General features: G+C 43.6%; 50 protein-coding genes, 3 tRNA genes and 1 other RNA gene (2 of these 54 cut by a window edge). 24 read left to right on the top strand and 30 right to left on the bottom strand.

Going from position 1 to position 57,671, the window contains the following annotated elements:
- From ACZ45G_RS10170 to hisB, 11 genes are all read right to left on the bottom strand, one after another.
- Nucleotides 1–137: the 5' portion of a YlcI/YnfO family protein gene (locus tag ACZ45G_RS10170; RefSeq protein WP_464177663.1), read on the bottom strand. 127 nt of this gene lie to the left of the window's left edge; 137 of the gene's 264 nt are visible here — the first part of the coding sequence; the start codon lies at nucleotides 135–137; the stop codon falls past the left edge of the window.
- Between the two features lie 150 nt (nucleotides 138–287).
- Nucleotides 288–1,226, bottom strand: a complete 939-nt coding sequence (locus ACZ45G_RS10165) for an ABC transporter substrate-binding protein (RefSeq protein ID WP_464177661.1) — start codon at nucleotides 1,224–1,226, stop codon at nucleotides 288–290.
- A gap of 194 nt (nucleotides 1,227–1,420) precedes the next feature.
- Nucleotides 1,421–2,131, bottom strand: coding sequence for a 2-C-methyl-D-erythritol 4-phosphate cytidylyltransferase (ispD, locus tag ACZ45G_RS10160; protein WP_464177659.1), 711 nt, complete (start codon nucleotides 2,129–2,131; stop codon nucleotides 1,421–1,423).
- Nucleotides 2,132–2,161: 30 nt separating this feature from the next.
- Nucleotides 2,162–3,472: an HPr family phosphocarrier protein gene (locus ACZ45G_RS10155; RefSeq protein ID WP_464177657.1), complete on the bottom strand. Its 1,311-nt coding sequence runs from the start codon at nucleotides 3,470–3,472 to the stop codon at nucleotides 2,162–2,164.
- Between the two features lie 138 nt (nucleotides 3,473–3,610).
- An RNA gene (rnpB, locus tag ACZ45G_RS10150) (RNase P RNA component class A) lies at nucleotides 3,611–3,999 on the bottom strand.
- 9 nt (nucleotides 4,000–4,008) lie between these two features.
- A complete protein-coding gene (locus ACZ45G_RS10145) occupies nucleotides 4,009–4,731 on the bottom strand; it encodes a zinc ribbon domain-containing protein (RefSeq protein ID WP_464177655.1) in 723 nt (240 codons plus the stop codon).
- 9 nt (nucleotides 4,732–4,740) lie between these two features.
- Entirely contained in the window at nucleotides 4,741–5,604 is an 864-nt protein-coding gene (locus ACZ45G_RS10140) for a Nif3-like dinuclear metal center hexameric protein (protein WP_464177653.1), read from the bottom strand.
- A 151-nt stretch (nucleotides 5,605–5,755) separates the two neighbouring features.
- A tRNA-Ile gene (locus ACZ45G_RS10135) sits at nucleotides 5,756–5,832 on the bottom strand.
- A gap of 56 nt (nucleotides 5,833–5,888) precedes the next feature.
- Complete coding sequence (gene rpoD / locus ACZ45G_RS10130; protein WP_464177651.1) at nucleotides 5,889–7,718, bottom strand: RNA polymerase sigma factor RpoD; 1,830 nt, start codon at nucleotides 7,716–7,718, stop codon at nucleotides 5,889–5,891.
- An 18-nt stretch (nucleotides 7,719–7,736) separates the two neighbouring features.
- Complete coding sequence (gene dnaG / locus ACZ45G_RS10125; RefSeq protein ID WP_464177649.1) at nucleotides 7,737–9,518, bottom strand: DNA primase; 1,782 nt, start codon at nucleotides 9,516–9,518, stop codon at nucleotides 7,737–7,739.
- A gap of 131 nt (nucleotides 9,519–9,649) precedes the next feature.
- On the bottom strand, nucleotides 9,650–10,237 hold the full coding sequence (hisB, locus tag ACZ45G_RS10120; RefSeq protein ID WP_464177647.1) for an imidazoleglycerol-phosphate dehydratase HisB: 588 nt from the start codon (nucleotides 10,235–10,237) through the stop codon (nucleotides 9,650–9,652).
- A 313-nt stretch (nucleotides 10,238–10,550) separates the two neighbouring features.
- On the opposite strand from hisB, the gene ACZ45G_RS10115 reads away from it, so the two are divergent.
- Entirely contained in the window at nucleotides 10,551–11,288 is a 738-nt protein-coding gene (locus ACZ45G_RS10115; RefSeq protein ID WP_464177645.1) for a putative metalloprotease CJM1_0395 family protein, read from the top strand.
- An 18-nt stretch (nucleotides 11,289–11,306) separates the two neighbouring features.
- Here the strand turns inward: ACZ45G_RS10115 and ACZ45G_RS10110 are convergent, their stop codons facing one another.
- A complete protein-coding gene (locus tag ACZ45G_RS10110) occupies nucleotides 11,307–11,846 on the bottom strand; it encodes a hydrolase (protein WP_464177643.1) in 540 nt (179 codons plus the stop codon).
- 330 nt (nucleotides 11,847–12,176) lie between these two features.
- On the opposite strand from ACZ45G_RS10110, the gene ACZ45G_RS10105 reads away from it, so the two are divergent.
- From ACZ45G_RS10105 to ACZ45G_RS10085, 5 genes are all read left to right on the top strand, one after another.
- Nucleotides 12,177–12,530, top strand: coding sequence for a flagellar basal body rod C-terminal domain-containing protein (locus ACZ45G_RS10105; protein WP_464177641.1), 354 nt, complete (start codon nucleotides 12,177–12,179; stop codon nucleotides 12,528–12,530).
- Nucleotides 12,531–12,536: 6 nt separating this feature from the next.
- The gene (locus tag ACZ45G_RS10100; RefSeq protein WP_464177639.1) at nucleotides 12,537–12,995 is read left to right on the top strand and encodes an LEA/WHy family protein; all 459 of its coding nucleotides are present in this window, start codon (nucleotides 12,537–12,539) and stop codon (nucleotides 12,993–12,995) included.
- A gap of 87 nt (nucleotides 12,996–13,082) precedes the next feature.
- Nucleotides 13,083–13,637: a hypothetical protein gene (locus tag ACZ45G_RS10095; protein WP_464177637.1), complete on the top strand. Its 555-nt coding sequence runs from the start codon at nucleotides 13,083–13,085 to the stop codon at nucleotides 13,635–13,637.
- Between the two features lie 45 nt (nucleotides 13,638–13,682).
- Nucleotides 13,683–15,050 (top strand): DEAD/DEAH box helicase, encoded by a 1,368-nt coding sequence (locus ACZ45G_RS10090; protein WP_464177635.1) that lies wholly within the window; start codon nucleotides 13,683–13,685, stop codon nucleotides 15,048–15,050.
- Between the two features lie 119 nt (nucleotides 15,051–15,169).
- Nucleotides 15,170–17,524, top strand: coding sequence for an HDOD domain-containing protein (locus tag ACZ45G_RS10085; RefSeq protein ID WP_464177633.1), 2,355 nt, complete (start codon nucleotides 15,170–15,172; stop codon nucleotides 17,522–17,524).
- Nucleotides 17,525–17,624: 100 nt separating this feature from the next.
- Here the strand turns inward: ACZ45G_RS10085 and ACZ45G_RS10080 are convergent.
- Nucleotides 17,625–17,709, bottom strand: a tRNA-Leu gene (locus ACZ45G_RS10080).
- Nucleotides 17,710–18,035: 326 nt separating this feature from the next.
- On the opposite strand from ACZ45G_RS10080, the gene ACZ45G_RS10075 reads away from it, so the two are divergent.
- Both ACZ45G_RS10075 and ACZ45G_RS10070 read left to right on the top strand, forming a co-directional pair.
- Nucleotides 18,036–19,019, top strand: a complete 984-nt coding sequence (locus tag ACZ45G_RS10075) for a KpsF/GutQ family sugar-phosphate isomerase (RefSeq protein WP_464177631.1) — start codon at nucleotides 18,036–18,038, stop codon at nucleotides 19,017–19,019.
- Nucleotides 19,016–20,344, top strand: coding sequence for an ATP-dependent 6-phosphofructokinase (locus ACZ45G_RS10070; protein WP_464177629.1), 1,329 nt, complete (start codon nucleotides 19,016–19,018; stop codon nucleotides 20,342–20,344). The genes ACZ45G_RS10075 and ACZ45G_RS10070 overlap by 4 nt, the downstream gene beginning before the upstream one ends.
- Here ACZ45G_RS10070 and ACZ45G_RS10065 read toward each other — a convergent pair.
- Nucleotides 20,334–22,019, bottom strand: a complete 1,686-nt coding sequence (locus ACZ45G_RS10065; protein ID WP_464177627.1) for a penicillin-binding protein activator — start codon at nucleotides 22,017–22,019, stop codon at nucleotides 20,334–20,336. The genes ACZ45G_RS10070 and ACZ45G_RS10065 overlap by 11 nt on opposite strands.
- 93 nt (nucleotides 22,020–22,112) lie before the next feature.
- Nucleotides 22,113–23,024, bottom strand: a complete 912-nt coding sequence (miaA, locus tag ACZ45G_RS10060) for a tRNA (adenosine(37)-N6)-dimethylallyltransferase MiaA (protein WP_464177625.1) — start codon at nucleotides 23,022–23,024, stop codon at nucleotides 22,113–22,115.
- Between the two features lie 181 nt (nucleotides 23,025–23,205).
- Between miaA and ACZ45G_RS10055 the strand changes: the two genes are divergently transcribed.
- The 8 genes from ACZ45G_RS10055 to ACZ45G_RS10020 all read left to right on the top strand — a co-directional run bounded on the left by ACZ45G_RS10055 (nucleotide 23,206) and on the right by ACZ45G_RS10020 (nucleotide 32,827).
- Nucleotides 23,206–27,654, top strand: a complete 4,449-nt coding sequence (locus tag ACZ45G_RS10055; protein ID WP_464177623.1) for an FAD-dependent oxidoreductase — start codon at nucleotides 23,206–23,208, stop codon at nucleotides 27,652–27,654.
- A 13-nt stretch (nucleotides 27,655–27,667) separates the two neighbouring features.
- Nucleotides 27,668–28,093 (top strand): hydrogenase iron-sulfur subunit, encoded by a 426-nt coding sequence (locus ACZ45G_RS10050; RefSeq protein WP_464177621.1) that lies wholly within the window; start codon nucleotides 27,668–27,670, stop codon nucleotides 28,091–28,093.
- A 14-nt stretch (nucleotides 28,094–28,107) separates the two neighbouring features.
- On the top strand, nucleotides 28,108–29,055 hold the full coding sequence (locus ACZ45G_RS10045; protein WP_464177619.1) for a 4Fe-4S dicluster domain-containing protein: 948 nt from the start codon (nucleotides 28,108–28,110) through the stop codon (nucleotides 29,053–29,055).
- 16 nt (nucleotides 29,056–29,071) lie between these two features.
- Complete coding sequence (locus ACZ45G_RS10040; protein ID WP_464177617.1) at nucleotides 29,072–30,124, top strand: 4Fe-4S dicluster domain-containing protein; 1,053 nt, start codon at nucleotides 29,072–29,074, stop codon at nucleotides 30,122–30,124.
- A 21-nt stretch (nucleotides 30,125–30,145) separates the two neighbouring features.
- On the top strand, nucleotides 30,146–30,991 hold the full coding sequence (locus ACZ45G_RS10035) for an FAD/NAD(P)-binding protein (RefSeq protein WP_464177615.1): 846 nt from the start codon (nucleotides 30,146–30,148) through the stop codon (nucleotides 30,989–30,991).
- 169 nt (nucleotides 30,992–31,160) lie between these two features.
- Nucleotides 31,161–31,478 (top strand): TusE/DsrC/DsvC family sulfur relay protein, encoded by a 318-nt coding sequence (locus ACZ45G_RS10030; RefSeq protein WP_464177613.1) that lies wholly within the window; start codon nucleotides 31,161–31,163, stop codon nucleotides 31,476–31,478.
- A gap of 87 nt (nucleotides 31,479–31,565) precedes the next feature.
- Nucleotides 31,566–32,024: a siroheme decarboxylase subunit alpha gene (gene ahbA / locus ACZ45G_RS10025; RefSeq protein ID WP_464177611.1), complete on the top strand. Its 459-nt coding sequence runs from the start codon at nucleotides 31,566–31,568 to the stop codon at nucleotides 32,022–32,024.
- A complete protein-coding gene (locus ACZ45G_RS10020; RefSeq protein ID WP_464177609.1) occupies nucleotides 32,021–32,827 on the top strand; it encodes a nitrilase-related carbon-nitrogen hydrolase in 807 nt (268 codons plus the stop codon). Before ahbA ends, ACZ45G_RS10020 begins: the two co-directional genes overlap by 4 nt.
- A 73-nt stretch (nucleotides 32,828–32,900) precedes the next feature.
- On the opposite strand, the gene ACZ45G_RS10015 is transcribed toward ACZ45G_RS10020, so the two are convergent.
- From ACZ45G_RS10015 to ACZ45G_RS09995, 5 genes are read right to left on the bottom strand one after another with little or no spacing between them, the layout of a single operon-like run.
- On the bottom strand, nucleotides 32,901–33,848 hold the full coding sequence (locus tag ACZ45G_RS10015; protein WP_464177607.1) for an MlaA family lipoprotein: 948 nt from the start codon (nucleotides 33,846–33,848) through the stop codon (nucleotides 32,901–32,903).
- Nucleotides 33,845–34,483, bottom strand: a complete 639-nt coding sequence (locus tag ACZ45G_RS10010; RefSeq protein ID WP_464177605.1) for an MlaC/ttg2D family ABC transporter substrate-binding protein — start codon at nucleotides 34,481–34,483, stop codon at nucleotides 33,845–33,847. The genes ACZ45G_RS10015 and ACZ45G_RS10010 overlap by 4 nt, the downstream gene beginning before the upstream one ends.
- A 41-nt stretch (nucleotides 34,484–34,524) precedes the next feature.
- On the bottom strand, nucleotides 34,525–34,977 hold the full coding sequence (gene mlaD, locus ACZ45G_RS10005) for an outer membrane lipid asymmetry maintenance protein MlaD (protein WP_464177603.1): 453 nt from the start codon (nucleotides 34,975–34,977) through the stop codon (nucleotides 34,525–34,527).
- Between the two features lie 30 nt (nucleotides 34,978–35,007).
- Nucleotides 35,008–35,766, bottom strand: a complete 759-nt coding sequence (locus ACZ45G_RS10000) for an ABC transporter ATP-binding protein (protein ID WP_464177601.1) — start codon at nucleotides 35,764–35,766, stop codon at nucleotides 35,008–35,010.
- 5 nt (nucleotides 35,767–35,771) lie between these two features.
- The gene (locus ACZ45G_RS09995; RefSeq protein ID WP_464177598.1) at nucleotides 35,772–36,563 is read right to left on the bottom strand and encodes an MlaE family ABC transporter permease; all 792 of its coding nucleotides are present in this window, start codon (nucleotides 36,561–36,563) and stop codon (nucleotides 35,772–35,774) included.
- Nucleotides 36,564–36,744: 181 nt separating this feature from the next.
- Here ACZ45G_RS09995 and ACZ45G_RS09990 point away from each other — a divergent pair, with 181 nt between their 5' ends.
- Nucleotides 36,745–37,218, top strand: a complete 474-nt coding sequence (locus ACZ45G_RS09990) for a hypothetical protein (RefSeq protein ID WP_464177595.1) — start codon at nucleotides 36,745–36,747, stop codon at nucleotides 37,216–37,218.
- Between the two features lies 1 nt (nucleotide 37,219).
- A complete protein-coding gene (locus ACZ45G_RS09985; protein WP_464177593.1) occupies nucleotides 37,220–41,488 on the top strand; it encodes an acyl-CoA dehydratase activase in 4,269 nt (1,422 codons plus the stop codon).
- Here ACZ45G_RS09985 and ACZ45G_RS09980 read toward each other — a convergent pair.
- The 4 genes from ACZ45G_RS09980 to ACZ45G_RS09965 all read right to left on the bottom strand — a co-directional run bounded on the left by ACZ45G_RS09980 (nucleotide 41,458) and on the right by ACZ45G_RS09965 (nucleotide 46,415).
- On the bottom strand, nucleotides 41,458–42,114 hold the full coding sequence (locus tag ACZ45G_RS09980; protein WP_464177591.1) for a hypothetical protein: 657 nt from the start codon (nucleotides 42,112–42,114) through the stop codon (nucleotides 41,458–41,460). The genes ACZ45G_RS09985 and ACZ45G_RS09980 overlap by 31 nt on opposite strands.
- Before the next feature lie 173 nt (nucleotides 42,115–42,287).
- The gene (locus tag ACZ45G_RS09975) at nucleotides 42,288–44,681 is read right to left on the bottom strand and encodes a DNA internalization-related competence protein ComEC/Rec2 (RefSeq protein WP_464179917.1); all 2,394 of its coding nucleotides are present in this window, start codon (nucleotides 44,679–44,681) and stop codon (nucleotides 42,288–42,290) included.
- A 96-nt stretch (nucleotides 44,682–44,777) separates the two neighbouring features.
- Nucleotides 44,778–46,031, bottom strand: a complete 1,254-nt coding sequence (murA, locus tag ACZ45G_RS09970; RefSeq protein ID WP_464177588.1) for a UDP-N-acetylglucosamine 1-carboxyvinyltransferase — start codon at nucleotides 46,029–46,031, stop codon at nucleotides 44,778–44,780.
- Nucleotides 46,032–46,327: 296 nt separating this feature from the next.
- Nucleotides 46,328–46,415: transfer RNA gene (locus ACZ45G_RS09965), tRNA-Leu, on the bottom strand.
- A gap of 144 nt (nucleotides 46,416–46,559) precedes the next feature.
- On the opposite strand from ACZ45G_RS09965, the gene ACZ45G_RS09960 reads away from it, so the two are divergent.
- The 3 genes from ACZ45G_RS09960 to ACZ45G_RS09950 are packed head-to-tail and all read left to right on the top strand — an operon-like array spanning nucleotide 46,560 to nucleotide 48,405.
- Nucleotides 46,560–47,159 (top strand): Maf family protein, encoded by a 600-nt coding sequence (locus ACZ45G_RS09960; protein ID WP_464177586.1) that lies wholly within the window; start codon nucleotides 46,560–46,562, stop codon nucleotides 47,157–47,159.
- 11 nt (nucleotides 47,160–47,170) lie between these two features.
- Nucleotides 47,171–47,857 (top strand): YggS family pyridoxal phosphate-dependent enzyme, encoded by a 687-nt coding sequence (locus tag ACZ45G_RS09955; protein WP_464177583.1) that lies wholly within the window; start codon nucleotides 47,171–47,173, stop codon nucleotides 47,855–47,857.
- Complete coding sequence (locus ACZ45G_RS09950; protein WP_464177581.1) at nucleotides 47,854–48,405, top strand: epoxyqueuosine reductase QueH; 552 nt, start codon at nucleotides 47,854–47,856, stop codon at nucleotides 48,403–48,405. The genes ACZ45G_RS09955 and ACZ45G_RS09950 overlap by 4 nt, the downstream gene beginning before the upstream one ends.
- Before the next feature lie 101 nt (nucleotides 48,406–48,506).
- On the opposite strand, the gene ACZ45G_RS09945 is transcribed toward ACZ45G_RS09950, so the two are convergent.
- Complete coding sequence (locus ACZ45G_RS09945; protein ID WP_464177579.1) at nucleotides 48,507–48,710, bottom strand: hypothetical protein; 204 nt, start codon at nucleotides 48,708–48,710, stop codon at nucleotides 48,507–48,509.
- Nucleotides 48,711–49,010: 300 nt separating this feature from the next.
- On the opposite strand from ACZ45G_RS09945, the gene ACZ45G_RS09940 reads away from it, so the two are divergent.
- Both ACZ45G_RS09940 and ACZ45G_RS09935 read left to right on the top strand, forming a co-directional pair.
- Nucleotides 49,011–49,220 carry a hypothetical protein gene (locus tag ACZ45G_RS09940; protein WP_464177577.1) on the top strand — a complete coding sequence of 70 codons (210 nt, stop codon included), beginning with the start codon at nucleotides 49,011–49,013 and terminating at the stop codon, nucleotides 49,218–49,220.
- A gap of 41 nt (nucleotides 49,221–49,261) precedes the next feature.
- Nucleotides 49,262–49,675 carry a phosphate-starvation-inducible PsiE family protein gene (locus tag ACZ45G_RS09935; RefSeq protein ID WP_464177575.1) on the top strand — a complete coding sequence of 138 codons (414 nt, stop codon included), beginning with the start codon at nucleotides 49,262–49,264 and terminating at the stop codon, nucleotides 49,673–49,675.
- Between the two features lie 112 nt (nucleotides 49,676–49,787).
- On the opposite strand, the gene pilB is transcribed toward ACZ45G_RS09935, so the two are convergent.
- Genes pilB through ACZ45G_RS09920 form a run of 3 tightly spaced genes read right to left on the bottom strand, consistent with a single transcriptional unit; the run spans nucleotide 49,788 to nucleotide 54,090 of the window.
- Nucleotides 49,788–51,998, bottom strand: a complete 2,211-nt coding sequence (gene pilB / locus ACZ45G_RS09930) for a type IV-A pilus assembly ATPase PilB (RefSeq protein ID WP_464177573.1) — start codon at nucleotides 51,996–51,998, stop codon at nucleotides 49,788–49,790.
- 30 nt (nucleotides 51,999–52,028) lie between these two features.
- Nucleotides 52,029–52,241, bottom strand: coding sequence for a hypothetical protein (locus ACZ45G_RS09925; RefSeq protein WP_464177570.1), 213 nt, complete (start codon nucleotides 52,239–52,241; stop codon nucleotides 52,029–52,031).
- A 1-nt stretch (nucleotide 52,242) separates the two neighbouring features.
- Complete coding sequence (locus ACZ45G_RS09920; RefSeq protein ID WP_464177568.1) at nucleotides 52,243–54,090, bottom strand: ATP-binding cassette domain-containing protein; 1,848 nt, start codon at nucleotides 54,088–54,090, stop codon at nucleotides 52,243–52,245.
- Nucleotides 54,091–54,270: 180 nt separating this feature from the next.
- On the opposite strand from ACZ45G_RS09920, the gene ppdK reads away from it, so the two are divergent.
- On the top strand, nucleotides 54,271–56,979 hold the full coding sequence (gene ppdK / locus ACZ45G_RS09915; RefSeq protein ID WP_464177566.1) for a pyruvate, phosphate dikinase: 2,709 nt from the start codon (nucleotides 54,271–54,273) through the stop codon (nucleotides 56,977–56,979).
- Between the two features lie 35 nt (nucleotides 56,980–57,014).
- On the opposite strand, the gene ACZ45G_RS09910 is transcribed toward ppdK, so the two are convergent.
- Together ACZ45G_RS09910 and ACZ45G_RS09905 are read right to left on the bottom strand one after the other, a co-directional pair.
- Nucleotides 57,015–57,437: a hypothetical protein gene (locus ACZ45G_RS09910; protein WP_464177564.1), complete on the bottom strand. Its 423-nt coding sequence runs from the start codon at nucleotides 57,435–57,437 to the stop codon at nucleotides 57,015–57,017.
- 5 nt (nucleotides 57,438–57,442) lie between these two features.
- Nucleotides 57,443–57,671: the final stretch of a response regulator gene (locus ACZ45G_RS09905; RefSeq protein ID WP_464177562.1), read on the bottom strand. It continues 539 nt past the right edge of the window; only the last 229 of its 768 coding nucleotides appear in the window; its start codon lies beyond the right edge, outside the window; its stop codon occupies nucleotides 57,443–57,445.

Here is a 57,671-nt window from a genome sequence, read left to right as displayed (position 1 = left end):
ATCTGTCGATATTGAATACCGGTACGCAGTGATTCAATTACAAAACTTGATAACGTTTCTCCATCCTGTAAAACACTTTCTGCTGCATGCCGCAATTCTGGATTCACACGAAGCGATGGAATTGTTGCTGTTTTCATATAGTTTTCCTTTCTTTTAGGTGCATCGCATTAGCAACACAATACCAAATTAAAAAAGGAAAATCAAATATGTATTTTAAACTTGTCGGACGATGGCTTTACATTCGTTTCGGATCCCTGAAATTTTATTTATCTGCCAAATAAGTTTATTTATTTGGCACCTGCTTTAATTGCAAATTCGGTGTTTACAAATTTTTCCAGGTCAATAAGACTTGTCATAATCTTCATTTTATCCATCATATATTTCTGGATGATATCAAGATCTTCTATTACCGGGAACAGCTCACCTGTGGTAATTCGATCCGGCGGCATGGTGAGAACTTTTCGGATCAATTCTTTGTCCTGGGATAAAAAGTCACCCCCAATAATGGCGGCAGGTTCTGGTTGTGCATCAATGGCAAGACCCGAGCGCACAAAGCTGTTGCAAATTTCCTGGATTGCTTCGGGATGTTTCTCGATAATCTCTGATCTCATGACAAAGACACAACAAGGATGCCCCGGCCAAAGATCCTTTGACAGGGCAAATTCTTCACCGTGCCCCTGGGCGATTACCTGGGACCCAAAGGGTTCTGCCACAATAAAACCGCCTATCTCACCCTCTTCATCATATTCAATTGCTTCGGGCATCTGAAAAGGCGCCACAACTTCCAGAGTCACATCAATGCCCTTTTCTGTGGACCGTCCAGGTTTGAGCCCTTTTTCCGATAACAGCTTGTGAAACAGCATGTTGTGGATGGAGAGTTGGTAGGGTATCAAAACGGTTTTACCGGCAAAATCTTCTATTGTTTCGATATTGGCGTTTTTGCTCTTTACCAGAATACTTCCGGATTTGTGGGCAAGCAGCAATAATTTTAAGTCCACCCCGGATTTGAACAAATCCATGGCAGTGGGGGCAAGAATCAACGCACCATCAAGGGATTTGACAGCAAGTGCGTCTGCAACCTCATTCCACCCATTCTTAACAACCGGCTCAAGTGTGCAATGCTCAAATTTTTCCATCCCTTTTTTTAATTTGAGATCCGTCACCCCCAGGATAAGATGGTCTGTAATTTTTAAATAGCCGATCTTTATTGCAGGTTTTTCCGCCATCAAGACACCTCCGATTTATAAGCGCATATAAGGCTGTTTCCCTTGTATTATGTGCAATCTTGTTTCAAGGTCAATATAAATATCTGGCCAAGCCAGATGATAGTTCTATAAAGCTTTTGGGCCTAAAATGTTACATACTTTCCCTTCAAAGTAAAGCAATAACTTGTTCAATACCCGTGAAGAAAAGGGCAAGATCACAGGGGTTTCAAAAGATAACCGGCCAGAAAAAGATCTTCGGGGGTTGTCAGTTTAATATTAAACAAGGATCCCTTGGTGACAAAAACAGAAAGCCCGGCATGCTCCATCAAGGAAGCATCATCGGTCCCGGCAAACGAGGTGGCTTTTGCATGGGCATAAGCTTTTAAAACAAGGTCAAGGCGAAAAACCTGAGGCGTCTGGGCCTTATATAGGGAATCCCGGTCAAGGGTCTTCACAATTTTCTGACCCTCCAAAACTTTTTTTACGGTATCTGTAATTTTTACAGCAGGGATACAGGCCCCATTTAGGATGGCCTTTTCAATACAATCATCTATTAATGTTTTTCCAATAAAGGGCCGGACCCCATCATGTATCAGCACCATGGTTTTGTTAAGGTCGGGGGATATTTTGCAGGCCTTTTTCAACCCGTTAAAAACAGATTCCTGACGTCTTATTCCGCCAGCGACTAAATGAATGGGGGTCGTAAAGCAAAAGGGTTCCAGAATGGTTTCCCTGCAAAATTTTCTATCCTCTTCGGGGACGACCAGAATAATATCACAAATTTTTTCATGGGAATCAAAGACCGTGATGGTCCTGGTTAAAACGGGGATCTTCGCAAGTTCCAGATATTGCTTTTTTTGTCGGGACTGCATGCGCTGCCCTTTGCCGCCAGCCACAATGATCGCAATATGCCTGAAAGTATTCATTTAATTAAACCGAATTCGCCTGATTCATATTCAGCTCAAATAGGATAATTCTTTGGGCAAAGGAATTCCCTTGCCCATGTGGTCTTCACCATAGTTAACCCCTGCCAGTATAACAAGATCGTTCAATGCCCTTGAATCACCGGTAAAGGCGACGATCTCAATTTCTTCCTTTTTGATCTTTCCCCCGGCCCATTGTATATCAAGAACCGATGAAGCATCAAAGAAATCTTCTCCCACCTGCAACTTCACTTCACCGCCGTAATGCTGGACAATTTTTGCCACCAAAAGACTGGGGCGACTGTGAAATCCCCTGTCTTTAGGGATGCCCACATGGATGGTGGATCTTTCCATGTTTTCATTAATGATTCGAAAAGCAACTTCCTTACCAGAAGAAAGAAACTTGGCCGCATAAAAGAGACAAAAATTGACCGCCCGGTCCAGCAGAAGATCCCGATCAATTAATTCGGACAAGGCAACACTGACGTTCTTATAAACATCTTTAAATCCAACGTCATACAAGTGGCGTTCATAAAAATGCAGCAGCCGGCCCATGACCTGCAAAATATGGAAAACAACGGAAAAATGACTGCGGAGCTCATCTAAAATAATATTTTCAGCGGCAGACTCAGAATTCACCACATAGGAATCAAAGGAGGATTGAATATTGTGGATCCTCATTTCATAACTACGAATAATCACTTCATTGATTTTCTCTGGAACCAGTTGATTAATCTTTTTTAAATCATATCGCTCATAAAAAGAAAATTGGTCAAAGTCCTTGATCACCTCAAGAAATTCACTGGCAATCCGGGTTAAGTTTTCTTTCTGGTTATCTTTTGCATTCGAATCATCAATGTTGTGATCCAGATGCTGGGAAGAGGTAATTCCGGGGAAATAACCCAGGTCATACCCGGTTTCAGGAATGGTTATGTCCAGTCGCTTTGCTTCGTCTAAAATAACGGGTACGGCAAGCTTCAAAGAATCCTGGATAATCCTCAGGGTATCTAAAGCCTCTAGTTTAAACATGTCCTGGTGACCATTTTCAATTCGGTAAAATTTAAACCGATTCAACAGATGACGCTGGGAATAACAGGCAAGTGAAAGATGACGGACGCTGGCACTCAGCTCGCGGTAAAAAACCCACTCTTTATTTTTTTTAGCCCCGTGGAAATCCAGAAAATCTTCCAGGATATGGGAAGTGGTAATGAGTTTGGAATACAGTTTTTTGGTAAACAGATAATCGTCGGATTCAAGATTATTAATGAACAACAAACACTTTAGGTATTCAAAGGAAAAAATATTGGCCTTTTCCTTGAACGAGATATCACATGCAAGACTCATTATTGACTATCCGGTTTAATAAAATTGAATTAGCGCGCTATTGCGCGGGCTTTTAGCTGTTAGCTGTTAGCCATTAGCTGTTAGCTAAAAGCTAACGGCTAAATACAAATTCCCATACCATTGAATTGAAAAAAATTTCGGTCTGACCGTCCAGTAAGCCGAATCCTGTCACCCGGGCCGGTTACCCAGCCACGGGCCAACGATCATTCATCTGGGATACATGTTGCCATGCACCTCATGCAACCTACCCGGAAACTTGGGCGGACAGCCCTCAAGCATTTCCCTATTTGGTCTTGCACCGGACGGGGTTTACCAAGCTTTTCCAGTCACCTGGAAAACTGGTGCGCTCTTACCGCACCGTTTCACCCTTACCCCAAGGAATGTTGCCACTCCAAAGGGCGGTCTATTCTCTGCTGCACTTTCCTTCACGTCGCCGCGACTCCACGTTATGGAGCGTCCTGTCCTGTGGTGTTCGGACTTTCCTCGAGGCACTAAAAAAGCACCCCGCGATCGTTTAGTCCGGTCAGACCGAAATTTTAATCAATATCTACATAATAAAGGATTCTACTGCATTGGGGACATGAAATCAACGAAGTTCCTCGCTGTACTTCAATATAAAGCTGGGGCGGAATATTCATAAAACATCCGGAGCAGACTGCATGGCTGACACTGGTAACCGCAGACCCCTGGTTCATCTTTGATATTTTGCGAAACCTGTCCATCAAAGAAGGGGCCAGGCGTTTGCCAATATCTCGTTGCTGTTCCAGGTATTCCTCCAGCAGCTCCTTGTCATCACTGCATTTTTTTTCCATTTCAGCTTGTTGGGCCGCGATCTGTTCTGCCAGCAATTCATACTCTCGTTCGCTCTCATTGGCTATGGTTTCCGATTTTTCCCGTTCATCCATAAATTCGAGCAATTCAGTTTCCAGGGCATCTTTGCGTTTTTTATTGTCATCCACCTCACGCAGAAGAACCTGATACTCCTTGTTGGTTTTAACCATTCTTAGGTGTTCATTGCTTTTAATAATCCGATCATCCACAATCTGGACTTCATGCTCGCTATCACGACATGCAACTTGCGCCCTGGCAAAATCTTCTCTATTCTGAACCAGGGCTTTTTCAAATTGTTTAAGCCGTGATGCCAATTTTGTTTTTTCGATTTCAACCTTTTCAAGAACCGCCTGAAGTCTGACGATCTCAGTTTCCGCTTCTTGAAGTTTAACAAGTGTCGCAATATCCGGTTTTGATGTACCCTTCATAGTTTATCCTTAAACAGTTTTGAATGGATCTTTTTCTTTTTTAAACCCTTGTATCTTTATATCATATCCAACAGATGCCAGCGCTTGGGCAAGAATGCTTTCCAACAAATCAACCACAATGACTTCCGAAGCAAAATGTCCCACATCTATCAGGCCTTTGTGGTTCATTTCAACCTGTCTTGCTTCATGGTACTTAACATCACCTGTTATATAAACATCTGCGGAAGATTCCAGGAAACAATCCACCAAAGAACCGCCAGAACCGGTACACAGCGCGACTCGATCCACTTGAAGATCAAGATCGCCTATTACCCGAAGATGTTCAAGCCCAAGACGTTCCTTAACATTTAAGGCCAGATCCCGCAGGGATAGCACAGATTTCAGGGCTCCGATTCTGCCGAGTCCCTGAAGTTGTCCCTTGGATTTGTCTAAAGGTGAAGCCGCTTTGTTTGAATCCGATATTATTGAATCCAATATTATTGGATCAGGACAAAGGACTTCATCGCAGTTGACACCCATAATTTGAGCAAAATAATCGTTGAGCCCGCCAACGGCTTTGTCTAAATTGGTATGGGCGGAAATTATACTGATGTGTTCCCTGGCAGCCAGACCAATGACTGATCCCGGCATTTTGCTAAAATCAATGGATTTTACAGGGTTTATCTGCAGGGGGTGATGGGACAGCACAAGATCCGCCCCCCAGTCTCTGGACGCCTCCATAACCTCTTTAGACACATCCAGACTGACCATAATTTTTTGAATCTCCCCGTCAGGATCTCCTGCCTGAAGCCCGGAATTATCCCAGTTTTCAGCAAGGTCAAAGGGGGCAAAGCCATTGATGATATCTATTATTTTTTTGACGGTTAATGGCATATCTCGTCTCCATAAACAAAAAAAGCGTGGTATACTACCACGCTTTTTGTTCTTATATTGGCTTGATATTCAACAGGCACATTCATATATGACCTGACCATCCTTTTTTCATTTTCATCGCATTCATAAGGTTTGCCTTTTGTTCGTTTAATGGTGGGCCCACCTGGAATCGAACCAGGGACCGACCGGTTATGAGCCGGTGGCTCTGCCAAACTGAGCTATAGGCCCGTTACCATGCAAACAAACTTGATTTATATATAGCAATCATAAGCCGGTGTCAAGATTTAATTTTCTATGAAGGTCTTGAGTTTTTTGCTCCTGGTTGGATGCCGAAGCTTGCGCAATGCCTTGGCTTCAATCTGACGGATTCTTTCCCGGGTAACCGTAAAATCCTTGCCAACCTCTTCCAGGGTATGGTCGGATTTTTCTCCAATGCCAAACCGCATTCTCAATACCTTTTCTTCCCGTGGTGTCAGGGTCGCCAGTATTTTGCGTGTCTGCTCCGCCAGGCTGAAATCAATGGCAGCCTCAGAAGGAATGGAAAATTTCTTGTCTTCAATAAAATCACCCAAATGACTGTCTTCTTCCTCTCCAATGGGCGTTTCTAAAGAGATAGGTTCCTTGGCGATCTTGAGCACCCTTCTGACTTTATCAATGGGGATTTCCATTTTTTCGGCAATTTCTTCGGGTGAGGGTTCCTTGCCCATCTCCTGGACAAGATACCGGGAAGTTCTGATGAGCTTATTGATGGTTTCGATCATATGAACGGGAATACGAATGGTCCTGGCCTGGTCGGCAATGGCCCGGGTAATGGCCTGGCGTATCCACCAGGTGGCATAGGTTGAAAATTTATACCCCCTTCTGTATTCAAACTTGTCCACGGCTTTCATCAAACCAATATTTCCTTCCTGGATAAGATCCAGAAATTGAAGCCCCCTGTTGGTATATTTTTTGGCGATGCTGACAACCAGTCTCAAGTTGGCCCTTACCAATTCCCGCTTGGCAAAATCGGCGCTTTTGCGTCCCGCGTCAACCCCCTGGGTTATGGTTTGCAAGTCTTCTATGCCGCCCTTGATAAAATTTTTCCGCTGGTCCACCTGGTCGAGCACCGAACAGATATCTTCATACAGCAAAATGACCCGTTCTTCCTTAAGATCACTTCTAGCCGTCACCCATCGCAGAAAGGACTCCTGGTCCGCCCCCTGCTTTAACATGGTGTCTTTGCGCACATTAAAGGTCTTGGCACATTTTTCCAAAAGCTGATCAACATTTTCAAACCAGGCAATGGTATTGCGGATACTTTTTTCAATATTATCGATCACGTTGGCTTCAAACCGCCACCGTTTTAAATGCTCAAATATGATTTCCGTATTGTCGAAGATCTCTCGTTCGAGGTGTTCGAATTTTTTGGTTCCTTTTTTCAGACTGACCAGCTGTTCTCTTTTTTCCTGATTTTCCTCGTGAATATCATTGATATGGGTGAGGGCATTGAGAAATTTTTCCTGTTTGGACACTTCATCCACAACCCCGTCCCCTTCATCCACATCCCGCAGTACATGTTTGGGTCTCATGGATTTTTTTTCCATTTTTTTCCCATACATAAAAATGATGGACAATGAAATCGGACAATTGAGCATGGATCGAAGAATCTTTCGTTCACCCGCCTCAATTTTTTTGGCAATCTCGATCTCCCCTTCCCTGCTCAAAAGGGTCACCATACCCATTTCTTTCAGGTACATTTTAACAGGATCTGTGACCGCACCAAATTCAAGATCCGGCTTGTCCTTTTTAGGTGAAAAAAGATCTTTTTTGGCGCCCTTGGCCTCTTCAACGGGCTTGACTTTTTTAACCACCTTTTTAACCGCCTTTTTTTTAGGCGCTGCAGCCGCTTTCTTTGAAGAAGCCTTTTCCTGGTCCACCAATTCAATCCCCAGTTCTTTGAACTGAACCACAATGTCATCAATCTGATCAAATGATTGTAAATCACCAGATATGGCATCATTTATTTCGGCAAAAGAGAGAACTCCATTTTTTGCACCCTTTTCTATAAGCTTACGCATTACATCCCTACTGATCACTATATTCTCTCCAGACGTATCTGTCTTTTTTGCCATATAATGCCTCCCAAAGGCCTAAATTTGTTGACTATCGTGTAATTGCTGAATTTCAAGCTGTTTTTTTCTTAACAGGTCTGTCACATTCGCATCACAGCCCTTTTCCGCACTTATAATCTCGGTTGTTAAAATATTTTCAGTTTTTTTTCTGATTCTTATAATCCGGTTCATCAAAACATTTGCAGTCCTAGCCATATCATCATTTCCGGAAAAATCATCCATTGCAAGGGATGCTATTAATTCTTGATCCCTGTTATCGTCTATTTTTGCCATAACACTCGTAACAAAACCCTCGTTAACCGATTCGGTTGCTATAATTTTCCTGGCAATTTTTTGGAACCGTTTTGAATAAAAACAGCTTAAAACCTCTTTTTCTACCACCTCGGGTATCAGGTTGGGGTAATTCAACATGATACTTAAAATTTGACGTTCCCTTGGATCCGATACCAGGATTTTCTCATCCGCGGGGTGGTCTGGCATAAGCGAAGACTGTTTTGTAGACTTTTGGATAACAGCATCTCTCACTTTTTCCAAAACCGCTCGTTCATCAATGTTCAGGGTTTCTGAAAGCTCCCTTACATATAAAGATCTTAATGCGGAATCTTTAATCAACGCCAGGTGCTGTTTCATCTCATCTAAAATTCTAATCCTGCCCTCTACGGACAAACCATGGGTATCCATGGCAAGCCCGAGTAAAAACTGCATAATGGTTTTAGCTTGATCCGCAAGCTCTAAAAAAGCGTCTCGTCCATGCTTCATCACAAAGGAATCCGGGTCATGCTTATCCGGCAAAACCAGAATTCTTGTATCCACAGCTTCCCCCATGAAAATCTGGATGCTTCTTTTAGCGGCATTGATTCCAGCATCATCGGAATCAAATACAAGGATCATCCTTCCGGCATACCCTTTTAAAATTCGGACATGTTCCTTTGTCAATGCTGTACCCAAACTGGCAACTGTATTTTTAATCCCATGCTGGTAAAGGGATAAAAAATCAAAATACCCCTCCACTATATAAACGCTTCCTTCCCGGCGGCAATATTGCTTGGCAGCATGCAGGCCGTAAAGAATCCTGCCCTTGCTGTAAACGGGGGTTTCAGGGGAGTTCATATATTTGGGCATGGCATCATCCATGACACGCCCACCAAAACCGGCTACCTGCATATTGATGTCAAAAATAGGAAACATGATTCGATTTCGGAACCTGTCATAATACCCATTGCCCTGTTTTCTTGGCAAAATCAGACCCGAATTCACTGCAACCTGACGGGTCACCTTTTCTTTTTTTAAAAAATGGACAACATCATCCCAGGCGTCATGGGCAAGTCCCAAATAAAACTCATCAATTATATCCCTTGTCATGCCTCTATTTTCAAGGTAATCCCTTGCGGCCTTCCCCTTGGAAGTTTCATTGAGAACCCCGGCGTAAAGGCTCATTACTTTTTTATTCAGCCGAAGCAAAGATTCTTTAACAAGAACTTGTTTTTTCCTGGCCGGATCCATTGATTCTGTCTCCAGGACAACATTATATTTTCTTGCCAGCATTCTGGCCGCTTCTGGAAAAGATATCCCGTGATATTTCATGATAAAGGACAATGCATTCCCTCCGGCACCGCAGCCGAAACAATGAAAAATCTGCTTGTCCGCATTCACAGAAAAAGAAGGTGACTTCTCTGAATGAAAGGGACACAGGCCAAAAAAATTCCGGCCCGATTTTTTAAGAATAACAGATTCTGATACAATATCTACAATATCTGAAGTGTTTAAAATTTCTGAAATTTTCTCTTCAGGAATATACATTTTCGGTGGTGCTGGCTCCAAATTTTCAACCGGTTATACAAGGTTATATAAGTTAAGTACGTAATAAACCATGTCAATAATCATCGGCAAAGATAATAGTAATCATTTAAAATCAAAGCAATAAGGATTGTCTACAAACTGCCTTTGCTGGAGAGGGGCCCGGAAAGATTCTCGTTAATACGGGTTGCACTATTTAATGATTTTCCCATGGCCTTGAAAATAGATTCAAGCACATGGTGCTCATTAACACCATAATATGAATTTATATGAAGGTTAAATCCGCCCTTAACACTGAATGCCTGGAAAAACTCCCGGGCAAGATCCGCATCAAACGCGCCCCCTGATTTCAAGTCTTTAGGAAAATGATATACAAGATAAGGGCGATTAGACAAATCCACTGTCACCCGGGACAATGCCTCATCCATGGGGATACAGCTGTCACCGAACCTTTGTATTCCTTCTTTTTTTTCAAGGGCTTCATGAAAAGCCTGCCCAAGGACAAGCCCGGTATCTTCTATTGTATGGTGTAAATCCACTTCAAGGTCGCCCTTGGCACGGATCTTAAGATCAAAAAAACCATGAACAGTAAAGGCCGTCAGCATATGATCAAAAAATGGAATCCCCGTAGAGATATCGGCCTCGCCTGTGCCGTCTAAATTCAGCTCAATTTCTATTTGTGTTTCTTTTGTTTTTCGGAAAACATCTATCTTTCGGCTCATAAACCCATCCTTGTGAAACACTCTTTGAATCCCATTATTGGCCTATTATTGACCCATTCTTACAAATAAGATAAATAGGAGCAATTAAACTCTGTACCCACCATCTCTCGTTCCAAAAACTAATCTAAACGAATCCTTCTAAAATACAATATAACCGTTTATATGTCAATTTGATTATAAGAATAGATCCGAATATCGTGTTTTGCAATTTCAAATTTCTAAACACTTATGGACAAAGTGGTTGCAAATTCCTCTTAAAGTCCTTATATTTATAGGATTAAAAATAAAATCAGAGTTTTCAGGATGATGGGCGATGAACATAAACAGCACTAATAATTATTCACCCGGCAGTGGATACTCAGGCGGGAATCTTGCCAGGGCATCCATAACTTCAGGCCAAAGCAAAGGCAATTTAAACCAGGAAGCTTTGGCCGCAATTTCTATTTCGTCTTTACCCGGTCAACCTTCTTCCCAGACCACTTCCCAGACAAACAGCCCCACAGATCCCGACCTGCAGGGAACAGAAAACTCCAATCCCCAGGCAGAACAGCAGCCACTGGAAAAAAAAGTCAGTGACAACTCGCTAACCCAGGCAGAACTCCAATTAATAATGGAGCTCGGACAAAGAGACACTGAGGTCAGAAGCCATGAAATGGCACACATCGCTGCCGGGGGCAGCCTGATCACCTCGGGGGCCAGCTTTACATACCAGCGGGGGCCTGATGGTAATAATTATGCCGTGGGAGGAGAAGTCAGCATTGACACCTCAGAGGTACCCGGAGACCCCAAAGCCACTGCCCAAAAAATGCGACAGGTCAAGAGCGCCGCCCTGGCACCCGCCAATCCTTCTTCCCAGGATTTAAAAGTGGCTTCCAAAGCAGCATCCCTGGCAGCAAAGGCCAGTTCCGAACTTACCATGCTCCAGGCCAAACAACAGGCCCAGACCAATGAAGCCAAGGCCTTTGGGAACATGAAGCAGGCATCTGATTCCTATACGAAGGTCAACAATCTGCCGGAAGATGAGACCCGCACCTTCAACCTGGCCGTCTGATCTGATTTTTCATAGGCTTCATTTTATCAATTTTACGATCTGCTTGAATTCTTCCCCACTGGCTTCTTGCATCAATTCAAACAAAATCATTTCCACACTGGTAAGCTGTCCACCTGACTGGACCAGACGCGCAAGACCGATTTCTTTGTTTTCCTTTGTTCTCGAAGAAACACAATCGGCAGCCACCTGGACCTGATACCCTTGGTTTAGCAATTCATATCCTGTCTGGTAAACACAGATGTGGGTTTCAAGACCGGTCAACAACACCTGGCTTCGGCCCAGAGCTTTAAATTTATTCATAAACTCAGGCTCTTTACAGCAAGAAAAAGACACTTTTTCAATGGGTGCAGCCCCTTCCATGAGGCAAGAGAGCTCGCCAATGGTCTTCCCAAGCTTGGAAGGAATCTGCTCCATCCACAGGATGGGAACATCCAGTATTTTCATGGCTTTTATCATAAGCGCCAGGGAGCCAAAAAATTTATCTCGTTCGTACATCAGTTGGGCCAGCTGCCCCTGAACATCCACAAGAAGCATCACAGATTTATCTATTGTAAACACGGCACACCTCCTCATATAAATTAAGATTAACCCCCCGCCATCCTTCCCAATAGAATCATTTTAATTGTTTATTCATATCAGTTAAACCATAAAAGACAAGTAATTTCACCCAGCGCTGAAAGGTTCGGTTTCAGAAAAAATTGCCATCCATGACAATTTTTGTTAAACTATCGAACAATTAATGCTGTTTTGATACAAATAAATTATTGGGGTGGATTAAATTTAAGAGTTGTAAACCCCTCATAACAACGGATCTATCATATATATATGAGGTTATGCACACTTCTTGCTTAAAATGAGCTTAGAATAATTATATACAGGAGCAGTCAGATGAGCTTATCCATACAAAACAATGTGTCTGCATTACAGGCCTTTTCAAAACAGGTTTCGGTCAGTGCCAATAATGTTGCCAATTCCCTTTCCGATGATTTCAAATCAAGCAGGGCCATAAACACCCAAGGTGCTGACAAACAAGTAACCACCACCATTACCCAAAGTAACACTTCCGGCCCCCTTGTTGAAGATCCACTTAAAAACGACGGGTCCCTTAAGGAATTATCAAACACAAACATTGCACAAGAACTGGTTCAGCAAATTTCAGCTCAACACGGATTTAATGCAAATGCCAAAACCATACAATCCTATGAAGAAACCATCGGCTCTTTATTTGATGTGGTTGGATAGACTGTCATGAAACAACTTATTTTCATCTTTTTTTTAGGAGTTTACCTGATGGGCTGTGCCGGGCTTCAGACAGATTATGAACCCCCCATTGTCAGCATTACCTCCTTTAATGCAATCCCCGGCGAAGGCATGGTTCCGCGGTTTGAAATAGGACTGCATATTGTCAATCCAAACCGGTCTGCCCTTGATTTAAAGGGCATCGCCTATACCATAAGTCTTGAAGGCCACAATTTACTAACAGGCGTTTCCAACAAACTGCCCAGAATAGAGGCCTATGGCGAAGGGGATATTTTGTTGGAGGCATCTGTTGATTTTTTTAACAGCATTGGCTTTTTTGCAGATCTTGCCAAAAATCAAAGGGAAACCTTTGCATACAGCCTGGATGCAAAACTTGATGTGGGAACCGTGCATCCGATTATCCGGGTAAGCAAAAAAGGGAATCTTTCTTTGTTCACCTCTCCTTGAGACCAATAGAGAAGGCAACACACCCCCTTATTTATCAAAAATTCTATTCAAAAACCAGACAAAAAACAAACCACATAGGAAGAAAAAATGAACTTTAAAGAAATGATTGAATCCACCTTCAAGCAATCGCTTAAAAACATTGTACCGCTGATAATCACAACACTGGTTTTGATCGGTGTCAGTGTTGTGTCTTTCGGAATATTAGCGCCTGTGATGCTTGCAGGATATACAAAATCAATCTTGGATATGGTTAGAATCGGACGAGAACCCACCCCAAAGGATAATTTTTCACAACTGGGTCTTTTTTTACCCTTATTGCTGTTTACACTGGTATTGTTTATTGTTATCGGCATTGGTTTTTTTCTTCTTTTTCTTCCAGGCCTTATGATTATCTTAGCAGCAACCTTCTATTTGATATACATGGTTCCGTTGATGGTGGACAAAAACCTTGGCCTTGTAGATGCCTTCAAAGAAAGTATCTCACTTGTGCGTCACACCAGTTTTTTTGATCACCTTATCCTTGTTGTTCTATACTTAGTTGTTCAGTCCCTGGGGGGGTCTACTCTCCTGGGAACTATGATTACAATTCCCATCTCCACCATATTTTTGATGATTGCCTATGATCAGGCGGTGGCTTCTTAAGTTGACTCTCCGGAATAGTCACACCCCCCCAAAGGAAAACAGGGGATGAAATTCATATTAAACCGCCAATTGGTTTTGGAAAATTTTGCCGAAGATACCGGGCAGATTATTAAACAACACCTGACCCTTAAGAATCCAAAATTTTCAGAAGCCCAAAAAATGGGCCGATATACCCGGGGCATTGACCCTGTTTTATATTTTTATGAAGAGGACGAACACAGGTTAATTTGTCCCCGGGGTGCAGCAACACAGATTTATAAAATCTGCCAAACCCAGGGGGAAGCCATCGAATTTATAGATGCCAGGCAAACCCTTGAACCGGTTATTTTCAATTTTACCGGAGAATTAAGACCGCTACAGGTACCAGCCGTTGAAAGCTGTTTAAAAAAAGATTTCGGTCTTCTGGAGAGTCCAACCGGCAGTGGTAAAACCACAATGGCATTGTATATGATAGCAAAGAGAAGGCAGCCCGCTTTAATTGTGGTGCATACAAAAGAGTTGTTGAATCAGTGGGTTGATCGGATCGAACAATTCTTGAATATTCCCAAGTCTGAAATAGGCATTATCGGGTCCGGTAAATTCGAGATAGGTGATAAAATCACCGTGGCAATGATCCAAACCCTTTATAAAAAAGCAGATGAAGTGACAGATCACATTGGCAATGTTATTGTTGATGAATGTCATAGATGCCCTTCAAGAACGTTTACACAAGCGCTGACAGCATTCAGTGCAAAGTTCATGACCGGGTTGACGGCCACCATTTGGAGAAGAGACAAGCTTTCAAACGTGATCTTCTGGCATGTCGGAGATGTGACAGGCCGGATCGACAAAATAGATTTACTGGCCAGCGGGAACCTTTGTGATGCCCAAGTTAGATGGATAGAAACAAGCTTTAATACCCTCACAGATACAAGTGAATATTATTCACAGGTTTTGTCGGAATTGACAGAGGATTATCCGAGGAACCGTCTCATCTGTGATACCGTTGAAAATCATCAAAGCCCGGGAATCAGATTGATTTTATCAGACAGAAAAGAACACTGCCAGCTCCTTCACGACACCCTGCTCAAAGAAAACAATACTAAATCAGAGATTCTCACCGGCGCCTCATCCCCAAAAGAACGTGACAGGATTATCCAGGATTTACAGCATGGCCGCTGCACAACCCTTATTGCAACCGGCCAGCTCATCGGAGAAGGGTTTGATTTGCCCGGAATTTGCGCCATGTTTCTGACAACCCCTGTCAAATTTTCAGGCCGTCTCGTTCAATATATCGGTCGTGCCTTGAGGCCGGCTCCGGGGAAGAAAAAAGCCGTTATTTTTGATTTTGTCGATATTTTGAACCCCGTTTTTGAAGCGTCTGCAAGATCCCGGGCGCTTACATATGAACAGCAAAACATATTCATGCGATAAAGATTAGCACCCCAGGTAATTAAGAACATCCTCTTATTTGCTTGAAATGTAACTCAACTTGAAATACTATTGCCTGTCATACGGATTAAACACAATAGATCTTTTTTTAGGATATCCCCATGGAAAATAAACTAAATCTTCCATCAGAATCAGACATCAAAAGGATTCTTACCCTTGATGACAAGAAGCTGCCAAGTTTTCCCCAGGTAGCTGTAAAACTTATGGAAGCATCCAAAGACGAAACCGTCTCCTTGAGCGACCTTGCAAAAATTCTGGAGACAGATCCTGGTATCTCCGCAAGGGTGCTGCAAATTGTTAACTCTGCTTTTTACGGCATTGGACGGCAGATAACAAAGCTGTCTGAAGCGGTGACGCTTTTAGGCCTGGATGAAATAAAAAAAATTGCCCTGGGCATGACGGTGTTTGAAAAAATGTTCAAATCCGGTCGGGCCAGACAATTTGACAGGCTCCTTTTCTGGCGCCATAGCCTTTCTGTTGCTGTATTAAGCCTGGAAATTGCAAAAGCAACAGGATATCCCGACCCGGAAGAAGCTTATATTGCAGGGCTTTTACATGATGTTGGCAAAATCTTTCTTGATATCAACGGCAAACGAGACTATGGCAGTTTTATCCAGGAGCTGTCAAGTTCCACGGAACTGATCATTGAACAGGAACGCAGCACCCTGGGCCTGGGTCATGATGATATCGGGGCCTTTTTTTGTTCCCTTTGGAAACTGCCCGAAAAACTGATTATGGCTGTAAAATATCATCACCAGCCCTTTGATCAAATGGACTTTACACGAGAGGACAAGCTGCTGATTTCCATTGTTTCCCTGGCAAACTTTCTCTGCTGGACCCAGGGTATCGGATCATTTGATTTTATCCGGCCGCCCATCCTTCCCCCGGAAGTTGAAACCTTTATTGACCTTGAAAAAATTGATGTCATCAATTGCATTCACCGTATGAACAAGGAAATCGAAAGCATTTCCGAATTTTATCAATTTGTCTTCCCGTCTGCAAATCAGCTCAAAGAAAATCTGCTGTGGGCAAACCTCAAGCTTTCCAAAGCCAATACACGCTATTATTACCAGGAAGATCCGTTTAAACAAATCCAAAAGACCGCATCACAAATGGATACCCTGGAAATTGGAAAACCCCTTGCCAAGGCAAAAACCATCAAGGAGGTCCTTGATATTGTCATGTACCAGGTGGGTCGTATCTTTGAACCCCTTCACTGGTCCATACTCCTAAAGGATCCGAAAACAGAAGAAATGGTATTTTCCCTTGTGGTGGGAGCCAACAAGAAAAGGCTAAGGGGAGTAAAACTGCCAAAAGGAGAAGGGATTGCAGGTCATATAATGGATACCGGAAAATCTTTGATTATTAAGGATGTATCAAAGGATAACCGGTTCAGTATTCGGGTGGATAACTACACCAAATTCAAGACCCAGTCCATCATCGGCACTCCCCTGAAAACCGGCGACAAATGTTTTGGGGTTATCGAGCTGATCAATCGGATCAATGATGATCCTTTCAGTGAAGAGGATCTAAAATTTTTATCTTCAATTGCTGAATATGCAGCCATTGCTATTGAAAGATCCTATTATAACCAGGCCCTGACCAACATGGCCACAAAGGATTCATTAACCGGCCTTAAAAACCGGTGGAGTTTCGAACGCGCCATCAGCAATAAAGAAGCTGTCTTAAAACAGTATGGCAGTATCTTCACCATGATGATTATCACAGCCGACGGCATCCTTCAGATGGAAGAAACAGAAAACCTGGCATCCAAAGATTCGATTGTGAAAGAAATTGCCCAGGGTCTGATGAAAACCAAACGCAATAAAGATGTCCTTTTCCGATATGGAGAAGAGACCTTTATCCTGCTCTTGCCCCTGACCTTTGCCGATGATGCAGAAATAGCAAAACATCGGATTAAAAAAGAAGTTACCAAAATAATTGCACAAAAATTACAGATGCCTGTGAATATAACCATTTCACCCCATACAGTCAGCTCAGAGGATGCCGGAAAGTTAAAAAAAATAGTGGCTGATTTCCTTTTCAAATCAAAGGCGACTGTTAACCAAGACCCCATCGGCAAGATAGAAGACAATATCCAACCCTTGTTTGAACAGGAGAATATCAAGGAGACAAACCCAGAGGCCCAGACCAAAACCAAAACCTTTGGCAAATCTGTCTCATTGAGCGGAAACTTTGTCCTGTTAAAAACAGGAGAATCCGGTCATATCAGGGTGGAGCAACTTTCTTTGGAGGCCATCGGTTGCAAAATTTCAAGATCACACCATATCCAGATCAATGATTTTCTGGATATTCGATTTTTCCTTGATGATATAAAAAAATCCTTAATAAAAAGACGGGGGGTTGTCAGGGAAATAAAAGGCAATTATATCAAGGCCGATTTTTATAATCCGCCGCCCTTTGCCAAGAACCTGGGATTCTATATGTTGAGCTGATACCCCAGCATCACTGCAAAAAGAACAAAGGCCTGCCCTAATCGTTGACCCAAAGTAAAACAGGGAGAAAGCATTTTCAGCTAACTCCCTGTTTTTATTATGGTACCGAAGAGAAGACTTGAACTTCCACGCCTTGCGGCACTAGATCCTAAGTCTAGCGTGTCTACCAATTCCACCACTTCGGCATAATTCCCTTTCATCAAAGTCAAATCCCTTAAATTTCAAGGAATTTTCCTTTTTGTTGGCCAATTTGTATATAGCAGATTGAGCAACGAGAGTGTTTATATAAAAAGCATGCCTAAATGTCAAGAACGAATCCCTTCCAGTAGGACAAAATAACTCAAAAATGTGAATCCTTCTATCCAACGGCAGGAACACTATAATGTGATAGAAACAATTTTTCTATGGGAAAAATACCCGGACTGGAGTATAAGTATAGCATTGAATCTCAGTTTAAAATGTCCATCAATTTAAATATTAATAACATATCAATAAAGTGAAACAATAAATCATGATCATAGATAACGCCAAAGAAGTTTTAAAGATAGAAGCCGAAAGTATCTTAAATCTCGTTCAAAAAATAGATATTTCATTTGAAAGCCTGGTAAAAGATATTTGTCAATCCAGGGGACGGGTCATCATTACGGGAATTGGAAAATCAGGACTTATCGGCAGAAAAATTGCTGCAACTCTGAGCAGTACAGGTACAAACGCTTTCTTTCTCCATCCCGTGGAAGCGGTCCACGGAGATCTTGGGATGGTAAGCTGCGACGATGTTGTTATTGCCATATCCAATAGTGGTGAGACCAGTGAATTGAACCAGTTGCTTCCGGTAATCCGGGAGGTGGGGTGTCGTCTGGCCGGGTTTACGGGAAACCTGTCATCCACCATGGCCCAGGTTTGCGACCTGGTCATTGATACCGGGGTTGAAAGAGAAGCCTGCCCCCTTAACATGGCCCCTACTTCCAGTACTACAGCCCAGCTTGCCATGGGAGATGCCCTGGCCGTGGCATTGATCCATGAAAAAAAATTTAAAAAAAGCGACTTCATGAAATCCCACCCCGGCGGGGCCCTGGGACAGCGGCTCGCCTGTAAAGTTGGAGAGATAATGTTTGAAGCCAGCACGGTTCCCTTTGTAACCATGGGCAACACTATGACCCAGGCCATTGAAGAAATGGATAAATTCAAATTAGGAGCTGTGATTGTCCTGAGCCAGACAAAACAACTTATGGGCATTATTACGGACGGAGATATTCGACATTGTGTTGCTGTTTCTACCCCTGATTTTGGCCAGGTTGCCGTGGAAAAAGTCATGACGCCTACCCCCCATTTTCTTGGTATTGATGCCTTTCTCTATGATGCGCTGAACCTGATGGAAAAATATGAGATAACGGTATTGCCCATTGTTGGCGAGGAAAATAAACTGGAAGGAATCTTGCACCTGCATGATATCCTTGGGAAAGGATCCTTTAAATTTAATGGAGGCAGTCAATGAAAACCGATAATTTCAATACAAAGATCTCCGTTCTGGGTGAGGCAAAAATTGATTCCCCCCTGAAAAACCATGGTATCCCCGGTGAAGGCGGTACAAGATTTATTTCCAATAATGCCAGAATTACCGTGGATGTTGAAATTGAAACCATGGAAGGGTTTATTAAAAAAAAACAACCCCTGCCCAGCTTTGAACAGACAGGTCCCAGGGAAAAAATATACTTTGATCCCAGCAAACTTAAGTGTGCCATTTCCACCTGCGGGGGGCTATGCCCCGGGCTCAATGATATTATTCGGTCAATTGTTCTCGAATTGTATCATATTTACCAGGTTCGAAATATTTATGGTATTCGCCATGGTCTCCAGGGATTTATTCCCGATTACGGGCATGATATCATGGATCTTAACCCAGGCAGTGTTTCCGGAATTCAGGATGCCGGCGGGTCCATTTTGGGATCCTCCCGGGGAACCCAGGATATCGGCATGGTGGTGGATTGCCTTGAGCGAATGAATGTGGGTATCTTATTCATGGTGGGGGGGGACGGCACCCTGATGGCATCCAAGCGAATTGCCGATGAAATTTTAACGAGAAAATTAAAAATATCGGTGATCTGCATCCCCAAAACCATTGATAATGACATTTTTCTGGTGTCCCGGTCATTTGGTTTTGATACGGCTGTTGACATCGCAACCCTGGCCATTAAGGGAGCCCATAATGAGGCAGCAGCTTACCCTTACGGCATTGGTCTGATAAAGCTCATGGGAAGGCACTCTGGGTTTTTGGCGGCAACAGCAGCGCTTGCCCAGCAGGATGCCAATTTTGTGCTGATCCCGGAGGTGGATATTTTCCTTTACGGAAAAACCGGATTTTTGCAGGCCCTTGAAAACAGAATCAAACTAAGAAAGCATGCCGTGATCATCGTGGCTGAAGGGGCGGGCCAAAATTTTTTCGATGACCAGGAAAATCAGTATGATGCTTCGGGCAATTTGGTGCTCAAGGATATTGGTGTCTATTTAAAGGATAAGATCGCCCAGTATTTTAAGGAAAAAGAGATCCCCATATCCCTTAAATACATTGATCCCAGCTATATTATTCGCAGCCTGCCGGCAAATGCCAATGACAGTGTTTTTTGTGGGTTTCTAGGAAGGGATGCCGTCCATGCCGGCATGGCGGGAAAAACAAATCTTTTGATCAGTTTCTGGAACAACCACTATGTCCATGTCCCCATGGAGGCTTCTGCAGGCAAACGTAAAAAACTGGATCCCCGGGGAAGGTTATGGCAGTCTGTTCTGGAAGCCACCGGTCAGAACATGTTTTTTACTGACTGATCTCCATGAACCGTCCTCGTTTAACGGTAATCAAAAACAGTTCCTTGTGGACACTACCGGTTTTATCAAACCAAGTGTTGCCGGTCACCCCTTCGAACACCCGGCCTCCCTGGAGGGCATTTTTCAGGCTTTCCCTTGAGTCCACGGCTTCATCCAGGGCCACTTCAAATAAAATAGTGGCCGTGTCATAGGCAATGGCCTCAAGAAACCCGGGAAGTGTCGCATATAGATCCTTAAATTCCTTTTCAAATCCAGCGGTTATGGGATTCTTGCTGTTTCCAAAGTATCCGTCGGTGATCACTGCATTTTTATTATACCCCTTTGCACCGGTCAGAAGACTCTCCTGGTGCCAGAGGTTGGTGCCCAAAAGCACCATGCCCGTGGCATCATTGAAGGCAAGCTGGGGAAGGATCAGGTTGACCCGCGACACAGAATCCGGGATAAAAAGGGCTTGAAAATCTATCTTGATTGCCTCTTCAATGGAGGTGGTAGCCCCCCCTCTATTGTTTTGTAATATTTTACCTTCTTCCGGCACACCGGAAATTTCAAATTCCTCTCCCGGCAGTGGTTCCGGTATTAAAAAATCGGGTAAAGGATAATATTCCCCGGTAAGTTTTTGAATGGGGGTGGTAAAATCGGTTTTCTTTCCATCATAGGATTCAACCCCGACAACCTGCCCGTTGAATTCATCCACAACATCCCAGAATAATTCCATATACCGCTTTCCATACCGTTCATTGGGATATAAAATGGCCATTTTTTTCAAACCAAGCACCTTGAAAACATAGGATGCCAAAGATCGGACTTGCATTTCAGGGGTAATAAAATTTAAAAAAAGGTAATCTCCCTGGAGGGGGAATTCACTTTTCTGGGTCAGAGCGATCAAGGGGATTCCCAAGGTTTGGGCCCGGGCACCCGCCATCCTGGGGGTCAGCATAGGTCCTATAATACCCATTACCTTTTCCTGGTTCAGTTCGTCAACACATTGGACTGCTCTTTCCGGGTTTGACCGGGTATCCTTGATAATCACATGGAACTGTCTATCATGGGCTTTTGACAGGTCCTGGATGGCCAACTGGATTCCCTGCAGGGCTCTTTGTCCAAAAAGGTGATATTTCCCTGACAACGGCAGCAGACAACCAATGGTATCTGGTTTAAAAGTGGCTGATTTCATGGCAAGCAATAAATCCCGGGCATCCTCGGCATAGACATGATCAGGATAGGTGTTGATAAAAAGATCCAATGCTTTTCCAGCTTCCATATAATTATTTTGGGTTGCCAGGTTTAACCCCAGCCAATAGAGCAAAAGCGAATGGGGAATACTTAAATTTTTGATTTGGAGAAACTCTTCAATGACAGGGGGGGAGGTTTTTGTCAGTACCTGTTCAATTCCGGATAAAATGGGCTCCTTGTCCTTGGGTTCTGCAAGGGAGAGTGCCTGGTTATAGACGAACAGGGCATCCTGATTGTTCCCTTCGGCTGAAAATTTCGCAGCTTCCGCCATGAGAATACGGGTCAATTGTGTATCTTGTTCAACTTTTTTCTCTTCAACACCCACAGGCTTATCCATGGGATATTTTACGGACTTTTTTGCACATCCCCACGGGCCTGCAATGATGGCAAGCGCCAGAAAAAGACAGGCGGTCTTCTGGATACAATTTGATTTTTTAATCATTTTATTTCGCAAATTCTATAAATTTTGGTCCATTCATATCCCATATGGGGCACCTCTTTTTTTTAACCTGGCAACTATATGTAAAATTCAAGATTATGTCAAAAATTTTTCTATCAATTCAATGGCATTTTTGGTTTGGGACGGTTCCAGCCAGATTAAGTCCTTCTCCCTGTTAAACCAGGTAAATTGACGTTTGGCATAGCGGCGGGTATCCCGTTTCAAAAGCCGGACAGCTTCATCAAAATCAACCTCCTGTTTTAGAAACATGCCCATGTGACGGTATCCAATGGACTGCATGGGTTTGAGATCCAGGGAATATCCTCGTTCAATTAAAGAATTGACTTCATTGAGCAGCCCCTGGCGGAGCATAATATCCACCCGCTGGTTGATCCTCGCATATAATTGTTTTCGATCCATAAAAAGACCAAAGGTAAGGCTTTGGTATTTGGATTCTTTGAAGTCATGGGCCATTTGTTTGTTAGAAATCGGCTGGCCCGTTGTCTGGAAAAACTCAAGGGCCCGAATCACCCTGAAACTATCATTGGGGTGAATTTTTTTTGCAGCAATGGGGTCACAAATCTTTAATTGTTCGTGGAGGAAAAGAGCGCCACGCTCCCCCTGTAGCCGGGTCAACTCAGATAGGGTTTTTTCACACACGGGACGGGAACGAAAAAGGCCATGGAGCAATGCCCGAATATAAAGCCCGGTACCACCTGCAACTATGGGAAGCCTCCCCTTTTCAGATAGAGAATCGATCACCTTCCCCGCATCAGCGGCATAAAGACCTGCATCATACTCGACCTTAGGATCCAGAAAATCAACCAGGTGATGGGAAACCATTTCTAACTCATTCTGGTCAGGTTTGGCTGTTCCAATGTCCATATATTTGTATATTTGCATGGAATCAGCGCCGATAATTTCCCCATTGAAATGTTGGGCAATGGCAATGGCAAAAGCGGTCTTACCAACACCAGTGGGACCACAAATTGTGATAATTTTTTTCATGCAGTTTTATGTATCCGGTCTTTTGTTCAATAATAGTTGACAAGATTTAAAAGAAAGCTTTATAACATATTTTTTTGCTTAGTATAAATTAATTAATAAATTGTGCTATAAGTTTTTAATAAAAAGGGTAAAAAGAACCTACTTTTGATTTTGTATGATTAAAAACAGGAGATAAATAATAATGAGCTCAGAGAAAATCGGATCAGTAGCGGTGATTGGTGGCGGTATATCCGGCATGCTGTCAGCCCTTGATCTAGCAAATTCCGGGTATTATGTTCATTTGGTGGAAAAAAGTCCGTCCATTGGCGGTGTCATGTCTCAACTTGACAAAACTTTTCCAACAAATGACTGTGCCATGTGAATTATTTCCCCCACACTGGTCGAGGTCGGCCGGCACTTAAACATTGATTTACTAACATTATCCGAAGTAGTGGATATCTCTGGCGAAGCTGGGAATTTTGAAATAACCCTGAATAAAACGCCAAGATACATTGACACCGCCAAATGTACAGGATGTGGTGAATGTGCAGATGCGTGTCCTGTTACTCTGCCAAGCCTTTTTGAACAGAGGCTGGCAAACCGGCAGGCTACCTACAGACCATACGCCCAGGCAGTGCCCGGAGCGTTTTCAATCACAAAAAAAGATAAGTCTCCCTGCACCAATGCTTGTCCCAACAATGTTAATGCCCATGCATATGTTGCCTTGGCAGGACAAAAAAAATATAGAGAAGCGCTTGAGGTTATCACAAGAAATCTTCCCCTACCCGGGGTCATCGGAAGAATATGTCCCCATCCATGTGAAGATGCCTGCAGAAGGCAGATGGTTGAAGACTCCATTTCAATATGTAAGTTAAAGAGGTTCATAGCTGATAAGGTCGATATTCATGACCTTGAAATCCCTGAAATTGAACAAAGAGATGAAAAAGTCGCTGTTATCGGAGCAGGTCCGTCGGGACTTACGGCTGCTGCATATCTTGCAAGAAATGGTGTTCAGGTCACCATTTTTGAAGCGCTTCCTGCAGCAGGTGGAATGCTTAAGGTGGGAATTCCTGATTACAGACTACCACCGAAAGTTCTTGAAAATGAGATCTCATATATTACTGATAAGCTTGGTGTGGAAATAAAATACAACACAAGGCTTGGAAAAGATATAACATTCGACTCGCTTTCAGAGAATGGATATAAATCTGTATATATTGCAGTGGGATGCCACAAGGGTATGGAACTTGGCATTTTAGGAGAAAAAACACAGGGCGTTATTCCAGGTGTTAAGCTTTTAAAGGAAGTTGCCCTGGGAGAATTCAAGGGTCTTCATGGCAAGGTTGTAATAGTCGGCGGTGGTGATGTTGCCATAGATGCAGCAAGAACTGCTCTTCGTGTTGGTGCTGACAAGGTGACCATACTTTACCGACGTACAGAAACTGAAATGCCTGCAAGCAATGAAGAGATAGAAGATGCCAGGGAAGAGGGTATTCTCATTGACTTTCTTGTTGCACCCAAAGAGGTTGTTGAAGAAAACGGTAAAGTATCAGGTATCAAATGCATTAAAATGGAGCTTGGTGAACCCGATGACAGCGGCCGCCGCAGACCTGTCCCCGTTGAAGGAAGTGATTATACGATTGATGCAGATTATATCATACCTGCCATTGGCCAGAGAACAGATACATCCTTTAATGATGATTCCTCAGGAATCACAATAAATAGATGGGATCAGATTGAAGTTGACCCCATCACCTTTGAAACTGACAAAAAAGGTATTTTTGCAGGTGGTGATGCCCAGACAGGGGCCTCCATTGCCATAAATGCTGTTGCTGCAGGAAATGAAGCAGGAATATCCATTTTAAGATACCTTAATGGAGAAGATCTGAAACAGGGCCGCGAACCTGTTGAGTTTGCTCAAAAAGATTTTAACAAAATACCTGAAAAGATCAAACCTGTTCCAAGACAGATCATGAACAAAATATCCATGGAAAAGAGGCTGAATAGTTTTGACGAGGTTGAGGTTGGCTTTTCTGAAGACCAGGCCCTTACCGAGGCCAATAAATGCCTTAACTGCATGGTCTGCTGTGAATGTTATGAATGTGTAAAAGCTTGCGGAGCCGGGGCTCTTACACTGGAAACCCATTTAGAGCTGCCTGAAACAAAAACGTTTACCACGGGTTCAGTTATACTTTCCCCTGGTTTTACAGCCTTTGATCCTTCAAAGTTTGACAATTATGGATATGCCAATCATCCCAATGTAATGACCGCAATGGAATTTGAGCGGATCCTTTCAGCCTCAGGTCCCACAGCTGGTCATTTAACGAGGATGTCAGACCACAAGGAACCCAAAAAAATAGCCTGGTTCCAATGTGTGGGATCAAGGGACATGAACAAGTGCGACCACAAATATTGTTCCTCTGTCTGCTGCATGTACGCCCTGAAAGAAGCCGTTATTGCTAAGGAACATCAAGGAGATGACTTAGATTGTGCTATCTTCTACATGGATATGCGGACCCATGGCAAAGATTTTGAACGATATTACAACAGGGCCAAGGACCAGGGAATTCGATTCCAGAGAACTAGGGTTCATACGGTTGTACCCATGGGGGACACAGGTGACCTGAAGATCACCTATACCGATGACGACGGCAAAAATATTGAAGAAATCTTTGATATGATTGTTCTGTCCGTCGGTCTTGAAATCTCCCCTGAAGTCGTTGATATGGCCAAAAACCTGGGCATTGAACTCACCGACGGAAATTTTGCCAAAACCACCAGCTTTAAACCGGTGGAGACCAGTAGAAAAGGCATCTTTGTTGCCGGCGCTTTCCAGGGACCCAAGGATATTCCCCAGGCGGTTGTGGATTCCTCTGCTGCTGCCGGAGAAGCAGGGGCACTGCTGGCAAGTGCCAGAAATACACTGACCAAAATTCCAGAGGTGATCCCGGAAACAAATATTGTGGGAGAACGCCCCAGAATTGGGGTCTTTGTCTGTAACTGCGGCACCAATATAGCCGGGGTTGTAAATGTACCCGAGGTCCGGGACTATGCCGCCACCCTGCCCTATGTTGAATATTATTGTGATAATCTATATACATGCTCCCAGGATACCCAGGATACCATGACCCAGATTATCAAGGACAATAAGCTCAACCGAATTGTTGTGGCGGCCTGCACCCCGAAAACCCATGAGCCGCTTTTTCAACAGACCCTGATAAATGCCGGGTTAAATAAATATTTGTTTGAAATGACCAACATCCGAAACCAGGCGTCCTGGGTCCACAAAAACTCACCGGAACTTGCCACCCAGAAAGCCAAGGATCTGGTGCGCATGGCCGTGGCCAAGGTGGCGCTCATGGAACCCCTTGAAGAAGCAGAACTCCAGGTCAAACCCGTTGCCATGGTCATCGGCGGCGGTCTATCCGGAATGGCCGCGGCAAAGAACCTGGCAGAACAAGAGTATGAAGTCCATCTCATTGAAAGGGATGCACAACTCGGCGGCCAGGCCAACAAGCTCTATCATACCTATAAGGACGAAATAATTGCAAAAGAGCTTGCACAGCTTATCACGGATGTTCAAGAGAATGAACGAGTGAACATCCATCTCAACACAAGTCTTGAAAATGTGGAAGGATTTGTGGGTAGTTTTAAATCAGAACTGCTAACCGACAAAAAAACCTCCTCCCTTGAACACGGGGTTGCGATTATTGCAACGGGTGCACATGGGTTGACGCCCACAGAATACTGTTACGGCGAAGATGAGCGAATCATGACCAGCCTGGATCTGGACAAACGATTCATTGACAAGGACCCAACGCTTAAAACCCTATCCTCTGCGGTGTTTATTCAATGCGTTGGATCACGGGAAAAGGAACGTCCATATTGTTCCAGAGTCTGCTGCACCCATTCCATAGACAATGCCCTGGAACTTAAAAAACAGAATCCCGACATGGCAATTTTTATTCTCTATAGAGATATTAGAACCTATGGAGAGAGGGAATATAAGTATCAGCAGGCCCGTGAGGCCGGGGTCATTTTTATCCGGTATTCCGTGGACAATAAACCCAAGGTGACACTCAAGGACGGACAAGTTCTCATCACCGCAAGAGATCATGTGTTGGGACGGCCCATTGAAATTGAAGCCGATCTTGTGACCCTGGCCACGGCCATTGTGCCCAATAAAGATGAACGGTTGGCCAACTTCTTTAAGGTTCCCCTTAACGAAGACGGGTTCTTTGTGGAACGCCATGCCAAACTGGGGCCATCGGAATTTGCAACAGACGGTGTTTTTCTTTGCGGACTTGCCCACTATCCCAAACCCATTGATGAAGCCATTGCCCATGGACAGGCGGCGGCATCCCGGGCCGTCACCCTCCTGGCAAGAGAAACGGTTCATACCAGTGGTAATGTGGCAAGTATTGATCCCATGGTCTGCAGTTCCTGCGGGGTGTGTGTCTCCATCTGCCCCTACTCCGCGCCTGCCTTTGAAACCAGCGGCCGGTTTGAGGGCACCGCCCAGATCAATCCGGTTTTGTGCAAAGGATGCGGATTGTGCGTAGCATCTTGCAGATCCGGTGCCATCCATCTCAAGGGTTTTGACACAAATCAGATATTTGCACAAATTTTTGCGCTGAATGAAGCAGTATAAGGAGAGTTCAATAATGACACAAAATAATAATACAAAGATCGTTGCCTTCCTGTGCAATTGGTGCAGCTATGGCGCTGCTGATCTAGCTGGCGTCAGCAGGATGCAATACCCTGCCGATACCCGGATCATAAGATTACCATGTACCGGCAGTTTGAATCCTAAATATATCTTGTCTGCCCTCAGGGAAGGTGCTGACGCTGTCTGGGTGTCCGGTTGACATCCCGGTGAATGTCATTACCTGGAAGGTAATTATTATGCACGCAGGAAATTTGCTTTAATGGGCAGCCTCTTGGAGCACATGGGCGTCGAAAAGGACAGAGTTCATTTCTCCTGGATCTCTTCGGCCGAAGCCACGAAATTTGTGGACGTGGTCAGAGAAATCTCTGAAAAAGTAAGCGCACTGGGGCCCAATAAAAAATTTGTAAAAGACTATAACTAAAAAAGGTTATTTTTATGGATACCTGTATCAAAAAAATAAGAGAGCTTGCTGCCGACCTCCTTGACAAAGGGGAAGTGGAACGAGTGATTGGCTTTGCTAAAGGAACCATTCCCATGGCAACCAGTCCCATTTCCATTGGATCAAAGCAAGAGGTGGATAAACTTGTTTTTAACTCAACCTGCGGACTCAATCTTGCCAATTTTGCTAGAAACCTTAAGGGTAAAACAGCAATCATTGCCAAAGGATGCGATTCAAGAAACATTGTCACCCACATTGTAGAAAATCAAATCAAACGCGATCAAATATATATTATTGGCGTTCCTTGTACCGGCATGGTGGATAAATTTAAAATTGCCTCTCGTTTCAAAGATGAAATTACCCAATTTGAAGAAGCGGGTGACACCCTGACGGTCTCGTCATTGTCCGAGACAAAAGAATTAAAAAAGCAGGATTATCTGCGGGAAAACTGTTCGCTTTGCACCCATAGAAACCCGGTGCTATATGATGTTCTGGCCGCAGAATTGATCGAAGAACAAGTGCTGGAAAATCCGTTTCCCGACGTGGATCGCATTGAAGCCCTGGATCCCGAGGCTAAATGGCAGCATTTTAGCGATCTGACAAAAAATTGTATCCGGTGTTATGCCTGTAGAAATGCCTGTCCCCTTTGCTATTGCCCCACTTGTTTTGTGGACGAAGCCGGCCCCCAGTGGGTGGGAAAAGGACAGAACAAGACAGATGTGGACACCTTTCACTTTTTAAGGGCCTTCCATTGCGCAGGACGATGTACCGATTGTGGTGCCTGTGTTGAAGCCTGCCCCATGGGGATCAATGTCAGGGATTTTACCCGAAAGCTGAACAAAGATGCGTTGGAACTCTTTGGCTGGGAAGCCGGGCTTGACATCACCAAACGGCCTCCTCTGGATACTTACAGTCCGGATGATCCCAATGATTTTATCAAGTAAATAAAAAGGGCAAATAATGAAATTTATAACGATTGATAAAAAGGACTGGACCCAGGGCATTGATAAATCCCGCAAGACCTATCAGCTTTTTGGTCCGGTTACAGATGAGAATGGCTGTAAAATAAAGGAACTTGATACAGATGTCGCACCGGATATGGACTACCATGAATCGGTCATGTCTGCAAAATCGGTGCTCTTCCCCCAGACAGAGACCCTTTTAACCGCAAATCTTGACGAATCGGTTGAAGATCACCATGTCATGAAACGGGCCGAAAACACCTATACCCCCCGAGCAATTTTGGGTATCAGACCCTATGATGCAAAAGCCATCCTCCTGGTAAAACTGAACTTTGACACAGATGACTATAGAGATCCCTATTGGTGTGACGCCTATGAAGCCACCACCCTGGTGGGTCTTGGTATCACCAAACCCGGGCCCTTTGATTTTTCTACATCCGTTGGGTGCGGTCCTTTTTGTGAAGAAGGGCTGGATATTTTGCTGGCGGATCTTGACGACCACTATCTGGCAAAGGTTCTCACCCCCAAAGGTGAGGCCTATGCCGTTGCCTGCGGGTTTGACGTAGCAGCAGATGATAAGGAAAGCCAGGCCTTGTTTGATATTTTGCAATTAGAAGCAGAAAAAAATATTACCTCATCCATTGAAACGGATAAGCTCAAGGGAAAAAATCTTCTGGATCTCCATGAGGCTCCCTTTTGGGATGATATTGCATTTGCCTGTATCAATTGCGGCACCTGTACCTATGTTTGTCCCACCTGCTGGTGCTTTGATATCCAGGATGAGGTCAAACAAAAACAAAGTTCACGGTTTAGAAACTGGGATACCTGCATGTCTCCTCTATTTACCCGTCATGCCACAGGGCACAACCCCAGAGGCGAGAAGGTTCAAAGAGTCCGGCAACGGTTCATGCATAAACTTAAATATTTTCTGGATAAATATGACCAGGGAATCATGTGTGTCGGATGTGGCCGGTGCGTAAAAAGCTGTCCGGTTAATATCGACATCCGCCAGGTTGCTCATACCATGAACACTTTTGAGAAAAAAGATTAGCGAACGAAAGGAGCCAAAAACATGGAAAACCCCTATTTGCCGTATCCAGTTCGCATTGATGATATCCAAATTGCAACTGAAGACAATTCCCTCAAAACCTTCAAATTTGTTTTTCTAAATGAAGGGGATGAAGAAAAATTTGCTTACCATGCCGGACAATTTGCAGAATTATCCATTCCCGGCGTAGGTGAAATTCCCATTGGCATCGCCTCATCCCCGGTTGAAAAAGGATTTGTGAAATTCACCGTTTTTAGAGCAGGTGTGGTGACCTCCTATCTTCACAACATGAAGGTTGGGGACATCATGGGAATCCGAGGCCCCTTGGGCAACTGGTATCCCTGGGACAAACTTGAAAACAAAAACGTTGTCATCATTGGCGGTGGATTTGCCTTTACCACTTTAAGATCTTCCATTGTATACATGCTGGATCCGGCCAACCGGTCGAAATTTAAAAATATCGATGTGGTATACGGTTCCAGATCCCCGGGAATGCTGCTTTACCGGGAAGAGTTGTTTGAATGGGAACGTCGCGATGACATCAACATGCACATCACCGTGGACGGCACCGATGACCCTGACTGGAAATACCATACGGGATTTGTTCCCCAGGTGGTTGAGCAAAACGCACCCAAAGCCGATGAAGATACCTATGCCATCATCTGCGGCCCACCCATTATGATTAAGTTTACCCAGCCCTCCCTGACCCAGTTAGGGTATAAACCCCACCAGATTATCATGTCCCTGGAAAACAGAATGAAGTGCGGTATCGGGATGTGCGGCCGGTGTAATATTGGGAAAGAACTGGTATGTAAAGACGGGCCGGTCTTTACTCTTGAGCAAATTAACCAGACCCCGAAAGAGTATTAAACTTGTTAATTTTTAAAGGGCAATTTTTTTTTAATTGTCCGATTCTTTGTTGACAAGTATTGGATGCTGAGATATGTTAAGTTTTCAATTATCGGTACGACTATTGAAGCCAAGACAGTTATGTCTTAACATGATAGAAAAAATAACTTTTTACTGGAGGAACTTTTAAATGGCAACACAGGAGTTTAGCGGAAAAACATTCGAAATAGATGAAGATGGATTTCTTCTTGATTACAATCTTTATTGTGAAGAGTGGGTAGAGTATGTAAAAGGCCAGGAAGGAATTGAAGAAATGAATGACGAACACTGGCAGTTGATTAAAGTTCTTCAAGACTATTACGAAAAAAATGGAATTGCGCCCATGGTTCGTGTTCTGTCCAAACTTACAAAATTCAAACTCAAACACATCTATGAATTATTCCCCTCAGGACCTGGTAAAGGTGCTTGTAAAATGGCCGGTCTTCCTAAACCGACCGGATGTGTATAGTTAAATACCTATCCGTACTTTTTTTTAGTTGATAAAGGCTCTGTTTTATTTAAGCAGGGCCTTTATTTTTAACGGCCCCGGGAGTTGATGATGCCCTTGCTTGATGAAACCAATAAAAAAATTCTCAACACGATTCAGCTTGATTTTCCCATTGATCCAAGACCCTTTAAAAAAATCGCCGAGAAGCTTAATCTCTCTGAAGATGACCTCCTTCACAGGATCAAGACCATGAAAGATGAGATGCTGATCAGAAGAATTGGGGGTAATTTCAGTCCTGACCGGCTTGGCTACCATTCAACCCTTTGTGCAGCCATGGTGGAAGCGGCCAAAATAGATCTGTTTACCCAAACAGTGAATACCTATTCAGGGGTGACCCATAACTACCGGCGGGATCACACCTTTAATATCTGGTTTACCTTTATCGCCCCTTCCGTAGACATCATCAAAAAAAGTCTTGAGGAAATCTCTGTAAAAACCGGGGTAAAGACCATATTGAACCTGCCGGCCACCCGGGTATTTAAAATCTCTGCCAATTTCAAGGTATGAAACCGCTTCGGCTTGCCCTTGTGGTTCAAAGGTGTATCCCGGGCGCATTTGAAAAAAATCTGACCGCAAGCCTTAAGGCCGTCTCCCATGCTGCCAAACAAAAGGCTCAGATGGTGGTCTTTCCTGAAATGAACCTGTCCGGATATCTGACAGGTCCAAAAATTTCATCTATTGCACAACCCGTATCCCAAAAACTTTTGCAAACCTTATCTGATGCTGCCGATGAATTTGATATATCTATCCTGGTTGGAATGGCAGAGGCAAAAGAAAATCAAATTTTTGCCACCCATCTTGTTTTTTCCCCAAAAAGCCCCATGGAGCAATACCGCAAAATTCATATGGCTCCCAATGAACAAGAATATTTTTCACCGGGAAATGAAATAACACTTTTTAGGAACGATACCCTCTGTTTTGGTATTCAGCTTTGCTACGATGCACACTTTCCTGAACTTTCCACAGCCATGGCGGTTCAAGGCGCTGATATTATTATTATCCCCCATGCCTCACCCCGGGGCACCCCAAAAGAAAAATACAAGTCATGGATGCGGCATTTAACTGCCAGGGCCTTTGATAACGGGGTGTTTATCGCAGCGGTTAATCAGACAGGGGACAATACCCGTGGGCTCATTTTCCCCGGGTTGGCGCTCGTAATCGGCCCCGACGGAAACATCATTTCCAAATTTATGGATCCAGATGAAAAAATTCACATTGTCGATATTGACCTTGACGCCCTGGACAGGGTGAGATCTCACAGGATGCGGTACTTTCTGCCGAACCGGCGATCTGACTTGTTTGATCAATAAACAATATACACATCCTGGCCAATTAAAAATTAAATCCTTCGTCGAGAATACGGGTTCATTATTTTAGCATTTCTTATCGTTCAATTTCGCTTCTACGATTTTGAATATAGGCATTTCTCAATGCCACATAGGGATCCAGAGATGCCGCCTTTAACGCTTCGTAATCTCCAATTCTAAAAGAAGTTCTGTTAAGTTTATCGACAACGAATAAACCCCACTCAAGCTCCCAGGGTTCCACATAATTGATCGGGGTGATAAACCAGTCCCCTGCCCTTCCAATTGCATCCCGAAGGGTAGAGGGGCCCAAAATTGGCAATACCAGGTAAAACCCATCTCCAATGGCATAGGACCCAAGGGTTTGTCCGAAATCTTCGTTGGCGGTTTTCAAATTTAAATGTTTTTGGGCAAACTGGTTAAATCCCAGAATACCCAGGGTTGAATTGGCGAGGAAAACACCCATTTCATCCGAGGCTTCCTGAAGTTTACCCTGAAAAATAGTGTTGATAAATCTAACGGGAAACAACAGATTAAAGAAAAAATTATTGACCCCTTTGCGCACGGGGGTGGGAACAATAAATTTATACCCCTGTGCAACAGGTTTTAAGGCATAGAAATAGAGAACATCATTGAATGAATACATGGCATAATTAAAATAATAGAGGGGATCTGCTACCATTTGTACCGCTGCAACCGCATCATCATACTCACCAAAACTGTCCTCTTCAAAAGCATCTTCAAACGCGTCATCCCCCGTTACCCCATCCTCCTCTTGGGCCATATCTGTTTCATGCACTTTGCCGGTAGCGGTTTCACGAACATCTTTATCTGTATCGGCTTGGCCTGCTTCTGCCTGGGCCAGGAGAGTGGTATTCCTTAAAACTGAATCATCATACACGTCATCTGGCAGATTATTAAGAATAGGGCTAATTTTTAAGAAGCTCTCTTTTGACAAGACTTGCGAGGCTCTAAAGGAGAATCCAATTAAAAATAAGCAAACCAGAACAAAAACAGATTTTTTCATTTTCCAACCTTTTCCCTAAGTTCAGAAATAATGGCATCGGGTGTTTGGGATAGCCTCTGTCTGTATTGTTCTCTGTAATTTGCAGCCATGCTTACCCCGGCCACTTTTATATCATAAATTTTCCAGTCCCGGGTCTTTTTTTTTAACATCCGATAGGTGACCTGAATTTGTTTTTCTCCCTGGGCAATCTGTGACAAGATATCGGTTCTAAACATATCTTTTTTGGGTTTTAAGGGCGTGTTTTCCATATATTGGATGGTAACATTTTGAACATCTTTTCCGGCAAGTTGGGTAAAATAGGTCTGGCTGATGAGCTTGGAAAAATAATAAACAAATGTTTTTTTTTGATCCTTGGTAAAGGATTTAAATTTTTTACCAAGCGACAACCTGGAAAAAGTTTTAAAATCAAACAGTTCCATAGCTCTTGTATAAAAAAGTTGCTCTTGTTCCCCTGGGTCTTGTGTAAACTTCGGATCCTGGATGGTTGCAAGGAGTTCGTCCACAACTATCCTTAAATGATCCAGGGCTTCAATTTCAAAAGGAATACTCTGCTGTCCATCAGTTGCCAGGCCAGTGGAAACCTGGAAAAAACCAAGACCCAAACAAACAAAGGGTACAAAAAATTTTAATATCATATCCATACCTGTTTTTGATGTATTACAGAAGATCTTATATCCTATGGTTTATCTGTGGAAAAAATAAATTTCCTGACCAAAGATTCAATATCCAGGGAAGATTCTGTATTGTCAATTTCATCTCCATCTTCCAGTATATCATCGGACCCGCCCGGTGATATATCTATATATTTTTGGCCGATTATGCCGGCTGTTTTTACCGAGACAATACTATCATCGGACACTTCAATGTCCCCATTGATCAGAAAAACAACTTTTGCCACAAGCCGTTCCTTGTCTATACTGATGTTTGAAACCGTCCCAATTTCAACCCCGGCGATTTCCACCCGTGCCCCCTGTTTGAGACCAGTGGCAGAAGCGAAATAACCATGGAGCAGATACTGGTTTTTAGGGAAAAAACTGACTTCGCCAATGGCCAGGATCAAGTATCCCATGGTGATAACGCCGACAATAACAAATAGGCCCACATAAATTTCTATTTTTCGTCTGTTCATAATTATCCTCTTGCTGATATTTACCGAGCTTTAAGTATCGGCTGGACACAATTGTTCATCGCCACGGATAAACGCATTTACTGTATCGCTGCGTGAGTGTAAAATGTTATCTTTTGTGCCCTCAAAAATAATTTTGCCCTCATCAAGCAGGGCAATGTGCTGGGCAAGATCAAAAATTTCTGGAATATCGTGGCTGACAATAACAGCTGTAAATCCGAATTGTTCCTGGTATTCTTTAATCATGGTGTGAACCTTTTTTTTTCTCACAGGATCAAGCCCCGTGGTCGGTTCATCGAATAACACCACCTTGGGATCTGTGACAAGGGCCCGTGCAAGGGCCACCCTTTTTCGCATTCCCCCGGAAAGCTGGGAAGGAAATTTTTTCCCAATGGGACCCAGACCCAATTGGACCATTCTTGTATTTACTTTTTCTTCAATGATGGATCGTGTATCCCGGGATGTCTCGGTAAGGGGCAAGGCGATATTTTCAAAAACATTCAAAAAATCAAAGAGGGCATTTTCCTGGAACATGTAACTGAGTTCTCGTTTAAACGAAAGGCGTTCCTTTTTGGGCAGTGTGTGAAGAGGTTTGCCACCAATCAGCAATTGGCCTGAATCTTGATGAACAAGACCGATAATATGCTTGAGCAGAACCGATTTCCCCGTACCGCTCTTGCCAATCACCACCATGATATCGCCTTTATAGATGGAAAGATTAACACCTTTGAGTACCTGGTTTGCACCAAAACGTTTTTTTATGTCGACAAATTGAATCAAGGGTAAAGTCATTTTTTTTAAACCAGAAAATAGGTGATGATATAATCAACAATCAGTATACAAACGCAGGACTGGACCACAGCGTTGGTGGTTGCCATGGAGACCCCTTTGGCGCCAAACCCTCCCTTGGTGTTCAAATGGGTGTAATACCCCCGATAGCAGCAAATGGTGGTCACGACAATTGCAAATACAAATGACTTTAAAAAACCACCGGCAATATCAACCATTTCAACGCTTTGGATTACTTTGTCCATGTAAATTGCCGAATTTGTTCCCAGCAATAAAGATCCTGTCAAATATCCGCCAAAAATTCCCACCCCATCAAAGATAGCGGTTAACAAGGGAAAGCTGATAAGCGCTGCCATAATCCGTGGTGAAAATAAAAAGCGGATGGGATCGATCTGCATGGTTCTCAAAGCGTCAATTTGCTCTGATATCCGCATGACACCGATTTCAGCAGCCATGGCAGACCCCGCTCCTGCGGTGATCATAATCGCCGAAAAAACAGGGCCTAGTTCTCTTATGATGGTAAGGGATACAGCAGACCCCAAAGCCGCCTCGGAACCAAATTTTACAAGGGAATAATACCCCTGAAGTCCTAGGACCATGCCCGTAAAAGTTCCGGTCAAGATAATGACAAACAAAGATTTTGCACCGATAAACCAGATGTGGTCAATGATTTTGTCCGCTTGTATTGGCCTCACAAAAATACGGGTCACTCCTGAAATAAAAAAGAGAACAATTCGACCAATGGATTCAACAACACCCAGAGTTACTCCCCCCAATTTTTCAATATATTTTATTCCCATACACCGCCTTATATAAGGTTTGTTTATAAAATACAAGCGACCCGCAACCATCAATGGGGTGTAAAATTGTAAATATGTGTAAATGCCAATTGACACGTGGACAAAAAAACAATACGTATAGATAAATTTGCACATATTACGTATAAAAATTCTCCATTTCAAACAAGATATAGGAAAAAATATGGCCCAGAAAATAACATTGAGTATCCCGGATATGCTCCATGAAAAACTCAAGGAATGGAAAAATTCATTCAACTTTTCCAAAATGTTTCAAGAAGCAGTAACCGATGCTATTCAAAAAAAAGAGGAATTTCAAAAACGGTTTTCAGAAGAGTTTGATATGTCAGATATCATCAAACGGCTTCAACAGGAAAAACGCATCTGGGAAAAGCAATTTTATAAATCCGGAAAAAATGAGGGGATAAAATGGGCACGGTCTGCCCATTATCAAGATCTTTTATACGTAATCAACTTTGAAGACACGTATAAATTGACCAATGACCCTAAATTTAAAACTTATTTTGAAGAGGTTCACACCAAAAATGAACTGGGAAAATATGCCAATGACACTGCAGTCGATCACGAGTTGATGTTTATGGATGGATGGTTTTACGGTGTGAATGAATTTTGGGCCCAGATAAAGGAAGAAATTTAAAATGAACGATGAAGCAAAAAAAGGGTTGGGGATTCTCGGTATTGATGTGGGATCAGTATCGGTCAGTATTGCTGCCCTGGACGACAAAGGAGAGATTTTTCATCAAGCATCCGCCTATCACCACGGAGATGTAAAGCCCTGTCTTTCCGGCCTTTTAAAAAACACTGCCCTTAAAAATATCGGATATATATCCAAAACCGCCTCAAGTCCTTCCATTATTTTCTCCCATAGTATTTTTGATGAGCAGGTTTCAATGATCCGAACCGCCGTTCACCTCCATGGAAATTCATTTGCCGGAATTTTACAAATTGGCGGCGAAAAATTTTCCCTAAGCCTTTTTGATGAATTGGGCAATTACATCGGTGCAAAACATAACACCTCCTGCGCTGCCGGCACGGGGAGCTTTTTAGACCAACAGGCCGGACGTCTCGACCTTTCAAGCTCCGAGCAGATCAGCGAATACGCCTTATCAAACACCAAGGATCGCCCGGATATTGCCACCCGCTGTGCGGTTTTTGCCAAAACAGATCTCATCCATGCCCAGCAGGAAGGCTATGATATTGGTCAAATTTGTGACGGTCTTTGTTTTGGTCTTGCAAAAAACATCGCCAATACCCTGTTCAAACGAAAGAACCAGTTCAAACAAAATGGTCTGAATTCAAATGATTTTGATTCAAAAATTCTTTTTTGCGGAGGAGTGTCTAAAAATATCTGTGTAAAGAATCACCTGGAATCCATCCTGGGGATTGCATTTTTTATGGATGATGCCTCCCAGTTTTATGGGGCGATTGGGGCGGCCTTGTGCCTGAAAGATCAATTAAACCAAGGGATTCATGAACCCAAAGTTTTGAATAATCCGGATGACTATTTTATAGAAACCGCCAAAAAAGAGAGTTACCGGTATCCAAAATTGTCATTAACCCTATCGGATTATCCGGATTTTACCTGTTTTAAATCCTTTATATTTGAAGAAGTAGAAATAGATATTTACCAAGATCCAAAGGCCTCACCCATTGCCCAGGGATTCCTGGGACTGGATGTGGGATCCACCAGCACCAAAGCCATTTTAATTGATGAAAAAGGCCACCCCATTGTTGGATTTTACACAAGCACCGCATCAAGGCCTGTAATCGCCGTCCAAAAGCTCTTTAAAGCCTGTGATTCATTTTTAAGCGAATACCACCTGGATATGGACATTGAAGGCTGTGGCACCACGGGGTCCGGCAGGCGAATCAGCGGCAAAATTATTGGGGCGGATATTGAGCCCGATGAAATTACGGCCCATGCAACGGCTGCCGTAAACCTGAACAAAAACGTGGATACCATTATTGAAATTGGCGGACAGGATGCAAAATTTACCCTGCTTAAGAATGGAATGGTCACCTCATCTGTCATGAACTCGGTCTGCGCAGCAGGAACCGGCTCTTTCATAGAAGAGCAGGCAAGCAAGCTGGATTGTCCCCTGACAGATTATTCCGCAAGGACACAAGGCGTCACCTCTCCTGTTTCAAGCGACCGATGTACGGTCTTTATGGAGCGAGATATCAATCATTTTTTTGCCGAAGGCTATGAAAAAAATGAGATCCTTGCCTCTGTACTCCACTCCGTGCGGGATAACTACCTGACAAAGGTGGCCAATATTGGAAAAATCGGCAACACCATTCTTTTCCAGGGGGCGACTGCCAGAAATAAGTCCCTGGTTGCCGCATTTGAACAAAAGCTCAACAAGCCCATCCACGTGTCCAAATACTGTCACCTCACAGGAGCCCTTGGGGTTGCGCTTTTGGTTAGAGAACAAATGCTGGCCCCAAAACCTAAACACACAAATTTCAGGGGGTTTGGTCTGTGGAAAAAGCAAATTCCTGTTCGCCAGGAGACCTGCCGTTTGTGCACCAACCATTGCAAAATAACCATTGCCGACATTGACGGAGACCCCCAGGCCTATGGATTTTTATGCGGCAGGGATTATCAAACCAAAAAAAAGGTGGTACAGAACCGCTATGATCTACTGGCCCTGCGAAGGCAGCAAGCTCACATCAAATGTGATACACCGGTAACCCATGATTTTACCATTGGGATTCCCGCAGCTCTTCACCTGTTTGAAGACGTGGAATTCTGGCAACATTTTTTTTCAAATCTGGGGATACGAACCATCACCAGCAAGGGATTGAAAAATCCGGTCAAATTGGGGAAAACCATTGCGAATGCCGAGTTCTGCGCCCCGGTTGTCTCTTTACACGGACATGTGTCCCATTTGATGGAACGAGCCGACTTTGTGTTTCTTCCCTTTTATTTTGAAGACAAACCAACGCAAAAGGAATTTCGGCGGCAACATTGTTATTATACCCAGTTTTCTCCTTCCATCATCTCGTGCTTACAGCCTTTGGATCAAAAAAGGCTGATATCGCCTATTATTCAATATTTATACACCAGTTTCCATACCAAAATGCAGCTGTATAAATCCTTAAAAGCCCTGTCCCGGAAACTGTCATTTTCTTTTTTTGATATCGTGATGGCCCATGACAAGGCCATTGAATTTAAACAGCAATATACAAAAAGATTAAAGGGATTATACCAGGAACAAACCAAAGATTCCCCGGGCATCAAAGCCGTTTTTCTGGGACGACCCTATACCATTTTGTCAGCGTCCATGAACAATAATATCCCGGGAATTTTTGCAAACCTCGGGGTAAAAACATTTTTCCAGGACATGCTGGATACCAACGCTCAAGATTTTTCACTGATCCGCCCGTTGCTCAAAGAGGTTCACTGGAAACATGCAGCCAATATTCTTGAAGCCGCCTATATTGCCGCCACCACCAAAGATCTCTATCCTGTCTATATTTCTTCCTTCAAATGTTCCCCGGATTCTTTTGCAGTTGATTATTTTAAAGAAATCATGGCGCAATTTAACAAACCGTATCTTGTGCTAGAACTTGATGAGCATGATTCAAGCGTGGGATATGAAACAAGAATAGAAGCAGCTGTCCGTGCCTTTACCAATCATTATGAACAAGGGGAAAAAACCATTCCCTCAACCACCCACTCCTTTGAGCCATCCTATACCGACTCTCTGGAACAAAAAACCATTATTTTCCCCAACTGGGACCCCTTTACAGGCAAACTGCTCGTGGCAACATTGCGAAATGAAGGGTATGACGCCCTGCTGATGGAAGAAACCCAAACAACCCTCAAGCAGAGCATTCTGACCAACACAGGCCAATGTATTCCCCTCAATGCCATTGGTGCAGGGTTTATCCATACGGTCAAAAAACACGGCATAGACCCTTCCAAATCGGTTCTATGGCTCAATCATTCGGAAATAGCCTGTAATATAAAAATGTACCCCTACCATATCAACAAAATTTTCCAACGGGAACAAAATGGGTTTGACCAGGCACAAATTTATCAAGGAGAGCTGTCCTTGTTCGATATTTCCTTTAAAGCTTCCACCAATGCCTATTATGCCTATATGTTTGGCGGGCTGCTTCGAAGTATTGGCTGTAAGCTGCGCCCCTATGAGGTCAACAAGGGAGAAACAGACCAGGTTCTTGCCAGGGCCTTATCCATCATAGGCGCTGCCTTTCTCACTGGAGGATCCAAGGAAAAAGCCTTACAGGAAACCATTTCCATGGTGAAAAAAATCCAGGTCAAACGAGAGAAGAACCGTCCCAAGGTGGCCATATTTGGGGATCTTTATGTCAGGGATAATGATACCATGAATCAGGACCTGGTTCATTTTATTGAGGAAAATGGCGGGGAGGTTGTCACCACACCCTATTATAAATATATCAAAATCATTGCCAGCTCCTATTTTAAGAAATGGTTTAAGGAGGGCAAATACATGAGTCTGATTTCAAACAAAGCCCTGCTCACCGCCATGCAGACAATGGAGAAAAAATATTACAAATATTTTGAAACCATATTAGAGGAATCCGATCTTGTTGTGACCGGTTCCAATGAAAATCTTCTGGGGCAATATGGCATCTTGCCTGAGCACACCGGCGAATCCATGGACAATATCCTGAAAATTCACCACATCATCAATGAACACCCGGATTTAAGACTCCTGGTCCAGACCAATCCGGCATTCTGCTGTGCCGGGCTTGTAACCGAAGCCATGGCCGCCAAGATAGAGGCGAAAACAAAGGTGCCCATTGTCAGCATCACCTATGATGTGTCAGGCGGGAATAAAAACAAGGTGATCATTCCCTTTCTCAAATCCCAGCGAAAAGCCGCCTATTCCCACAACATGAAGGTTTCGGTCTGACGCTCCCCGGGAAGATAGGGTTTGATACTAGGATATTTACGCAAGAATTCATTTTGGAATTCAATGCGCTGGACATTGAACCTATTATGGGAGTCAACCGCCCTGCGGTACCGCAGATAGTATTCATCATAATTTTTTAAATGCTCTTTGCTTTTAGCCTCTTTAATATTATAAAAATTGGTATAGCAATAAATGAGCAGGGCTTCAAAATTATCCAGATATAGCTGAAGACTTTTATAATGAACCACAACATTTCGATTGGTGTAAAACAATTGAATCTGATACACCCAATTGAGATCTTTTTTAACAAAATAGACTTTATAATCTGTTGTAAACTTGACAAGCCTGGCGATGGCTGCCTGGTTTTCATCCATCAGTATTCTAAGGGTCCCAATAAAATCGATGGTCGATTTCAGCTCTTTGATCCGTGATTCCACCTTTGAAACCTGTTCAAGTGTGACCAGGCCTTTGTCTAAATTAAGGGTGGTTTTCTTTAAATCATCCGCTAACCGGATAACCTGGCGGGTGATGGGGGGAAAATGGGCATATTTGTTCGTTTCTTTCATTTGGGCATAGGTATAAAATTCAAAGGCCAACACCCCGGTAAAGGTGGCCAGAAATATCATAAATAAAATCATCCCTTCGGACTTTCGGGATTTAAAAATAAAATAGGGGGTGGTGACGGGGGCCAGAAGGACAGCGGCTGACCACCAAAGAGGATGTTTTTTTTTATGACATTCAAAAAACATGAGACAAGACAAGAACAAAACATATGGAAAATAGAGATAATACAATCTTTTTATCCGCCTTTAAACGTTAAAATATGGGTGTCAATGCCATCAGAGGATATGGTAAGCGAACCATTGATATCTGTCCTGAATACCGTATATCCCCTTTTCTGGTATCTTTCCAGAACATCCGGGTGTGGAAACCCATAAGGGTTACCCGCGCCGCAGGATATTATTACACTTTCAGGCTTTACTTTATCAAGAAAAATTTTACTGCTGGAGGTTAAACTGCCATGGTGGGGTGAAAGAAGAAGGCTGGATTTAAGCTCTCTCCCCTTTTTCCTGGCAAGTATAAGTTCCCTCTCACGGTGAATATCTCCTGGAAAAAGCAGGGCAACTCGATTAAACCGGACCTGGAAAACCAATGAATTGTTGTTCAGGTTCTGGTGGGACGGCTCGGTAAGATCTGTGAAAAACACGAAAAGGGTTCTGTCAAAATCAAGCATGGCATCGCCCTGGGCGGGATGCCAGATCCGAATTTTTTTATCCTGGCACAGGGCCATTAACTCCCCATAGGTTCTGATTGATCGGGTATCTTGATTTTTTATCAGCAGGTTAACTTTAAAATTTTCCAAAATATACAATAGGCCGTTCATGTGATCAGATTCCGGATGGGTCAAAATAACGGCATCCAGGCACAAAATTTTTTGGGACCATAAAAACGGTCCCACCACATAACGACCAATATCAAAACTGGACCTGCTTGAAAAGCCACCACCGTCCACCAAAATGTTTTTTCCCTCAATGGTCTGAATCAAGGCAGAGTTCCCCTGCCCCACATCCAGAATGGTAATGGTCATTTTTTGAGGAAACATGCGTGTTTTAAGCCCGGTTCCAAAACAAAAAGAACCCGCCAAGACAGCCATGGACATGAGCACAAGACCTGTTTTCCTTTGACGAGAAATAATCAAGCAGATTGCCGCAAGAAAAAGATAGAGGATCACCACCTCACCCCCATCAATGCCGACAATCCTTGACCATGAAAATTTAAAACGGGTTAAAAATTCAATATAGGTGATGCAAACCGACAGAATGCTCTGGCAGACAACGACCAGGGCTTGGGCCAGACCGGGGAAAATTGGAAGAAATAAAAACGCCAGGAGTCCCAGGGGCAGACTTACAAAGCCCATGAGTGGCACCAACAAAAAATTAGACACTATTTGCACAAATGAAACCAGATTAAAATAATGGGCAATCAAGGGAAAAGTGCCCAATCCTGCAAAAAAAGTCACCAGAACGGGTATGATGATGAGTGACATAACACCGGCCCTGGGGGTCCACCCCCGAATTTTCATGAGTGAAAATCCGATGAGAATGGAAAGCAATGCACCAAAGGATAATTGAAAGGATATGGAAAAAAGGGCGCAACTATCAATGAGGAGAATAACAACCGCTGCCAGGGCCAGGGTATTCAATGGATTATTTTCGCGTTCACTCAAAAAAGCGATCATAAAAATAGAAGTCATGATAAATGCCCGCTGGGTGGAGGGAGAAAATCCCGAAAAAATCCCATAGAAAAGCAAGGGGATCAAGGTTAAAATCCCCGCTGTTTTTTTGGCAAACCCCGTCATTAAAAGCAAGGGGAACCAGGCAAGCAGCGTGTAAAAAATAAAATAAAACCCCATGGCGACAATGGAAAGATGAAGCCCGGAAATAGCAAGGAGATGTGACGTTCCCGCCTTTGAAAACAGATCTTTGAGTTTTAAGGGAATGGCTTCTCGTTTACCGGTAACCAGGGCCGAAAGAATAGCACCGGCTCGTTTATCTTCCATTTTGTCCATGGTAAAATAAAAAAACCGATTTCGAAGCTGTTCAAGGCCCCGCATTATTTTGATGCGAACATCCATTGGATGGGGTATCACCCGGATCTTACCAGCGTTAGCATATGCCGATCCAGACACCCCGGCAAATTTCATATGTCGTTCATAATCAAATCCATTGGGGTTTGAAAAATTTCTAATGGGTTTGATGGCACTTGTAAATTGGACAAGATCTCCATATTGAAAGTTTCCCTTTTTTTTGTCATAGATATTAAGCAGTATCAGCCCCTGAACTTTAACAGGCACCCTCCCTTCTCTTTCAACAAGATGACAAAGAAGGATAACCCTTTGTTTAAGGAAATAATCCTTTGAAAATGAAACAATTTCTCCGGTAATGGTATATTTGGATGAATCTGAAAACTGTGAAATAGCATCCGAAGACACACCTGGGTTTAAAACCCTTGTAATTGAAAAAACCCCCCAGACCAGAGCGATAAAACTTAAGCCCTTCACAAATGAGGTTGATTTAAGGGGAAAGAAAGAAGATAGGATGAGAAAACCTAAGAATCCTGAAGCAAAAATGCCCCAGGATACATCAGGGAAAAAATTCCCGACCAGGATTCCGGTTATCAATGAGAGACACACAGGAATCAAAGGAGGTAAACTGAGAAATATTCTTTTTTTCACATATTCACACCTGCTGTCATTTTTGAATAAAGGGCTGATTATTTAATAGGATGGTTATTTAATTCTTTGGATATCAGCCCCCAGGGATGAGAATTTTTTTTCTATGCCTTCATAGCCCCTGTCCATGTGGTAGATCCTGGAAATAACGGTGGTGCCCTGGGCAATCAGCCCGGCGATTACCAGTGAAGCGCTGGCCCGAAGATCTGATGCCATCACCGGAGCGGCCTGTAGCCTTTCCACTCCCCGGACCATGGCATAATTTCCATTGGTGATGGAGATGTCGGCTCCCATGCGCAACAGTTCATTGGCATGAATAAACCGATTTTCAAAAATTGCTTCATGGATCATACTGTTTCCCTGCGAAATGGTCATCATGGCCATGAACTGCGCCTGCATATCCGTTGGAAAACCCGGGTAGGGCTGGGTTTTAATATCAATGCTTTTAATGACATCACTTCCCTTCACCCGGATCTGATTTTCATGAATATCAAGGGTTGCTCCGGTTGCCTTAAGTTTGTTGATAACCCCGCCTAAGTGATCCGGAATACAGCCCTTTATTAACACATCACCACGGGTTGCGGCAGCCGCCACCATAAAGGTTCCGGCTTCGATCCGGTCCGGAATAACAGTGACCTTGGCGGGGTGGAGCTTTTCCACGCCTTCAATGGAAATAATGGCCGTTCCGGCCCCTGAAATTTTTGCCCCCATCTGGATCAGGGCATTTGCAAGACAGACGATTTCCGGTTCCCGGGCCGCATTTCTCAATACCGAGGTCCCTTTTGCAAGGACAGCCGCCATCATTAAATTTTCTGTACCGGTAACCGTGGGAATATCAAAATAGATTTCATTGCCAATCAGATGGTCGGCTTTTGCCTCTATATATCCATGGTCCATGCTAATTTTAGCCCCCAGGGCTTCAAGCCCTGAAAGATGCATATTAACGGGGCGTGCACCAATAGCACACCCACCGGGCATGGAAACTTTTGCATGGCCGAATCTGGCCACTAAAGGACCTAGAACAAGAATGGAGGCCCGCATTTTCCGGACAAGTTCATATTCAGCTTCAATTTTATTGATACCAGCCCCATCCACCGTTAAGGTGTTGTTCTCAAAGGTGCAGCCTGCCCCCAAATCTTCAAGCAGCATCTGAATGCTGGCAATATCCATAAGTTTGGGAACATTTGTAAATGTTGAGATACCATCGACCAGTATACTGGAAGCAATCAGTGGTAGTGCCGCATTTTTCGCACCACTGATGGTAACTTCACCATTTAGCCTTCTACCGCCATTTATCTGAATTTTATCCATAGATGAGAATTACTTTTTAAGGATTAAAAAAGAAGGAGCTTGCTGAAAATGCCAAAACCCTTTTTGTTCGGAAACCAAACCGAACTCAACCATTGAGTTCATTAAATTTTTACGCTGTTTTGCTAAAAAACTCAAGAATTATTTATGGTAGAGAGCCCTGGGACAAGTCCTATCGGAAATAGTGCTACTCGAATAGTAGAACCATTTTTATATCTAAATCACCTCGATTTTCCCTATTCTTTCCCCATAAAAAATCAAAAAGGGTTAACCGATTCGGTGAACCCCTTGATTTTATTTGGTACCTGGGACGAGAATTGAACTCGTACAGCCAATTTGGCCGAGGGATTTTAAGTCCCTTGCGTCTACCAGTTCCGCCACCCAGGCATAACCCCAGTTTAACTATAACATTTTATTTAATTTTACAAGTTAAAAAATGGGCATTTGCTGAAGCTGGCCACAAATATTAATGATTATTTTGGTGGACTCCTGTCCATTGTCATACCGGTTTTTTTCTGATAAAAAGAGGCCATGAACCCCACAAAGCATATATCCCATGATCCCATCATCCTGGCATCTAAATCTCCCAGACGAAAAGAGCTGTTGGAACAGGCAGGCCTTGTGCTTGAAATTTTGGCATCAAATATTGATGAGAACGCTGTCCCCCTGTCTTACCCCAAAGACTATGTCAAAAATCTGTCCCGGATAAAGGCGGATCATATTGCAAAGACCCGTCCGGATCATTGGGTAATAGGAGCTGACACCATTGTGGTGGTGGATGATCTCATCCTTGGAAAACCCAAAACCCAAGAAGAATCCATCCAGATGCTCAATGGCCTGAGCAATAGATGCCATTGTGTTTTTACAGGATTTACCATCTGCTGCCATACCAAAAAAAAATCCATCACCCGCTCCATTGAGACAAAAGTCTCGTTTAAAAACCTGTCCCCGGGAGAAATGCAATGGTATGCTGCCACAAATGAACCCTATGACAAGGCGGGTGGCTATGGGATCCAGGGAATCGGCGCCTTTTTGGTACGAAAAATTGAAGGCTCCTATTCAAATGTTGTGGGCCTGCCCATATGTGAAGTCATGGAAACATTGGTAGCCCTGGGTATTATTAAATTTTAAGGAATATAAGAATGACAACCATACACGACAATATTAATGCCATAAAAAAACAGATAAACGAGACAGCCCTTGCCTGTGGCCGGGATCCTGAATCCATCACCCTCATCGGGGTGAGCAAACGCAAAAGTGCCGACAAGGTTTTTGAGGCCATTGAGGCCGGCAGCACCCACCTAGGTGAAAATTACATCCAGGAGGCTGTTGATAAAATTGAAACCCTGGGCAAAACCTCAGCCTGCTGGCATTTTATTGGACATCTTCAGTCAAACAAGGCCAAATTTGCAGTTCGATATTTTGATTATATCCACACCGTTGATACGGTTAAACTGGCCCGGGAAATTAATCGACAGGCTGCAAAAATAGGAAAAGTTCAAAAGATCCTCCTCCAGATCAATATTGCCAAGGAAGAAACCAAATCCGGAGCCGGAGCAAAAGAGGCGATTTCACTTGCCCGTGAATTCAGTGAATTTGAAAATCTTTCCCTGGACGGGCTCATGTGCATGCCTCCTTTTTTCTCTGATCCAGAAGATGCCAGGATTTATTTTAAACGTTTGGGGGTGATTCAAGGGGAAATACAGGAGGCGGGTTTGGAAAAGATTGTCCATCTGTCCATGGGCATGAGCAACGATTTTCGGGTGGCCATTGAAGAAGGGTCCACCATGGTACGAGTGGGAACTGCTATTTTTGGAGGTCGAGATTGAAACTACTGCTCCACACCTGCTGTGGCCCTTGCTCGATTTATCCCCTTCAGGTGCTCAAAGAAAAAAATATCGATGTCATGGGCTTTTTTTACCGCCATAATATTCATCCCTTTACCGAATGTATGCGACGCGAAGAGACCATGGGACAATATGCCGATGAAATCGGATTGAAAATGATCTGGCAGCAGGGGTATGAGCTGGAAAAATTTATCCAGTCCGTGGTATTTCGGGAAAAAAATCGGTGCCGATACTGCTATCATGCCCGGCTCAAGGCCACGGCCATGGTGGCCAAAAAGGGAAAATTCGATGCCTTTTCCACCACCTTACTTTATAGCAAATTTCAAAATCATCAGCAGATTATTGAAACAGGACAGGCCCTTGCAAGGGAGTATGATCTAAAATTTTTCTACCATGATTTTCGGGAAGGCTGGAAACAGGGTATCGAAATTTCAAAAGAGCGCAACATGTACCGGCAACAATATTGCGGGTGCATTTACAGTGAACGAGACCGGTATTACAAGGACCCTCAAAAGAAATGTAACGCTTGACGGATATATAGAAAGAAAGAGTACTAAATAAATCGTAAAATGAAGAAAGGGCTGGAAATTTATTTCCCAGCCCTTTCTTGTATCTGTTTTACTAAGCGTCTTTATTCAGTTTTTACTTCCGGTGCTGCTTCTGTTACCGGCGTTATGGCCTTTTTAAATTCATCTTTTTTAATTCTAGTGACCTCTGAATTTTGAATAGTCACTTCACTTCCTGTTACAGCATCTTTAAAATTAACAGCACCCTCTTTTTTATCTTTAATTTTTTGGGTGTAATAAGTTTTTTCAGAAGAGGGATCTTTTACCATGTAATAACTGCCGCATGCTGTAAATAAAAACATCATAAAAATAGTTAGAGATAAAAAAATAGTTTATTCTTCATTTTGACCTTCCTTTTTAAAAATTATCGGTTTTTTTTAAATCATGGATATTAATATCATAGAAGATAAGTGTTGAAAAAATCAAGTTTTATTAAGAGATAACAAATGGCGGCTTAACAACTTGTTTTTATTGAAAACGGTGAAAAACCAGGGCAATCGCATTTAACTTTTTTATAATATATCCCATACCCGTTCAGGTTAGGTTACCTTTCCTTCGCGGAATGGGATATGTTGACAGGCTCTATGCTGGCTACACTTGTGGCGGAAAAACTTAGGTTCCCGGGCATTAAATACGGGGAGCAAGCTGCCGCCTACATTCAGTTCAGAATTGGGGAGACAGCAGAACCCGAAGAGTTCACCGTATTCTGCAGGGATAAAATCGCATTTCACAAAAAAATAACGGGGTTCTTATCTATTTGTAACAAAAAGAATCTATAAAACTCTTTTATAATTATGGAACAATTAGGAGAATTTTAGTGATGCCCCAGAGACAAACCGTTAACATGCAAAAGTTGTTTGACAGAGCCTTGAAGTATATTATTAATGTTCTGATCGTTTATATTATTCTGATACTAACGTTGGGACTTTGTAAGATTTTATTTTTTTCAACTTTGATGATATCGGGTGGTCAGTTTCTTGAATTCAATCTATCCATTGTCGTTACAGATATCTTAACTTTTCTTGTTATTATTGAATTATTTAAAAGTTTTATTGAGTATTTCAAAGCAAAGCGGTTTCGCCTCCATACAATGCTGGATCCGGCTATTATTTTTATCGTACGGGAGCTGATTGTAAAACTTTATTCGCATGAAAAAATGACAAACCACATTTTATTAGGGTTCGCCGGACTAGTGCTGTGCATTGGTGTCGTCAGAACCCTTGCCGTAGTCTAATGAAAAAAGCTGAACAACAGTCTGGAACATCCCTGTTTTTGATTCAATATAAACTGGACCACTTTTTAAGTGGACAGGTTTTAGGACTTATGCAGAAAATCGGGGAGGAAAATTAATTGGAAGATCTGCTCTTCTGGATCTGATTGTGAATGTTTACCAATTTTTTATCTGTCTGGTTAAGCCGGTTTGCAAGTACAGAAAAAAGGTGTTTGGCCACGTCTGGATACTTTTCAATGATTTCCCCCAGTTTATCCCCGGGAAACCGCTTGACCTTGGATCTTCCCTTTGAAATGATGGATGCGGATCTGGTAGATTGGGTTATGGCGGCCATCTCACCGAAATAATCGCCGGGTTCGGTGATTTCAGCAATCTTCTTGCCACCCTTAACCACATGGAGGGCGCCTTGTTCCAATCGAAAAAAATCAATGTCTCGATTGCCTTCCCGAATGATGACATCCTTGTCCTCGTAATGCTCAAAATCCGGGTTGATAAGATAGGCAGGCAAGGCTTCCTTGGTAATGGTGGTTTTTTTCAAAACCTCTTCAAGGGAAGTTTCACCAGACCGGATCTTTACAAGTCCGGCATCCCTCAGGGTGAGCATCCCTTCATTAACCGCCACTTTTCTAAGCTGATCTTCGGCCACTTCTGCTGTGATGGCTTTGCCCACTTCATCGGTTACTTCCATGAGCTCGTATAGTCCTACCCTGCCCTTGTATCCGGTCCCATTGCAATGGCTGCATCCATTGGGGCCATAAATTTTCAAATCTGGGATTTCTTCCTTTGAGAACCCTTCTAACTCTAAATCCTTGGGATTATGGCCAGTGACAATCTGTTTACAATGGGGACACAATCTTCTGGCCAGGCGCTGGGACAGGACCATGGTGATGGAAGAGGCCAGCATATAGGCGGGAATGCCGATATCTATCAGTCGGCCAATGGTGGAGGGGCAGTCATTGGTATGGAGGGTGGCAAAAACCAGATGGCCTGTCATGGCTGCCTTGATGGCAATCTCAGCCGTGTCCATATCCCGGATCTCACCCACCATGATAATATCAGGATCCTGGCGGAGAAATGCTTTTAATGCCGCAGCATAACTCATGCCCACAGAATCCTTGACCGGAACCTGGTTTATGCCCTTAAAATTGAACTCCACAGGGTCTTCTGCCGTGAGAATTTTAATATCATCTTTATTGAGCCGGTTAAGAACAGAATAAAGCGTGGTGGTTTTTCCGCTGCCCGTTGGTCCCGTGACAAGTAATAGACCGTAGGGTCGTGAAATACATTTTTTAAGGGTTTTATAGGTGGAGGCTTCAAAACCCAGCTTGGTCAGGTCAACGCTCAATGCGCTCTGGTCGAGGATACGCATGACAATACTTTCCCCGAACAGGGTGGGCAGGCTGGATACCCGAAAATCAACGGATTTTTTTTTCCCAAGCCTCAACTTTATCCTGCCGTCTTGAGGGATCCTTCTTTCCGCAATATCCAGTTCCGCCAAAATTTTGATCCGGGAAATAACGGCATTTTTAATACTGATGGGCAGGTTCATAGCCTTGTACATGCCGCCGTCAAGCCGGTATCTGACCTGAAAAGATTTCTCAAAGGGTTCGATGTGGATATCGGAAACCCCGTCATTAATAGCCTTGGTCAAAATTCCGTTTACAAGTTTGATAATAGGCGCATCAGAGGCCATGAACTGGTCTGTGTCATCCTCGATATCTGCAAAACCGACTTCAACTTCCCCGGCTGCCTCGGAGACAAGCGAGCCAAAATCTTCCACAGAGGTAACCGGCTCATCATCATCTGCATCCTCTTCAAAATGGAGAAACCCTTTATAGTCGTCATCACTGATCTTGTAAAAATCACGATAGGCCTGGATAATATCGTTCTCTGTGGAGACAAAGACCTTGATATTTTTCCGGGTTTGTTTTTGAAGTTCCTCAACAATAGCGGTATCCGTGGGTTCTGCCATGGTAACCGTCAGGTCATCTCCCTTAAGTGTCAGGGGAAACACCAGATGCGCCTTGGCCATTTCAAAGGGAAGAATTTTTAAAACTTCCGGATCAGGTTTTATGTCGGCAAACCGGGCCACATTGTAGTTGTAAATCCTGCCCAGAACATTGATGATCGTATCCGGATCAATATACCCCTTGTTCAACAGAATACTGCTGAGGCGCTCATTGGTTTTTTTGTGAACATTAAGGGCCTCGGTAAGCTGCATGCTGGTGATCTGTCCTTCCTTTGAAAGAATTTCACCAATTTTGGTTTTGCCGGCACCGGACTGGTCTTTAATGGTTGATTTAAGGCTGGAAACTGATTTTGCCATTCACTTTTTCCAATTATCTGTTTTTTGTATCTATCGTTTATAGTTTTTAAACACTCTGATGCCACCTGCCAGAATGAGGAATGCACCCAGAGTATAAAAGCAAAATTTGACCAGAATCAATTTTTCACTAAAAAATTCTATGGCCGCAACCCGGGGCATTACCTGTGGTATGCGATAAAAGACCCCTACTCCTACGGCAATCAAAACGAGTCCATAATAAAATGTAAAAGTTTTTTTGTCCATCTTAATTACACCTTTCCAATTCATTGAGCTCTTGGTCAAAGCTCTTTTTTTTGATTTCCATTTCATCCATTTGACGTTCAAGGTCTTCAAATAAAGCGTCAACCTCTCGTTCAAAGCCGGCAAGCTCCTTTGCAAGGGCGGCAATTTTAGGACCGTCCTGTTCCTGGGATGCGATTAAAAGATTTTCATTTATATTTTTGGTATGGGCTTCTTTTTCTTCTATGGCATTTTCAATTTTGTCAATTTCCCGTTGAATAGGCGTAATGATCTTTGAACGGCTGGCAATTATTTCAGATTTTTTTTGACGCAACTCCTTTTTTGACAGGGTTGCGGGTCTTGGTTTTTTGGCCGTTATAGAATCTTGCTCTTCCTCCCAGCCTTCTTTTTCCAAAAATTCCCCATAGGTGCCTTCAAAAATAGAGATCCCTTGTTTTTTAAATACCACCAACCGGTTGGCCAGGCCATGGAGAAACAGTTCATTATGGGTAACCAGAATAACGGCCCCTTCAAAACAGCTTAGGGCGCCTTCAAAAGCGTCGCAGGCTTCAATGTCAAGATGGTTGGTGGGTTCGTCCAGAAGCAGCAGGTTTAAAGGGCTGATGAGCAGTTTTCCCAGCATGACCCGTGATTTTTCCCCGCCGGAGAGGACCGATATCTTTTTGAGGGCAGCGTCTTGTTCAAACATCATGGCCCCGCAGATATTTCTGGCTGCCTGGCGATCAAAATCCGGCTGGGAATGCATGAGTTCCTCTTCAATAGTAAAATTATCATTTAGTGACTGCACATTGGTCTGTTCAAAATACCCTTTGCAAACACCGGGATTCACCATGACCGAACCGGTCTCAGACAAAAGGTTTCCGGTGAGCAATTTGAGCAGGGTGGTTTTTCCCTTCCCATTTTTACCGATAATGGCAATTCGATCTTCAGGATAAATGGTAAGGGAAAAATTTTGTATCAGCGGGGTTTTCTTATCCCAGGAAAAAGAGAGGTTTTGCGCGGTCAGCAACTGTTTTCCGGCAAAGGGAAGATAGTTAAAGGAAAAGGCCAGGTTTTTCAGCTGGGCCAGTTTTTCCTTTGACTGGTTTTTTGCAAGGGTTTTAATTCGGGATTGAACCATGTTGGCAAGCCTGGCCTTTGCCCGGAAACGGGTGACAAAGAGTTCAATCTCTTTATTTTTTTTCTCTTCGTTCTGACGGGTTTTCTCATAAATTTCTTCATCCTGGGCCACCTGAAAATAATATTTCTCCGTATTGCCCTTGATTTTTCTGATTTTTTGCCGGTGAATACCGGCTATATGAGTGACCACATTGTCCATGAATCCCCTGTCATGGGTGACCAAGAGAACTTCCCTGGGCCAGGCGACCAGAAATTGTGAAATCCACCGGATGGAGGTGATGTCCAGATAATTGGTGGGTTCATCTAAAATTAGAAGATCCGGACCTGATATCAATACCTTTGCCAGGTTAAGACGAACCTGAAACCCGCCTGAAAAAAGTTCCGGGGACTTTGCCATGTCAGATTGGGAAAAACCCAGGCCTGCCAAAATTTTTTCCGCTTTCCAGGAATGGTCTTTTTCATGGGCCAAAAGACCTTGCATGGCCTCCTCTAAAACACTATCCTTTTCAAAGGAAATTTTCTGGGACAAAACCCCTATTGTGTATCCGGAAGGACAGGTGATCCTACCGTCATCCGGGTGATCGGTTTGGGCAATCATGTTCAGCAGGGTGGTTTTCCCATGGCCGTTTCGGCCCACAAGCCCCACCCGTTCTCCAGAATTGATCTGCAGGCCGGTATCGTCTAAAAGGACCTGGTCTCCAAACCCCTTGGAAATGGACTCAATATTCAGCATTCACGCATCCGATTAAAAATTGAAAATTATTAAAAATAATTCCTTATATTTTTTTAAAAAAGATATCATACCACTGCCCGATTAATTTTAAAACATAAGATTTTCCTTGACTTGATTTTTTAAGGCCTTAATAATTATTCCAGTAATGCTATTCTTAATATTAAAAACCATAAGGAAAATATGACCCAATATATTTATGAATTCGGCCCCCAAAAAAACCAGGGAAATGCAACCTTAAAAAATCTTCTGGGGGGAAAAGGGGCCAACCTTGCTGAAATGGCAACCCTTGGACTTCCGGTCCCCCCGGGCTTCACCATATCCACCGAGTGCTGCAACCATTATTTTGATCTTGGCGGGCGCTTTCCAGACTCCCTTGAAGCAAAAATAACCTGCGCCATGGAAAATATCGAACGACAAATAAAAATGAAATTCGGGGATGAAAACAACCCCTTATTGGTTTCCTGCCGTTCCGGTGCCAGAAGTTCCATGCCCGGAATGATGGAAACCATTTTAAATGTCGGCCTTTGCTCAACCACCATCCCGGGACTCATTGCCAAAACCGGCAATGAATGGTTTGTCTATGATGCTTATAGACGGTTAATCATGATGTATTCCGACGTGGTTATGGAAAAAGCGGAACAGATTAAACCCCAGAATGGCATGGGCATTCGTTTAAATCTTGAAATGATGATGAACAACCTGAAAAATGACAAGGGGTATACAAACGATACGGATATCTCCTGCGAAGATATGAAGATATTGTGCAGCCGGTTTAAAAAAAAGATCCATGAAACCTTGAATATTGAATTCCCAGATGATCCGAAAGAACAGCTCATGGGGGCCATTGGAGCTGTTTTTAAAAGCTGGAACGGACGGCGGGCCGTCTCCTACAGACGAATTGAACATATCCCGGACAACTGGGGAACCGCCGTTAATGTCCAGAGCATGGTATTTGGCAATATGGGAGAGACGTCTGCCACAGGGGTTGCCTTTTCACGGGACCCTGCCACAGGAGACAATAAATTTTATGGCGAATGGCTGGTCAATGCCCAGGGAGAGGATGTGGTGGCAGGGACCAGAACCCCCAACCCTTTGAACAATGATACCAAGAACACCCAAAACAGGCATCTTTCTTCCCTGGAGGAAGCCATGCCCGAACTCTATGCCCAGCTTTTTGATATCAGAAACACCCTGGAATCCCATTACAAAGATATGCAGGACATCGAGTTTACCATTCAGGAAGGCCATTTATACATGCTCCAGTGCCGTGTGGGGAAAAGAACTGCCACAGCCGCCCTTAATATGGCCATGGATATGTTTGAGCAGGGCATGATTGATGAAAAAACCATGATCTGCCGTCTGGACCCGAAAATGTTGGATGACATGCTCCACCCCATAGTAGATCCTGCCGCAGAAAAAACGGCCGAAAAGATAACGGAGGGATTGCCGGCCGGACCCGGTGGGGCCTGGGGCCAGATTGTCTTTACCTCTGAAGATGCGGTTGCATGGGCCAAATCAAACAAACACGTTATTTTACTCCGGGAAGAAACCAACCCTGAAGACATTGAAGGCATGCGGGCCGCTTGTGCCATTTTAACTGCCAGAGGCGGTATGACAAGCCATGCCGCCCTTGTGGCCAGGGGCTGGGGGAAATGCTGTATCGTCGGTGCCGGTGCCATGAAAATAAATGCAACAACCAAAGAGCTCAGGGTGGGGGCCAATATTTTCCATGAAGGAGATTTTATCACCTTAAACGGCACCAAAGGGATTGTTTACCAGGGCCGACTGAAAATGACGGATTCTTTGGAAAATCCCAGGTTTCAAAAATTTATGGCCATTGCCGATTCCTACAGGACCATGAAGGTCAGAGCCAATGCAGACACACCTGAGGATGCCAAAATTGCATTGGCCTTTGGGGCAGAAGGTATCGGGCTTTTCAGAACCGAGCACATGTTCTATGGATCCGATTCCGGCAAACCGCTATTTTTACTCCGGAAAATGATTTTGAGCAAATCAAAGGAAGAACGCCAGGTGGCGCTGGATGAGTTATTTCCCTTTGTAAAACAGGAAATCTCCAACACCTTGTCTGTCATGGGCACCCTGCCGGTTACCCTGAGGCTTTTGGATCCGCCTCTGCATGAGTTTGTGCCCCAGTCCCAAGAAAATCAGCAGGAGATTGCCGATGCCCTCAGGATAGATCTGGAAGAAGTGTTGAAGAGAAGTGCCCTGCTCAAGGAATCCAACCCCATGATCGGTCATAGGGGAGTACGGCTTGGCATTACCTTTCCGGAAATAACAAGAATGCAGGTAACCGCAATATTTGAAGCCTGCGCTGAATTGATCCGGGCGGGCAAAAATCCCTTGCCTGAAATCATGGTACCGGTTACCTGCAATGAAAAAGAGTTGGCGTTCACCCACAAGATTGTCACGGAATGCTATGATAACACCCTTGCAAAATATGGAATCAAAACCATCCCCTATCTGTTTGGTACCATGATCGAGACCCCGAGGGCGGCATTGATTGCCGACAAAATGGCAAAATATGCCCAGTTTTTCTCCTTCGGCACCAATGACCTGACCCAGATGACCTTTGGTTTTTCCCGGGATGATATTGGATCTTTTATGAATGAATATATTGACAATGCCATATTAACCTCTGATCCCTTTGAAACCCTTGACCAGGAAGCCGTGGGCAGCCTGATTGAGATTTCTGTGGAGCGAGGCAAAAAAACACGGCCGGACATAAAACTTGGGATTTGCGGAGAGCACGGCGGAGATCCTAAGTCTGTGGTATTCTGCCACAAGGCCGGTCTGACCTATGTTTCCTGTTCTCCCTACAGGATTCCCATTGCCCGGCTGGCAGCAGCCCAGGCTGCTATTTTAAACTGATCTTAAACTGATCTTAAACTTGTTCCTGGTCCCATCTAATCCATGTCCACCCAGTAGCGGGACCAGGGGCATCTTTCCTTATAGGGGAATTTCATCAATTCAGTGGCAAGGATTGAAAAATCAGCGTCCCGGACAGTATAATAGGTCACTTGTTCCTTGTCCAGAATGGTTTCAACCCCGACTGCCACATAAAGGAAGTGATGACTGTCCCCAACAACACAGCGAACAGCCCCAGTGATAATGACCATATCAGATTCCCTTTGAAGAGAAAACAGATCAATCATCGTGACCTTAAAGGATTTTCCCTTGAAATGATCTATTGCACCGGTCCGGGTAAGCTCACAGGTTAGAAAATTTTTAAAACTCATTTCATATCGGGTAAAATCATCGGATTGTGCCCAAATGGATGTAGGCAAAAGCAGTAATACGCCAAGCAGCATGAAATAAAAGCGTTTCATAGGGTCTATACCTTTTCTTTAACCAGGTGTGAAATGGTCTTTTGAAGATCTTCCATCACAACAGATTTTATCACCACAGAACCGGCACTTGAAAATTTAGTCGTAAATATATTTTTTATCGTTTGATTATTGTATCCGGTTTCAACCAGGATGGGTATTTTATCATCAATCTTCAGGATATGATCCACAAAGACTTCCGTTTTCATTCCCGGCAGGTCGTGATTGGCAATGATC

The sequence above is a fragment of the Desulfoconvexum algidum genome (assembly GCF_055382125.1).
Note: the sequence above shows the minus strand (reverse complement) of the source record. Positions and strands in the feature narration are given on the sequence as shown.

Bases quoted from the DNA above. Each gene is read 5' to 3' on its own strand.
- ACZ45G_RS10045 (WP_464177619.1), top strand. From the start codon at position 28,108: ATGGATACCTGTATCAAAAAAATAAGAGAGCTTGCTGCCGACCTCCTT.
- ACZ45G_RS10105 (WP_464177641.1), top strand. From the start codon at position 12,177: ATGAGCTTATCCATACAAAACAATGTGTCTGCATTACAGGCCTTTTCA.
- ACZ45G_RS10010 (WP_464177605.1), bottom strand. From the start codon at position 34,483: ATGATATTAAAATTTTTTGTACCCTTTGTTTGTTTGGGTCTTGGTTTT.
- ACZ45G_RS10115 (WP_464177645.1), top strand. From the start codon at position 10,551: ATGAACATAAACAGCACTAATAATTATTCACCCGGCAGTGGATACTCA.
- ACZ45G_RS09955 (WP_464177583.1), top strand. From the start codon at position 47,171: ATGACAACCATACACGACAATATTAATGCCATAAAAAAACAGATAAAC.
- ACZ45G_RS09920 (WP_464177568.1), bottom strand. From the start codon at position 54,090: ATGCTGAATATTGAGTCCATTTCCAAGGGGTTTGGAGACCAGGTCCTT.
- ACZ45G_RS09940 (WP_464177577.1), top strand. From the start codon at position 49,011: ATGTTGACAGGCTCTATGCTGGCTACACTTGTGGCGGAAAAACTTAGG.
- ACZ45G_RS10140 (WP_464177653.1), bottom strand. From the start codon at position 5,604: ATGCCATTAACCGTCAAAAAAATAATAGATATCATCAATGGCTTTGCC.
- ACZ45G_RS09990 (WP_464177595.1), top strand. From the start codon at position 36,745: ATGGCCCAGAAAATAACATTGAGTATCCCGGATATGCTCCATGAAAAA.
- ahbA (WP_464177611.1), top strand. From the start codon at position 31,566: ATGATGCCCTTGCTTGATGAAACCAATAAAAAAATTCTCAACACGATT.
- ACZ45G_RS10070 (WP_464177629.1), top strand. From the start codon at position 19,016: ATGAAAACCGATAATTTCAATACAAAGATCTCCGTTCTGGGTGAGGCA.
- ACZ45G_RS10075 (WP_464177631.1), top strand. From the start codon at position 18,036: ATGATCATAGATAACGCCAAAGAAGTTTTAAAGATAGAAGCCGAAAGT.
- ACZ45G_RS09925 (WP_464177570.1), bottom strand. From the start codon at position 52,241: ATGGACAAAAAAACTTTTACATTTTATTATGGACTCGTTTTGATTGCC.
- rpoD (WP_464177651.1), bottom strand. From the start codon at position 7,718: ATGGCAAAAAAGACAGATACGTCTGGAGAGAATATAGTGATCAGTAGG.
- ACZ45G_RS10030 (WP_464177613.1), top strand. From the start codon at position 31,161: ATGGCAACACAGGAGTTTAGCGGAAAAACATTCGAAATAGATGAAGAT.
- ACZ45G_RS10090 (WP_464177635.1), top strand. From the start codon at position 13,683: ATGAAATTCATATTAAACCGCCAATTGGTTTTGGAAAATTTTGCCGAA.
- ACZ45G_RS09985 (WP_464177593.1), top strand. From the start codon at position 37,220: ATGAACGATGAAGCAAAAAAAGGGTTGGGGATTCTCGGTATTGATGTG.
- ACZ45G_RS10085 (WP_464177633.1), top strand. From the start codon at position 15,170: ATGGAAAATAAACTAAATCTTCCATCAGAATCAGACATCAAAAGGATT.
- ACZ45G_RS09960 (WP_464177586.1), top strand. From the start codon at position 46,560: ATGAACCCCACAAAGCATATATCCCATGATCCCATCATCCTGGCATCT.
- dnaG (WP_464177649.1), bottom strand. From the start codon at position 9,518: ATGTATATTCCTGAAGAGAAAATTTCAGAAATTTTAAACACTTCAGAT.
- miaA (WP_464177625.1), bottom strand. From the start codon at position 23,024: ATGAAAAAAATTATCACAATTTGTGGTCCCACTGGTGTTGGTAAGACC.
- ACZ45G_RS10165 (WP_464177661.1), bottom strand. From the start codon at position 1,226: ATGGCGGAAAAACCTGCAATAAAGATCGGCTATTTAAAAATTACAGAC.
- ACZ45G_RS09935 (WP_464177575.1), top strand. From the start codon at position 49,262: ATGCCCCAGAGACAAACCGTTAACATGCAAAAGTTGTTTGACAGAGCC.
- ACZ45G_RS10000 (WP_464177601.1), bottom strand. From the start codon at position 35,766: ATGACTTTACCCTTGATTCAATTTGTCGACATAAAAAAACGTTTTGGT.
- ACZ45G_RS10015 (WP_464177607.1), bottom strand. From the start codon at position 33,848: ATGAAAAAATCTGTTTTTGTTCTGGTTTGCTTATTTTTAATTGGATTC.
- ACZ45G_RS10065 (WP_464177627.1), bottom strand. From the start codon at position 22,019: ATGATTAAAAAATCAAATTGTATCCAGAAGACCGCCTGTCTTTTTCTG.
- ACZ45G_RS09980 (WP_464177591.1), bottom strand. From the start codon at position 42,114: ATGATATTTCTGGCCACCTTTACCGGGGTGTTGGCCTTTGAATTTTAT.
- ACZ45G_RS09945 (WP_464177579.1), bottom strand. From the start codon at position 48,710: ATGGTAAAAGATCCCTCTTCTGAAAAAACTTATTACACCCAAAAAATT.
- mlaD (WP_464177603.1), bottom strand. From the start codon at position 34,977: ATGAACAGACGAAAAATAGAAATTTATGTGGGCCTATTTGTTATTGTC.
- ACZ45G_RS10035 (WP_464177615.1), top strand. From the start codon at position 30,146: ATGGAAAACCCCTATTTGCCGTATCCAGTTCGCATTGATGATATCCAA.
- ACZ45G_RS09910 (WP_464177564.1), bottom strand. From the start codon at position 57,437: ATGAAACGCTTTTATTTCATGCTGCTTGGCGTATTACTGCTTTTGCCT.
- ACZ45G_RS10095 (WP_464177637.1), top strand. From the start codon at position 13,083: ATGAACTTTAAAGAAATGATTGAATCCACCTTCAAGCAATCGCTTAAA.
- ACZ45G_RS10155 (WP_464177657.1), bottom strand. From the start codon at position 3,472: ATGAGTCTTGCATGTGATATCTCGTTCAAGGAAAAGGCCAATATTTTT.
- hisB (WP_464177647.1), bottom strand. From the start codon at position 10,237: ATGAGCCGAAAGATAGATGTTTTCCGAAAAACAAAAGAAACACAAATA.
- ppdK (WP_464177566.1), top strand. From the start codon at position 54,271: ATGACCCAATATATTTATGAATTCGGCCCCCAAAAAAACCAGGGAAAT.
- ACZ45G_RS10020 (WP_464177609.1), top strand. From the start codon at position 32,021: ATGAAACCGCTTCGGCTTGCCCTTGTGGTTCAAAGGTGTATCCCGGGC.
- ACZ45G_RS10040 (WP_464177617.1), top strand. From the start codon at position 29,072: ATGAAATTTATAACGATTGATAAAAAGGACTGGACCCAGGGCATTGAT.
- ACZ45G_RS09995 (WP_464177598.1), bottom strand. From the start codon at position 36,563: ATGGGAATAAAATATATTGAAAAATTGGGGGGAGTAACTCTGGGTGTT.
- murA (WP_464177588.1), bottom strand. From the start codon at position 46,031: ATGGATAAAATTCAGATAAATGGCGGTAGAAGGCTAAATGGTGAAGTT.
- pilB (WP_464177573.1), bottom strand. From the start codon at position 51,998: ATGGCAAAATCAGTTTCCAGCCTTAAATCAACCATTAAAGACCAGTCC.
- ACZ45G_RS10145 (WP_464177655.1), bottom strand. From the start codon at position 4,731: ATGAAGGGTACATCAAAACCGGATATTGCGACACTTGTTAAACTTCAA.
- ispD (WP_464177659.1), bottom strand. From the start codon at position 2,131: ATGAATACTTTCAGGCATATTGCGATCATTGTGGCTGGCGGCAAAGGG.
- ACZ45G_RS10100 (WP_464177639.1), top strand. From the start codon at position 12,537: ATGAAACAACTTATTTTCATCTTTTTTTTAGGAGTTTACCTGATGGGC.